The organism is Donghicola sp. XS_ASV15 (genome assembly GCF_041224595.1).
Lineage (GTDB): Bacteria > Pseudomonadota > Alphaproteobacteria > Rhodobacterales > Rhodobacteraceae > Donghicola.
Window position 1 is genome coordinate 56,122 of record NZ_JBGFGN010000135.1, and the last position, 55,155, is coordinate 111,276.

Genomic DNA, 55,155 nt, shown 5'->3' on the forward strand with positions numbered 1-55,155 from the left:
CGATGACGATCTCTGGCTCGGGGTTGTTCCAATTGCTGACGGGGTGCAGTCCGACGGAGGCTCCGAACCCCACAGAGCTCATGGGTTGCGCCTTGGAAAAAACCTCGGCGTCGGGGCCAATGCCGACTTCCAGATACTGGGACCAGAGTCCTTCGGCGATCAGGACCTTCTTGACCTCCATCGCCTGATTACTTCCGGGAGTGATGCCGGACAGGCTGTCGCCGATCTTGTCCTTGACCTTGGCGCGGATTTCTTCGGCGCGGTCGGCGTCACCGGCGGCTTGTTCCTCGATCACGCGCTCGACCATGGACTCGGCAAAGGTCACGCCGCAAGCTTTGACCGCCTGCAGATCGCATGGGGCAAGGAAGTGCATCACGTCATCGCCAACCGCTTCGCCGCTCAGGTGCGCCAGATCGGTCAGGGACCCAAGGCTTTCGCCCGTGGCCTCGCGAGCATAGGCAGCGGGGTCGTCCAGTTCCAAGAGGTCGCGCATGGTCGGCACGGATTTAGAGGTGATGTCGATCACTTCGTCCCCGCGCAAAGTGATAAGACACGGGCCAATCTCGGGGCGCCAGACGCGGCCCACAAGTGTGGCGGTCGGATCGGTATTCTCGAACGGCAGCATGGGGGCTCCTTTATTCAACATGGGGCAGCATTTTGCCCGGATTGAGGATGTTTTTCGGATCGAGCGCCGCCTTGATCGACCGCATCAGCGCAACGCCTGCGCCGTGCTCGGCATTCATGTATTTCATTTTGCCCAGACCAATGCCGTGCTCACCGCTGACGGTGCCTCCCAGACGCATGGCTGTCTTGGCCAATGCATCGGTGAACTCTTCGGCAGCCTTCATCTGGTCGTGGTCGGTGGGGTCGATCGCGAGGCCGGAATGGAAATTTCCGTCCCCTACATGCCCCACGATGGTCGAGGTCAGCCCCAGTCGTTTCGCATCATTCTGGGCCTGCACGACCGCTTCGGCTAGTTTGCTGATCGGGACGCAGACGTCAGTGGGCATCAGGTGGCCGGTTTTGCCCAAAGAGGCCGAGGCGTAGTGCGACTTGTGACGCATGGCCCAAAGGGCATTTCGGTCCTCGGTTTTGGTCGCGGTCTGATAGGCCTCGACCCCAAAATCCTCGGCGATGGCACCGAACATCTCGGCTTGCTCGGCCACGCCAGTTTCGGACCCGTGGAATTCAAGGAACAGATGCGGGACTTCGGGCAGGCCCGCGTCCGCATAGTTATTGAACCCGCGCACCATCATTTCGTCCACCAGCTCGATCCGCGCCATGGGAATGCCGGTCTGGATGGTTAGGATTACGCAGTTGACCGCATCCTCGATGGTGGGAAAGCGACAGGTGGCGGCGCTGATTGCCTCGGGAATGCCCTGAAGTTTGACGGTTAGTTCGGTGATGATCCCCAGCGTCCCTTCGGAGCCAACCAGCAGGTGGGTCAGGTCATAACCGGTGCTGGACTTGCGCGCCTGAGTGCCGGTGCGGACGATGGTGCCGTCGGCCATCACAGCCTCGAGCGCCAGAATGTTTTCGCGCATGGTGCCGTAGCGAACGGCAGTGGTGCCGCTGGCGCGGGTGGCCGTCATGCCGCCGATGCTGGCATTCGCGCCGGGGTCCACGGGAAAAAACAGTCCGGTGGCGCGCAGCTCCTCGTTCAGGGCGAAGCGTGTGATGCCAGGTTGGACGACGCAATTCAGATCCTCGGCATTCACTTCCAGAACGCGGTTCATCCGGTTCATATCAAGGCTGATGCCGCCGCGGGTCGCCAGATGCTGGCCTTCCAAAGAACTCGCCGCACCATAGGCCACCACGGGGCAGTCGTGGGCGTGACAGATTTTCAGGATGTCCGAGACCTCTTGCGTGGTCTCGGGATAGGCAACGGCGTCGGGCGGGGTCAGGGGGTACCACGTCTCGTTCTGGCCGTGCAGATCGCGGTCGGCTTGGGTCGTGACCAGACGGTCCCCAAGTAGCGTTTGTAGTTCGGTAATCGCAGCAGAGTGCATCACTTGCCCCACTTCAGGACCAGCGGATCAAGCGGCGTCAGCAGTTCCATCAGCATCGCGCGGGTGGCGGGATGCAGAGGCGCAATGGGGTGGCGGCAGAACTCTGACTTGATCACGCCGCCCTCGACCATCGCGGCCTTGGCCGAGCGGAAGCCGCACTGGCGGTTCTCGTGGTTCACGGCGGGCAGGACACGCGCATAGCCATCGATCGCCGCCTGACGGTTGCCAGCAAGGAAGTCGCGAACAATCGGGCCAATCAGATCCGGGATCATCGCGCTGGTCATGGTGCCGGTGCAACCTGCATCCAGATCGGCCAACAAAGTGATCGCTTCTTCGCCGTCGAAGGGGCCTTCGATGGCATCGCCGCCTTGCTCGATCAGGGCGCGCAGTTTCATCGCGGCCTGCGGGCATTCGATCTTGAACAGCTTCAGCATCTCGATCTCTTGGGCCATTTTGACCAAAAGCGGGACGGGCAGATCGACGCCGGACAGGGGCGCGTCTTGGAGCATGATCGGAATCCCAACCTCGCCCACGGCGCGAAACTGTTCGAAGGTCTGTTCGGCGGTGCCCTTGAGCAGGGCGCCATGGTAGGGGGGCATCATCATCACGATGGACGCGCCAAGGTCTTTGGCGAACTGCGCACGCTCGACCACAATCGGGGTCGCATAGTGGCTGATGGTCACGATCACCGGCACGCGGCCCGCGACGTGCTCTAGGCAGAGGCGGGTCAGGGTTTCACGCTCGGCGTCGGAAATCAGGAACTGCTCCGAGAAGTTGGCAAGGATGCAGATGCCGTCCACGCCTTGATCAATCATGCAGTCCAGAACGCGCTTCATGCCCTCCAGATCGAGGGTGCCATCGGGGTTAAAGGGCGTGGGAGCAACGGGCCAAATGCCGGTGTAAGGTTTGGTCATAAATCCTCCTTAGGTGCCAAAGGACAACTGCACTTTGATCGCTTGGGTGCGGTCATTGGCGGTCTCGAAGGCGGTCTGGAATTCAGTCAATGGAAAGGTGTGGGTCAGCAGGGGTTTCACGTCGATGAGCCCTGCGGACATGAGCTGGACAGCCACAGCGAACTCTTCGTGGAAGCGGAAGGACCCGCGCAATTCCAACTCTTTGGCGGTGATCTGCATCATGGGCAGGGGCATGTCGCCGGACAGTCCCAGCTGTACGATCACGCCGTGGGGGCGCAGGGCGGGGATCGCGCCGGCCAAAGCAGGGGCCGCGCCCGAGCATTCGAACAACACGTCCAAGGTGCCCTTGCCTGCGGCGTAATCGGCCAGAGCGTCGGGGTTGGTCATGGTGTTCAGGGTGACATCCGCGCCGACCTTGGCCGCCATCGCCAGAGATGTGTCCGTGATGTCCACCGCGATGATTTGCGCGGCCCCAGCACGGCGGGCGGCTAGGATCACGAGCAGGCCAATCGGGCCGCATCCGGTCACCAGAACCTTTGCCCCCATCAGGTTGCCTGCGCGGCGGACAGCGTGCAAAGCGACCGAAAGGGGCTCGGCCATCGCAGCCTCGGCCGGTGTTAGATCGTTGGCCACATGACACTGGCTGGCCATGACCGTAATCTCTTCGCGAAAGGCGCCCTGGATGTGTGGATAGGGCATGGCCGAGCCGTAGAACCGCATGTTCAGGCACTCGTTCGGCAGACCGCGGTGGCATTCCACACAGCCGCCGCACGGGCGGGACGGGGACACCGCCACCAGATCGCCAACCGTCAGGTCTGTGACGTCAGCGCCTACTTCGGCCACCCGTCCGGCAACCTCGTGGCCCAGAACCATCGGTTCCTTCAGGCGCACGGAGCCAAAGCCGCCGTGGTTGAAATAATGCAAGTCCGAGCCGCAAATCCCGCCACGCTCCATCCGGATGCGGACATCCGTGGGGCCAAGTGGATCTGCAACACAATCGGACAGGCGCAGGTCCTCTGCGCCATGGGCAAATAACGCTTTCACGGTTGGTCTCCTCCCCGAACCGTCGGCGGTTGCATCACCGCCAAAATGGTATACCATTTCAAAAAATGCGGGATCGGGCGGAAAGTCAACCACCCATTTTCCGCAGTAAGGGAGGATTTATGGAACTGTTCAATCTGAGCGGAAAGACGGCGCTGATCACCGGCTCGTCTATGGGGATCGGCTATGCCTTGGCGCTGGGTCTGGCGCAGGCTGGGGCACGGATTGTGCTGAATGCGCGCAACCCCGAGCGTTTGGAAGAGGCCGCCAAAGCCTTGCGTGCCACGGGGGCGCAGGTGGACACGCTGGTGTTCGATGTGACCGATGCCAAAGCGGTCGCTGATGCCGTGGATGCCTATGAAATGGGGCGCGGAATCGACATTCTGGTGAACAACGCAGGGATGCAGCACCGCACGCCGCTAGAGGATTTTCCGGTCGATGCCTTTGACCGCCTGATGCGCACCAATGTGAATTCGGCGTTCTACGTGGGGCAGGCCGTCGCCCGCCACATGATCAAGCGGGGTGCGGGCAAGATCGTGAACATCGCCTCGGTGCAGTCGATGCTCGCCCGTCCGGGAATCGCGCCCTACACGGCGTCCAAAGGTGCAATCACGAACTTGACCAAAGGCATGGCGACGGACTGGGCCAAACATGGTCTAAACTGCAATGCGATCGCGCCGGGCTATTTTGATACGCCCTTGAACGCCGCCTTGGTGGCGGACCCTGAATTTAGTGCTTGGCTTGAAAAACGCACCCCAGCGGGCCGCTGGGGCAAGGTCGAGGAGTTGGTTGGCGCCTGCATCTTCCTGTCCTCGGACGGGGCATCCTTTGTGAACGGGCACACGTTGTTCGTGGACGGCGGAATCACTGCCAGCCTGTAAAACTGTCTTTACTGGGGAGGAAAAGACATGAGTGACAAACCGGTTATCGGGTTCATCGGCGTGGGCTATATGGGCCACGGCATGGCCAAGAATATCCTGCAAAAGGGCCACACGCTCTTCATCAAGGGCAACCGCAACCGCGACCCCGTAGAGAGCCTGAAGGGCATGGGAGCGACCGAGGTCAGCAGCGCCCGCGAGATGGCTGAAAAATGCGATATCATCCACATCTGCCTGTCGAACTCCACGCAGGTCGAGGCGATCTTCCGTGACGAGGATGGCATCTTGGCTGGCGTACGCGAAGGGTTGATCGTGATCGAAACCTCAACCGCTGATCCGACCTCGACCATGGCGCTGGCGGCGGAGCTGGCAGAGAAGGGCGGAACGCTGGTCGATGCCCCCTTGGGGCGGACACCGAAAGAGGCCGAAGAAGGTAATCTGGACGCCATGGTCGGCGCAGATGACGCAACCTATGCCAAGGTCGAGCCGGTGATCCAGTGTTGGGCAGGAAACATCACGCGCACGGGCGGGACGGGCACGGGCCACAAGATGAAGCTGCTGATGAACTTCATCGCGATGGGCTACGCGGCGCTCTACTCCGAGGCGACCGTGCTAGGCGCCAAGGTCGGCATCGCGCCGCAAACCGTGCGGCAGGTCATCGGGTCCAGCCGGATGGGCAACGGGTTCTTCGACACCTTTATGAAGTACACTGTGGACCGTGATCGGAACGCGCACCTGTTTACCATTACCAACGCGTCCAAGGACGTGCGCTATGCCAACAACATGGCCTCTGACGCTGGGATCATGGGGATCATGGCAGCGGCGGTAAAGCAGTACTACACCCATGCCGAAGCGATTGATCGGGGCGGGGACTACGTGCCCATGCTCGGCGATATTGTGGCGGAACTGAATGGCATGAACATGGCCGAAGAAGTGAAAAAGGGAGAGGGCTAAGCCCCCTCCCATCGCCGGAGGCAGGTCTTAGTCGATCCAGACGGCCTTGCCTTCGGCCACCATCGCGTCGAGATCGAAGAAGGACTTGGCGCCGCCTTTGACCTTGGCTTCGAAGGCATCTTCGGCGGCTTTGACGTCTTCGAGCGCTTTGATAGTCGCGTCGATTTTGGCGTATGGGATCACGACGACACCGCTGCGGTCGGCCACGATGATGTCGCCGCTGCTCACATACTGCCCACCAACGATCGCACCATCGCCCACTGTGGCGGGCCCTTTGGAATAGGGGGAGTTCGGGTTCAGACCGGTGCACCATGCGGGCAGGCCGACCTCTTCGATGCCTTCGACATCGCGCATGGGCCCGTCTGTGACGAAACCAGCCAGATCGTTATTCTTCATCATCCCAAGGATCAGGTCCCCGCAGGCCGAGGTGCCTTGATGCCCGTGGACCGCAGACAGCAGAATGTCGCCTGCCTGTACGATGGACAGCGCGGCCATGGTGGCTAGAATTTCCGCGGGACCGTTTTCGGCAACGACCGCGGTCCCGACCACTGGGCCGCTGGTGGTTGCCGCGCCGATGGGGGCAATCGCGGTGTCCAAGGATCCTGCGCCGTTCATCGCATCACAGACGAACCCCGTGGGCACGCCGCGAAAGGCGTCGATCTGAGCGGTAGTCGGGCGCGGAAAATTGCGGCGGATGCGCAGGATGGGCGGTTCTTCGAGCATGGTTCGGCCTTTCGGTTAGAAGATAAAACGCAGGGCATAGAAGGTCGCCATGCCCGCAATGATTGAGAAAATGACGTTGACCCGAAGCCCCACGACCAATGCGGCAAGAGCGGCGGTAATGCGGATGGGATCGACGGTGCCATCGGTGGCTGGGGGCCAGACCACCAGCGGCATGAAGATCGCAGGAAACACCGCGACCCCCACATACCGCAGGTGCAGGAGCGCCCATTCGGGCATCTCCTTGCCCCCGAAAATCCCCAAGAAAGAAAAGCGGATCAGGAACGTTCCCAGACCCAACAGCAGGGTCAGCACCCAGAAATCGAGTTCAGAGATCATGCGGCCCCCTTTGCTGCGCGGCGGCGCAGGTAGAGTTCCGTTTGCGCGCCACTGATCATCGCGAGGCTCGCCGCGACCATGATCCCGAGGTTCCACGGCACCCATGAAAACAGCAGGATGCTGACACCTGAGACCAGCGCCGCCACGTAGTGCGGTACAGACCGGAGCAGTGGCCCCGTCAAGGCGATGAAACAGATCGGCAAGGCGAAATCGAGGGACAGGGACGCAGGGATCGCTTGGCCCACATAGGCGCCCACAAAGCTGAACCCGTACCAAAACGGACAGATCAGCATCATGCAGCCAAAGTAATAGGCGACCTTGGCCGCGGGCGGCATATCGGGACGCTCTTCATAGGTTTTGACACAGACGGCAAAGGCCTGATCCACCATGAGATAGGCCATCAAGGCCCGAACGCTGAACCGCGCATGGCCGATATGGGGGACCAGAGCCGCCGAATACATGGCCATCCGCAGGTTCACCGCCAGCGACGTCAGCAAAGCGATAAACACCGGCGCGTTGTCCTGTAGCAGCGCCAGCGCAGTGAACTGCGCGGCCCCTGCGATGACCAGAACAGTCATGCTCATGGTCTGGAACAGGTCCAGCCCCGCGTCCCGTGCCACCACGCCAAAAAGCATGGAGTAGGGGATCACGATCAGGATAAACGGGGCACAGTCCAGATACCCGCGCCAGAACGCTTTGCGCGGCGTCAGAGCGGTCATTCCAGCGACCTTGCCCGCCAGTTCAGACGCACATAGGCCAGACCCGCAGCGGTCGACACGCAGCCCGCCTTTTGCCGCGCCACCAGTTCGGCGCTCTGGTCGGTGAGACGGTTCAGTTCCTCCATCCGGTCGCATTGGAGCAGCGCGGACAGCACGTCATATTTGGTCTCAATGCCAGCGATGGCAGACAGCTGGTCGTCGCCTCGGGCGCGGATCGTTTCCATCTGTTCGGCGATGGCGGCGTTCCAGACCTCTTGGGTCTTGGTAAAGCACAGGGCAGAGGCGGCGTGCATCTCTTCGGGCATTCCGCCGCATTCGGAGTGGGCCAGATCCACGCAGGCGCTCGGGTTGGTTTGTGCGCCGAAGGCGTCGGTCAAACAGGTGTCCACAGTCTCTATGGACATCTGGGCCATCGCAGGTACGGACAGCAGCAGACACAGGGCGGCACTCGCGCCAATGTCACGTTTCATTCAATTCCTCCCTTACGGCTCTCCCCAGCCGTTTGATTCTGGTATACCAAAATAAACTTGCGTTTGGTATACCATTTGAGTTTTCTAGAACGACCGGCGGTGAGCAACAAGATTCGCGACGCCACATGAATTTTCTGGGAGGAAACCATGTCCAACACCCGCGCGAACAAGCGGTTCCGCTCGCAAGAGTGGTTCGACAATCCCAATAATCCGGGGATGACGGCGCTGTACCTAGAGCGCTATTTGAACCAGGAATACACCCGCGAGGAATTGCAGGGCGAAAAGCCGATCATCGGCATTGCGAACACCGGTTCCGACATCGCGCCGTGCAACAAGATTCACGTGTTCCTGATGGACCGGATCAAGGCTGGCATCCGTGCGGCGGGCGGGGTTCCGATGGAATTCCCCGTGCACCCCATTCAGGAAACCGGCAAGCGCCCCACGGCGGCTTTGGACAGGAACCTGTCTTATCTGGGGCTGGTCGAGGTACTGCATGGCTATCCGCTGGATGGCGTCGTGATCACCACGGGCTGTGACAAGACCACGCCAGCGATGCTGATGGGCGCAGCCACGGCTGATTTGCCCGCGATTGCCTTGAACGGCGGTCCCATGCTGGACGGCTGGTGGAAGGGCAAGCGCGCAGGGTCGGGCACGATCGTTTGGGAAAGCCGCCGTCTGCTGTCCGAAGGCGAGATCGACTACGAAGAATTCATCAGCCGTGTGTGTTCGTCCGCGCCCTCTTTGGGCCACTGCAACACCATGGGTACGGCGTCGACGATGAACGCCATGGCCGAGGCTTTGGGCATGTCCCTGACCGGTAACTCGGCGATCCCCGCGCCCTTCCGCGAGCGGATGGAGATGGCCTATCAGACCGGCAAGCGGATCGTTGAGATGGTCTACGAGGACCTGAAGCCCTCTGACATCCTGACTCGCGAAGCCTTTGAAAACGCGATCAAAGTGAACGCTGCGATTGGCGGGTCTACCAACGCGCCGCCGCACCTGCAGGCCATTGCGCGCCATGCCGGTGTCGAGCTGGACGTCAAGGATTGGGAAACCGTCGGTTTCGAAATCCCGCTGATGGTGAACATGCAGCCCGCGGGCAAGTATTTGGGCGAAAGCTTCTTCCGTGCGGGCGGTGTTCCTGCGGTTATGGCCGAGCTGCAAAAGGCTGGCCACATCCACGAGGGCTGTATGACCGCCACGGGCAAGACCATGGGCGACAACCTGAGCGGCCTTGGCTCCGAAGACGAGGACGTGATCACCACCTATGACGCACCCTTGCGTCAGAATGCGGGTTTCAAGGTGTTGTCGGGGAACCTCTTTGATAGCGCGCTGATGAAGACCTCGGTGATCTCTGCGGACTTCCAGAAACGCTTCCTGTCCCGTCCGGGCGAAGAGGGCGTGCACGAGGCCCGTGCGATCGTGTTCGAAGGCCCCGAGGATTACCACGACCGGATCAACGATCCGTCTCTGAACATCGACGAGAAGTGCATCCTGTTCATTCGCGGCGTGGGTTGTGTGGGCTATCCCGGCAGCGCCGAGGTCGTGAACATGCAGCCGCCGGATGCCCTGTTGAAGCAGGGGATCAACCACTTGCCCACCGTGGGCGATGGCCGTCAGTCGGGCACCTCGGAGAGCCCGTCGATCCTGAACGCATCGCCTGAATCGGTTGTGGGTGGGGGATTAGCTTACTTGCGGACAGGCGACATGGTGCGCTTGGATCTGAATACCTCAACTATGGATGCTTTGGTCTCTGAAGAGGAATGGGCGCAGCGCAAGGCGGATTGGACTCCGCCCGAGATCAAGCACCAGACCCCGTGGCAAGAGATCTATCGCACTCACGTGGGGCAGTTGGACAAGGGCGGCTGTCTGGAACTGGCCACCGCCTACCACAAGGTCTGCCAAGACCTGCCGCGCGACAACCACTGACCCGAAGGGAGGGGAGGCCCGATGGCTAAGACAATCATCATTACCGGCGCCGCGCGCGGTGTGGGCAAAGCCTGTGCGCAGCATTTCTTGGACAACGGGTGGAAGGTCGGCGTCGTCGGCCGCACACCCGCCACGGTGCAGGAAATGGCAGACAGCCACGAAAATGCACTGGCCCTGCCATGTGACGTAACGAACGAGGCCGAAGTTGACGCGGCCTTTGACAAGGCGCTGGCGGAATGGGGGCGGATTGACGCCCTGTTCAACAATGCAGGCGTCGCGATGAAGGGCACGACCATCGACACTGTCGATGTGGATGCTTGGCGCGACCTGATCAACGTGAACGTGACCGGTAGCTTTATCTGCGCTCGGGCGGCTTTTGCACGGATGCGCGCTCAAGACCCCCAAGGGGGCCGGATCATCAACAATGGCTCTGTTTCGGCCTATGTGCCGCGCTGGGGGTCTGCGCCGTATTCGGCCTCGAAACACGCGATCACCGGTTTGACCCGCAGCATTTCGCTGGACGGGCGTCCGTTCAACATTGCGTGCGGGCAGATCGACATTGGCAATGCGCTGACTGATATGGCGCAGGCGATGACCCAAGGGGTGCCGCAAGCCGATGGATCGATTGCGGTGGAGCCTGTGATGGACGTGGCCCATGTCGCCAGCTCTGTCCTGCACATGGCGGAACTGCCGATCGAAGCCAACGTTCAGTTCATGACCGTGATGGCAACAAATATGCCCTATATCGGGCGCGGTTAACCCAGCGTTAACCGAAACTATGCTTCCTGTTGGGTGTTAGAACCCGGACTTACCCGCCGGCCCTTGTGGTCGGCGGCTTTTTTTATGCCGCGGCCCTAGGCGCAGAAGATGCGTCGCAAGTCTTATGAATTTCTGCGCGGGGAGGACGGGCCCCTCTGGGACCCGCCGGTTCAGCGTTTCAGACTGCGCTCGCGCTGCCAGATATAAAGACCCGAGGCGATGATGATCGCACCGCCAGCCAGCGTCCACAACGTGGGCCATGTGTTGAACACAAGGATCCCTGCAAGCGAGGCGAGGAACACCTGAATATAGACCACTGGTGCGAGTAAGGACGCATCCGCCCACCGATGCGCGATGGTGGCAATGGTGTGACCTGTCGCGCCGAAAAATCCGATCAGGCAAAAGATGATCCACGCCTGCGTCGTGTCCGGCCAGACCCAGTTTTGCAGCGCAAAGGGCAGCAGAGCAGTCATGGCGATCCCGCTCGACCAGATTTGCTGGGTGGCGTTCGCCTCGACCCCCGACAGCAGTCGGGTCATAATGAAATAGAGCGACGCGCACATCAGGCCCGCAAGGCTAAAGAACATCGCCGGGTGAAAGGCCGTGCCCCACGGTTGGATCACCACCAGAACGCCGCTGAACCCGACGCACACCGCAATGAGACGGCGCAGGCCGACCTTTTCCCCAAGGATCGGGATCGCCAGAATGCTGGTCACGATCGGACCGGCAAAAAAGATCGTCGTCGTGATGGTGATCGGCAAGTGTTTCAGCGCCATGAAGTTCATGACAGTGGACCCCAGCAAAAACAGGCTGCGCAGCAGCTGTTTCACAGGGGCGTTCGACACCAGTGCCGCGCGCCCTTCGCGTGGGACGTAGAAGGCAAGTGCCAGAATGAAATGACCGAAATAACGGGCAAAGACCACCTGAAGCGTGGGCAATCCGAACAGGATCAACCACTTGGCCGAGGTGTCGATGCAGGTAAAGAACCCCACGGCCAGGCACATGAGCAAGAGCCCAGCTCCTGTGCGGTCCTCTCTTGGGATCGAGGTCCCCATGTGGGGGGACTCCTTTAGCCGGCCGCCCAACCGCCGTCGATGATGTGGGCCTGCCCAGTGGTAAAGCTGCTTTCGTCCGAGCCAAGATAGACAACCAGATGCGCAATCTCGTCTGCGGTGCCGATGCGGCCCATGGGCTGACGGGCCTCGAACGCGGCGCGGGCTTCTTCGTAGTTGCCCATGGCGCGCAGGCGGTCATGCAGCGACGGGCTGTCCACGGTGCCCGGGCAGATGCAGTTCACGCGGATGCCTTGTTTCACATAGTCCACGGCCACGGATTTGGTCAGGCCAATCACGGCGGCCTTGGATGCGCCGTAGATGCAGCGATTGGGGGCGGCGATCAGGCTGCTCGCCACCGAGGCGATGTTGACGATCGACCCACCGCCCCGTTCGAGCATGCCGGGCAGGGCAGCCTGCATCGCGTGGAACTGGGATTTCACGTTCAGTGTAAAGGCAAAGTCGAACTCGTCGTCGTTTGCTTCCAAGATTGTGCCGCCGTGCACGAACCCCGCACAGTTCACCAAGATATCGGGCTGCGCGTCCTGAATGGCGGCGGTCAGGACGGCCTTGTCGGTGACATCCAGCGCCATGGTTTTCTCGACGTTCAGCCCGTCCAGCAGCTCTGCCTTCAGGTCGGTGGCGGTGACAATGGCGCCCTCGCGGGCGTAGTGTTCCGCGACGGCGCGGCCGATGCCTTGGCCCGCTGCGGTGATAAAGGCGCGTTTTCCTTCTAGCCTCATTTCAATTCTCCAATCTATCGGTTTCGGGGCGGGGTCAGGCCCCGCGAAAATCATCGGGTACCTCGCCGCTTTTGACGGGGCGTCCGTCGCGGCCCGACAGGACCGCAGCGAGGGTCAGCTCTAGCGCCGCTGCGCCATCGGCCAACGTGCACAGGATATCATCTTGGCCGCCCGCGACGACGTCCGCGAACCTGTCAATCTGGGCCAGCAAAGGGTCAATCTTGTCAGATACTTGCGGGGCGTGGCGGGTCAGGGGCTTGGACCACTCGATCTCTCCTCCGTCGCTTCGGCCCCAGCGGGTGAGCGAGGGGAAGGCCAGCGCGCCTTGGGTGCCGATGATGCGTAGGTAATCCTCACCCGAGGCGGCGATGGCGGGGTTTTCGGCAGTGGCCGCTTCGAACGCCCAAGGTGACGCGCCGGCGTCGGACATCAGAACGGAGCCAAGCGCGCCATTGGCGAACCGCAGGGACAGCGCGGCGGTGTCTTCGATCACCATGCCGCGTCGCGCGTTGGAGGTCAGGGCAGAGACTTCGTCAATCTCGCCGATCAAGAAGCGCAGAAGGTCGAGTTCGTGGCTGACATTGGTCATCAGAACCCCTGCGCCGGGCTGCGTGCGCCACGGGGTGTCGTAGTAGGTGTCGTGCTTGCGCAGCGACCACAGGGTTTGCACCCCGACCAGATCGCCGATCAGCTGCAGGGCTTCTCGGGCTGCGATGCTAAAGGGGTGACAGCGGCGATGATGCCCACAAAACAAGGGCTTGTCGCCTGCCACTTCGGTCAATGCTTTGGCTTCGCCCACCGTGGCGGTCAGAGGTTTTTCGATGATGCCTGCCCATCCGCGATCCAGAATTTGCAAGGCACTGTCGTGATGCAGCTGCGTCGGCGTGGCCGAGATGGCGGCGCGGGTGGCAGCAGGGGCATCCTCAATCGCTGCGACAGCGGTGAAGCCAATTTGGGCCAGTTCTGCGCGGCGCGCATCAGAAGGCTCAACGATGCAGGTCAGATCGACTTTATCCGACGTTTGCGCCACTTCGACGTGACGCATGCCGATCGAGCCTCCACCTATGATGCAAAGTGGTAAACGGGCCATTACATCACCGCGCCAACCTGCCATGGGACGAATTCGTAGTCCCCAAGGCCCAGTTTTTCCGACTTTGTTTGCTCGCCCGAGGCCATGCGGAGCCACATTTCGTAAATTTCGCGGCCCACTTCCTCGACGGTTTTGCCGTCGGAAATGATCGTTCCCGCGTTCACATCCATGTCCTCGTGCAGGCGGTTATACATCTCGGTATTCGTCGCGACCTTCATCGAGGGCGAAGGTTTCGCGCCGAAGGCGGATCCGCGGCCCGTGGTAAAACACACGAGATTACAGCCACTTGCGATCTGTCCGGTCACGGATGCGGGGTCGTAGCCGGGGCTGTCCATAAAGGTGAAACCCTTGGCCGTGACGGGTTCTGCGTACTTGTAGACACCGGTCAACGGGGTGGTGCCGCCCTTGGCTGCGGCGCCGAGGGACTTCTCGAGGATCGTGGTTAATCCGCCTTTTTTGTTGCCGGGGCTGGGATTGTTGTCCATGGAGCCGCCGTTGCGGTCTGTGTAGCCCTCCCACCATTTGATCAGATCGATCAGCTTGTCGCCGATAGCGCGATCAGCGGCGCGGGCGGTCAGTAGGTGTTCTGCCCCATAGATTTCTGGAGTTTCGGCCAGAACGCCGGTGCCGCCTTGGGCCACCAGAAGGTCACAGGCGTAACCGACGGCGGGGTTCGCGGTGATGCCGGACCACGCGTCGGATCCGCCGCATTGCAGGGCGACCATCAGCTCGGACGCAGGGCATTCTGTGCGCGTGGCTTTGTTCACTTCGGGCAGCATGGCGGTAATTTGTTCGATGCCAATCTCAACCGTTTTGCGCAGGCCGCCGTGGTCCTGAATGTTCATGGTCTGGAACAGAGGGCCGGGGGTCAGACCGTAGGCTTCGATCAGCCAGTCGATCTGCATCATCTCGCAGCCCAGACCCGCCATGAGCACGCCGCCCACATTCGGGTTTTTCGCATAACCCCAAAGAGTTCTCTGCAATAGCTCGAAGCCGGTGCCATCCCCACCCATGGCGCATCCGGTGCCGTGGACAAAGGCCACAACGCCATCAACATTGGGATAATCGGCCATGACGTCGGGGGTGAAGTGTTGGGCGATCATACGGGCCGCTGTGGCCGAGCAGTTCACCGACGTCAGGACCGCAATATAGTTGCGGGTGCCAACGCGCCCCGAGGGGCGACGATAGCCCATAAAGCTGTCCTGCTGGGGCGCGGGGGCGACAGGGCGCAGGTTGGTCGAGAATTCGTAGTCCGTGTCCACGTTGCGGAATTCAAGGTTGTGGGTGTGGACGTGTTGCCCCGCCTGAATGTCGGTGGCCGCGTAGCCAATGAGCTGCGCGTATTTCAAAACAGGGGCGCCCGCGGGAATATCACATGTGGCCATTTTATGCCCGCGCGGGATCAACTGCGTCGCGCCATCTTCGCCGATTTCGAGGGGGGATTTGGCGGTCACAACGTTGTCGGCTTCGGACAGACGGACGGTTTTCATGGTTAATTCCTTGACCTTCACAGCGCCGAAACGGCGCGAAAATCGGGGTATGGCTGGCGTCTGGTTCACGTATGGCAAACGTCATGACGTTGCGCCGGTGCTTGCTTTGGGGTCCGGGGCGGCGTCGTGCGTCGGGCCGGACGAAAATCTGGGGGATCATACCCGATCCCGAGGGGGTAGGGACCGGGGCGGCAGCATGTCCGCCCCGGCCGGGTTTCAAAGACCTCTTCCTAGAGGAACAAAGTCACGATCGGGGGCCAAATCAGGAGGACCGACAGCGCAATAAGCTGGATCGCGATGAAAGGAAGGAAGCCTTTGAAGATGTCGGTCAGCGAGATGTGCGCCGGTGCGACGGACTTCAGGTAGAAGGCCGCAGGACCAAAGGGCGGCGACAGGAAGCTCACCTGCATGTTCATACAGAACACAACACCGAACCAGATCGCGACGTGGCGGGCCTCGAGGTGGCCAAGGACGCCGATCTCTTCGACCGGAAGGCGCAGCACGATGGGCAGGAACACGGGCATGATCAACAGAACGATACCAACCCAGTCCATGAACATTCCCATGATCAGGAAGATGAACATCATCACCAGAATAACACCCATGGTCGGCAGGTCAGAGCCCACGATCATGTTCGCCACATAGGTCGGACCACCTGCCAGCGTGTAGGCTGCTGCCAGTGCGGCCGCACCGATGGTCACCCAGATGATGGTGCCGGTCGACTTCAGGGTCCGCATCAGGCTGTCCCACACGATGTCAAAGGTCATCTCGCGGCGGACAAGGCCGATGACGAACACGGCAACCACACCCATGCCAGCGGCTTCGGTGATGCCGGTGATGCCACCGTAGATCGAACCCAGAACCACGCCGATCACGATGATCGGGGCCACCAGACCTTTGGACATGTCCCAGCCAGCCTTGGAGCGGTCTTTGCCAACCAAGAGGTAGACAACCAGCGCCGACAGGACAAAGGCCGCGATCAGGTAGGGCAGGTCCGATACCATCCCGAGGAAGATCGGCTCGACCCCTTCGGTTACGGCGTTGTCGCCGGTGACGGTGAAGAACAGGTTGCGGGCGATCAGCACACCGGTGATCCACATGGACAGACGACCCAAGAAGCCAAGGAACATCAGGCCCTTTTCTTTGCCTTTGGGATCGGTGGGATCTTCGGGCGGCAGGGGAGCCATCTCGGGGTTCATGATGCTACGGAACAGGATGTAGATCATGAAGAACGAGGCCAGCATGAAACCGGGCAGGAAGGACGCGGTGAACAGCGCCTTGATCGAGGTTTCGGTGACCAGACCGTAGAAGATCAGAACGATCGACGGCGGGATCATGGTGCCGAGCGAGCCCGACGCACAGATGGTGCCGATCGCGAGGTTCTGATTGTAGCCCAGACGCAGCATCTGGGGCAGGGCGATCAGACCAAGCAGAACGACTTCGCCGCCGATGATGCCAGACATGGCCGCCATGATCACCGCCATCAGCGAGGTCACAAGGGCAATACCGCCACGGGTGCGCGACAATAGCTGGTTCAGGGCCGAGTACATGTCCTTGGCGATGCCGGATCGCTCTAGGAGCGCGGCCATAAAGATGAACAGCGGGACCGAGATTAGGACGTAGTTCGTCATCTGGCGGTAGACCGCCTGCCCGAGGACCGAGAACGGTCCGCGGCCAAAGGTGTTGAACAGGATGTCGACGTCGAATTTGAGGACCAGCGTCACCACCGCAAGGAAGGCGGACGCAAAGCCCAGCGGCATGCCGATCGCCAGCAAGGCAAACATGCCAAGCAGCAGGATCATGCTGAGGGTACCGATATCAACCATAACTTATTTGTCCTCCAGCGTACGACGCAGGGTTTCGATTTCGTGCTCGTCGATATCGTCGTGGCCGTGGTGTTCGGGGGCTTTGTTCCAGTCGGCGATCAGGTTGGATACGGCCTGAACTGCCACAAGAACGATGATGATCAGGATCGCGGGTTTCACGGTGCCCGGAAGGGGCGGATCCCACGCGGTGCCAAAGGTCTCCATCCGCAGCATCCGGGTCCAGGCGTCGTTAAAGCCGCCCCAGACGAGGGTGAAGGTAAAGAGCAGGATCAAGAGGACAGAGATCACGTCCGCGGTTTTCTGGAACGCGCGGGGCATCATGTCGTAGATCACATAGATGCGGATGTGGCTGCGCTGCTGCATCGAATAGAGGCCCGCCAAGAGGAAGATGAACGATGCGATCCACAGGGACAGCTCGTTCGCCCACAGGGTCGGGCGGTTGAAGGCGTAGCGCGAGACCACTTCGTAGAACATGACGATCACGACAAAGGCGATCGAGATCATGGCCAAACGCGAGGCCACAAGCGAAATGTAGTCAAAAAAGCCGCTGGGGCGCTCTTCGATCGGTCCGATGGTGTCGGACAGGTAGATCGAGGCAAAGAGCAACGCTCCGGCCAGCGAAAAGAGCATCAGCATCGCAAGAGGACGGCCCGCGGGGCGGATCATCTCGTACATGCCGATAGGCTCGGCAGAAACAAACTGGCTGACGATCAGGATGACAAAAGTGAGGAGGGCGAGGCCGGTAAAGCCGATCATCCCCAGTCGCACTGGTCCCCTGAGACCCCCGAGCCAAACGCTCTGGTTCTCCATTGTTGAAAACTCCTTGCCTGAATCCCGTTTCAGTTGCGAGCGGGTGGAAAAAAGGCGGGCCATATGGAATAGGCCCGCCCGATTGTCAGGCTATGTTCACGTTACGTGATTATTCGGCGATCAGGCCGAGCGAGCCGAGGTACTCGCGGTGGCTTGCCACCAGCGCTGCAGCCTCGGGGGTCTTTGCTGCCCAACCGTCCCATGCGGTCTGAGCAGCCTTGCGGAAGTCCGCGCGGTCCTCAGCCGACCAGTCGTGCAGGGTCACACCGTTTGCAGCCAGTTCAGCTGCGGCTTCGGCGTTCTTCTTTTCATTCGACAGAGCGGTGTGCAGGGTCAGTTTCTGCATCGCGGTGTCGATGATGCGGCGGTGCTGCTCGCTCAGGCCGTCCCAGACGTCTTTGTTACACGCCAGGTGGTCCGACGGCATCGAGTGGAAGCCGGGGTAGGTGGCGTGCTTCACGATGTCATAGAGACCCAGACCAACGTTGTTGTAGATGCCCGAGGCGTCTGCACCGTCGATGATGCCGGTTTCCAGCGCGGTAAAGATTTCAGTGAAGTCCATCACGATGGGCGACGCGCCCATTTCGGTGAAGATTTCGGTTTCCAGACCCGGGGGCGAACGGAACTTCCAGCCCTTTAGGTCTTCGGGGCCCGCGATGGGCTTGGACGAGGACAGCGATTCCTGACCATAGAGCCACCAGCCGATCAGCTGCATGCCGTTCGCGTTGTACAGTTCCTGAGCCGCGTCATAACCGCCGCCGTAGTACAGCCACGAAATCTGCTGCCATGGGGTGTCGTAGCCGCCCATGATGTCGCCAACGAACTGGAACGCAGGGTTCTTACCGGTCTGGTAAGCACCACCGGTCATGTCGCAGTCGAGGATGCCGTTGACGGCCGCGTCCCATGTCTCGGTGGTCGCAACGACCGACGAGCTGTAGAACATTTCGATCGAGATCTCGCCGCCCGACATGGTCTGCACGTCGTCGATGAACTGGGCTGCCAGCTTACCCGAGGGGTGCTCGGTCGCGTAGTGTGTCTGGATGCGCAGGGTTACGTCCTGAGCCGAAGCTGCGGTTGCCGCAATTGCGGTCAGGGCAGCGGATGCAAGAAGCTTGCTGATTTTCATATTTATATGTCCTCCCTAGGCGGCCTCCTCTTGCCGCCTTTCTTTCGTTTGGTCGGCTCCACCCGACCAGCGAACAGATGGTATACCATCCTGAATCGACGCTACTCAAAGCGATCTTCACTTTCAATCATTTTTGGTATACCAAATTCAAAAAAATGATCTAATGTGGTTACAGCCCTAAGAATAGGTCTAGTAAGAGTCTGAATAATAAGGGTTTTAAGGCGGGGATGGCTGAGGAAACTTTACCGGAACAGATCGCGCGTCAGCTGCGTCGCGATATTCTAAGGGGTAAATTGCCCCCCGGAACGACGATCAAAGAGCGTGATAACGCGGCGGAACTCGGGGTCAGCCGGACCCCCATGCGAGAGGCGATCCGCATTCTGGCCCAAGAGGGTCTAGTGATCTTGCGTCCGGCGCGCAGTCCTATCGTCGCGCAGCCCTCGATCAAGGAAATTTCCGATCAGGTCGAGGTTCTGATTGCCCTTGAGAAACTGTCACTGGAACTGGCCTGTAAGAATGCCACCGATGCCGAGATTGAGGATCTGGCCGTAACCCTTGATTATATGGACAAGAATTTCGAAAGCTCGGATCCCTTGGACATGTTCGAGGTCGATATGGGCTTTCACCATGCACTGGCGGCAATGTCCCATAACGATGTCATCGCCGAACTGCACCAGACCTTGCTAGAGCGGCTTTGGCGGGCCCGCTACATGGCTGCGCGCCGCCGCCGTAACCGCGAGCGGGTGATCGTGCAGCACGGTGCCATCGTGGAAGCGCTGCGTGCCCGTGACCGCGCATCGGCGCTGGTCGCGATTGAGGCTCATTTGGGCCATTTGGACAGAGATATTCGGAACGTCCTTGAGCAAGAAGCCGAGGCCGCTCTGATCATCAAATGATTTGGAGGAGAAATCAATGAAACTTCTACGTTTTGGCCCCGTAGGTCAGGAAAAGCCCGGCATTATGGACGCCGACGGCAATGTACGTGACCTGTCGGGCAAGTGCCCCGATTTCGCGGGTGCGGGCGTGTCGCTGGAGGCGCTGGACGCCATCCGTGCCATCGACGTGACCAGCCTGCCTGTGGTGGCAGAGCCCGGCCGGATCGGATCCTGCGTGGCCTCTGTCCCGAACTTTTTCTGCATCGGTCTGAACTATGCCAAGCACGCCGCTGAAACCGGCGCGGAGCCGCCCAAGGAGCCGATCATCTTTAACAAAGCGACCTCGGCGCTGTCCGGCCCGTTTGATGACGTTGTGATTCCCAAGGGATCGGTGAAGTCGGACTGGGAGGTCGAGCTGGGTGTCGTGATCGGCAGAGAGGCCAGCTATGTGTCCGAGGAGGACGCGCTGTCCTACGTGGCGGGCTATTGCGTGATCAACGACATGTCCGAGCGTGAGTTCCAGATCGAAAAGGGTGGTCAGTGGATCAAGGGCAAATCGGCGCCTACATTCGGCCCGACCGGTCCCTATCTGGTGACGGCGGACGAAGTGGGGGATCCCCAGACCCTGGCGCTGTCCTTGGATCTGAACGGCGAGACTGTGCAGGATTCGAACACCGACGACATGATCTTTAGTGTCAAAGAGATCGTCAGCTACATGAGCCAGTTCATGAAGCTGCAGCCCGGCGACATCATCGCGACCGGTACGCCGTCGGGTGTGGGCATGGGCATGAAGCCCCAGCGCTTCCTCAAGGCCGGTGACAAGATGACTGTGCGGATCCAGGGCTTGGGCGAGCAAGAGCAGACGGCTGTCGCCTACGAATAAGCGTTCCGGTTTGGGAACGGGTGAGGGCGTCCTGCGGGGCGCCCTTATTTGTTTGTGGGGCGCGTGGCCCGCGTTGGTGCGGTGGGTATTTTTGCCAAGAAAGAGGGCTAAGGTTTGGTGCCGAGGTCTTGGTAAAAGCGCAGGAGGTAGCCGTCGGGGAGGGCCGCGATGAATTGGCGGTTGCCTTCGTGGCCCGCGGGGGTGCGGTACCATTTGTCCTCGAGCGGGAGGGGGATGGGCAGGTTGGCGGATTGGGCGGCGGCGTAGAGCAATTGCGCGTCGGTGACGCGGATTTGCAGGTTCAGGCCGCGACCGAGAGGTGGGCGCAGGTCGCTGTCAAAATCGCGGCCCATGCGGATCTGGTCGATCATCAGGTCTGCGCCCTGTCGCGTGAGATAGGCGAAGCCTTCGTCGGGGCGCGCGTATTTCGTGGTAAAGCCGAGGGTGTGCAGGACGGCTTGGGTCGCGCGCCAGTCCGTGACCGAAAGCTCGGGGACCAGCGCGGAGGTCATGTGGCCCAACGCAACAGGTAAATGTCCATGCACCAGCCGTGGGCGGCGCGGGCGGCGGCGCGGGTGGCGATGATGTCTGCTTGGACCTTAGCTAGTGGGCCGGAGCGGCGGATTTCGTTTTCCATCCCTGCGTAGGCGGTCCAGTAGATGTGGATGCCCGTGGGGTCGAGGTGCTGGAACGAGCAAGCGCCGTCTAGCATGACCACGGCCGTATCCGAGCCTGCAGGAAAGCCGTTATCGCGAATCTGTCGGCCGGTGGTGATGGTCACGGGGCCGTTGATTTCATTGAGCGGGATGGCGTGGCCCGCCGTTAGGGTCTGGATCGAGGTGATGCCGGGGATGACCTCGACCGTGATTTCGGTGGTTTTGGTCAGGCGGTCGGCGATGCGCAGGGTCGAATCATAGAGGCTCGGGTCCCCCCAGACAAGGAAACCGACGGTGCCTCCCTGCGGCAGGGTCGCTTGCATGGTGTGCAGCCAGATCTCGGCGATGGCGTCGTGCCAGTCGTTCACCTTTTGCCCGTAATCGCTGGTGGTTTCGTCGCGGATGGGCAGGGCGAAATCGGCGATTTTGGGCTGGGTCGTCAGGATTCGGGTGCAGATTTCATGGCGCAGGCCCGCCAGATCATCTTTGCCCGCGCCCTTTGTCGGGATCAGGATCGCGTCGACGTTGTTCAGGGCGTCGATCGCTTGGAGCGTCAGGTGCTTGGGGTTGCCTGTGCCGATGCCGACGAGTTTCAGGTGGTACATCGGTCAGTCCGCCAAGGGCCCATAGAGGATCAGCGCGGGCTGGGTGCTGTCGGCGCCTTCGAGGCTGTCGGCCAGTTCGCGAATCGTGCTGCGGGTGAACTGTTGTTCGGGCTTCGAGACCCCTTCGCACAGCATGGCGGGGGTTTCGGGGGGCATTCCGGCGCTGACCAGCCGGTCCACCATTTTCGAGAAGGTGCGCTTGCCCATGTAGACCGCCGTGGTGCAGGTCGGATCGGCGAGGGCAGCGAGGTTCAGTTGCTCTGGCAAGGCGCCGGTCACGTCGTGGCCGGTGACGAATTGCAGGCGGCGGGCGGTTTGGCGGCGGGTCAGCGGGATGCCCGTGCAGGCAGCCGCGGCCGAGGCGGTGGTGACTCCGGGGACGATTTCATAGGGGATACCGGCGGCGCGGAGGGCAGTGATTTCCTCTTCCAGACGGCCATAGATGCCGCTGTCGCCGGATTTCAAGCGGACGACCTTGATCCCTTGGGACGCGTAATCGACCAAGAGCTGGCTGACATGTTCCTGTTTGGGGCTGGGGCGGCCTGCGCGTTTGCCGACGCCGACGAGTTCGGCCTCGGGCTTGAGGTCTTCCAGAATGGGTGCCGCGCCGAGGTCGTCATAGAGGATCGCGTCGGCTTCTTTGATCAGGCGCGCGGCCTTGAGCGTGAGCAGTTCTGGATCGCCGGGGCCAGAGGAAACAAAGTAAACGTAGCCGCTCATGTGGCCTCCGAAATCAGGTGAAAGAAGGTGCCGGTCGCGTTGCCGCGCACCGAGCCGGTTTCGGGCACGTCGGCGCCGTTGGCATCGGTGACGCGGGCCAAGGGCGCGTCGGGCTGATCGAGAATGGTGGAATAGTGGAACTCGTGGCCGCGCAGGCGAGCGGCAGCGGAATAGCCGGGCATGGGGGCGGTCAGATCGGCCAGACGGTAGCCAAGGTGCATCTTGCGCTTTTCATAGCTGGTCACGAGGCCGAGGAGGCCGGCCATTTCGTGGCGCTCTCCGGCTTTGTCGATCAGGGCGGTGCCCATGGCCATGTAGCCGCCGCATTCGCCATGCACGGGACGCGTTTCCGCAAATGATTTCAGACCGTTGCGGAAGATTGTTGCAGCGGAGATTTTGCCTGCGTGCAGCTCGGGGTAGCCGCCGGGCAGCCATGCGACGTCGGCGGATGAATCGGGCGCTTCGTCGTTCAGGGGGCTGAACGGCAGGATCTCTGCGCCCGCTTTGCGCCATGCGGTCAGCTGGTGCGGGTAGACAAAGCTGAAGGCCGCGTCGCGGGCCAAGGCGATCCGCTGACCGGGGGGCGGACAGGGGTTCGGGTCAATCGCGGGGGGCGTGGTTTGCGCGGCGGCAGCGCGCAGGGCGTTCAGGTCCACATGCTCTGCCACAAAGGCCGCGGCGGCGTCGAGGATACGGGTGAGTTCGCTGTGCTCTTCGGCTTGGACGAGGCCAAGGTGCCGCTCGGGCATCTCGATCTCTTTCATCCGGGGCAGTGCGCCAAGGACGGGGATGCCGACTTGGCTCATACCCACGCGGACTAAGGCTTCGTGACGGGGCGAGGCGACGCGGTTCAGGACCACGCCCGCCAGCTGCACATCGGGGCGCATGGCGGCAAAGCCTGCGGCGACGGCGGCGGCCGATTGCGCTTGGCCCGAAACGTCGATGACCAGTACCACGGGCCAACCCATCAGGGCGGCCATGTCGGCGCTGGCACCGGTGCCGGTTTCGCCGGGGCTTGCCACGCCATCGAAGAGGCCCATTGACCCTTCGGCCAGCACAAGGTCAGCGCCATCGGCGGCTTGGACCAGATCGGCCAGCAACCCGCGCGGCATCGCCCATGAATCAAGGTTCACCGACACGCGGCCCGCCGCGGCGCTGTGGAACCCGGGGTCGATGTAGTCAGGGCCGCTTTTGAAGGGCTGGACCGTGACGCCCGCTTGGGTGAGCGCACGGCACAGGCCCAGCATCAGGGTCGTCTTGCCGGTGCCCGACGCGGGGGCAGAGATCAAAAGGCCCTTGGGCAGCATCACTCGGTCCCCTCTGGGAAGCGGGGATCGGTGCCGATGGGGCGGTAGCGGCGGTCGTAGTCGGCGGCATAGAGGCAGGATTCGTCGAAATCCGTGGCCCCAAGCGCGTGGCCGACCATGATCAGCGCGGTGCGGCCGCGCTCTCCTTCGGTGGCTTCGATGACGGTGTCGAGGGTAGCTTTGATGATCTTCTGGTCCGGCCACGTGGCGCGCCAAATGATCGCGACGGGGCAGTCGGAACCATAGGACGGGGACAGACGCGCGACGACCTCTTCTAGCACGTGGACCGACAGGTGCACGGCCAAGGTCGCGCCTGTTTTGGCGAAGTTTTCAAGGGTTTCGCCATCGGGCATGCTGGACGCGCGGCCCGAGGTGCGGGTCAGGACCAGCGATTGCACGACGCCCGGCAGGGTCAGTTCGGCGCCCAAGGCAGCGGCTGCGGCGGCAAAGGACGGCACGCCGGGGGTCACGTCATAGGGGATGCCCTCGGCGCGCAGGCGGCGCAGCTGTTCGCCCATGGCCGACCAGACCGACAGATCGCCCGAGTGCAGGCGGGCGATGTCCTGGCCCGCGTCGTGGGCGGCTTTGATCTCGGCGATGATGTTGTCCAGCGACATGGGGGCGGTGTTGATGATCCGCGCGCCTTCGGGGCAGTGGTCCAGCAGGGCCTCGGGTACCAGTGAACCTGCGTAGAGGCAGACAGGGCAAGACGCGATCAGGTCGCGGCCGCGCAGGGTGATCAGGTCGGCAGCGCCGGGGCCTGCGCCGATAAAGTGAACGGTCATGCGTCTGGTCCTTCAGCAATTGCGGCGGTGGCCATGCCATCGGTCGAAGTTACGCGGCGGTCTAGCAGATGCGCGTTCTCTCCGACAGCGGCAAGCGCGGCAGCTTCGGCCAAAGAGCCGGTGCCGTAGCGTTCCGCCACGCGGGGGGATTGGGTGATGGTGATTTCTTGGCTCAGCTCGTCCAAGGGGACGGCGATCAGGGGCACGCCGAGGATCTCGGCGAGTTCTGTGATCTGGGGCGCTTGAGCTTTGTCGGCGGCGGTGGCGATGGCGTCGACCGTGTGGCCGGTTTGGTTCAGCGCATCTTGGAGCGATGCGGTGGGGGCCTCGGCGCGGAAACCTATACCTGCGATTTTCATCGGGTGACGCTCCATTGCAGGATCGGGCGGGCGGCGTTCCAACCGCGCATCCGACCCAAGGGCGCTGTTTCCGAAAGCTCAGCGCGCAGCAGGTGCCCGCCCTTGGCCGCGTGCCAGTTCATCAGCAGGCATTCGGTTTCCAGCGTGACCGCGTTGGCGACGATGCGGGTGCCCTCGGGCAGGGTTTGCCACAGTTCCGTCAGCAATGTCGCGCTGTTGCCGCCGCCGATGAAGACCGCCTCGGGTTTGGCGTGGCCCTTTAGCGCCGCAGGGGCCGCGCCGTGGACTGTTTGCAGGCGGTGGGACAGGCCGAAACGTTCTGCATTCTGGCGAATGTTAGCGCAGCGGGTGTCTTTGGGCTCAAAGCTGGTGGCGGTGGCGTTCGGCGCGGCGAGGCACCATTCCAGCGCAATGGAGCCAGAGCCGCCGCCGATGTCCCACAGATGCTCGCCATAGCGCGGCGCGAGGGCCGAGAGGGTCAGGGCGCGGACGGGGCGCTTGGTCATTTGGCCGTCGGACAGGAACATCGAGTCGGGCAGGCCAGAGGCACGGGGCATCCCCTTGGACCCTGCGCAGTCGATGGCGACGGCGACGGGGGCTTGGATATCCTGAAGGGCGAAGTCTTGGGCGGTGGTCTGGCGCACGCGCTGGCGTTGGCCGCCGAGGCATTCCATGACGGTCAGTTCGGATGCGCCAAAGCCGGTCTCGGTCAGATAGCTGGCCAGTTTCGCGGGCGCATCGCCGTCGCGCACGGTGCAGATGGCGCGGACGCCGCGGCCCAAGGTGGGTGTCAGGCGTTCGAACGGTGCCGCATGAAGCCCGAAGCACAGTGTTTCTTCTAGCTTCCAACCTTGGGTATTTGCCGCCAAGCTGAAGGTGGAAGGAGTAGGCACGCTGATCCATTCGTCGGGATCGAGGTGGTTGGCGATAGACCCGCCTGCGCCGAACCAGAAGGGATCGCCCGAGGCCAGAATGACCACCTTTCGACCGCGCAGGGCCAGAACGGGGTCGATGCTGAACGGGATGGGCCATTCGTGGCCGCGCGCGCCAGCGCCGACGAGCGAAAGGTGGCGCGGGCCGCCAAAGATCGCCACTGCGCCCTGCAGCAATTTCCGGCTTGTCTCTGTCAGCCCATCCAGTCCATTTTCCCCCAGACCCAGAATGCTTAGCCAAGGTTCAGACATGACACGTATCCTTGTTCTCGGTGGAACGACCGAAGCCATGAAACTCGCCGCGACGCTGTCCGATTGGGGCGTGGATGCGGTGTTCAGTTATGCCGGCCGCACGAACAATCCGACCATGCCGCCGCTGCCCACGCGGATGGGCGGCTTTGGCGGGGTGCGGGGGCTGGTGCAGTACCTGCGGGACGAGGGGATCACCCATGTGGTTGATGCTACGCACCCCTTTGCCGCGCAGATGAGCAACAACGCGGTCGTCGCCTGCGAAGAGGCCGGGGTGGAGCTGTGTGCCTTGGAACGTGGCCCGTGGCGCAACAAACCCGGCGACAGTTGGAGCCATGTGGAGAATATGGCGGGCGCGGTTGCGGCGCTGCCCGAGAGCCCGCGCCGGATTTTTCTGGCCATTGGGCGCCAGTACCTGAGCGACTTTGCGGGCAAGCCCCAGCACTTCTACCTGCTGCGTCTGGTGGACGCGCCCGAGGGCGCGCTGCCCCTGCCGAACGCGGTGGCCGTGCAGGCGCGCGGACCGTTTACCGTGGCGGGCGACAAGGCCCTGCTGCAAGAGCACAAGATTGATCTGATCGTCGCCAAGAATTCGGGCGGCGTGGGTGCACGCGCCAAGCTGGATGCGGCGCGGGAATTGGGCATTCCGGTCATTCTGATCGACCGCCCCCATATCCCGACGCGTCCCATTATGCGGACCGTCACCGATGTGATGGACTGGCTTGATCATGCGCTCTCGGACGAGGTTGGCGCGTAACGCGGGGTGTAGACGTGGGGGCCGACGCGGCGTGTGTCGGCGTTCCCCACGATGACCACGGTGCGCATGTCAGCCATGTCTTCGGTCGCCTCTCCCAGCGGGACGGTCAGCAGTTTCTGCCCGTCCTTGGTCACGTCTTTACAGAACGAAATCAGAACGTTATCCCCCAGTTCTTCACGTAGAATGGTCAGGGCCTGACCGAACTGGAAGGGGCGCGATTTGCTGCGCGGATTGTAGAACGCCATGGCGAAACCGGCTTGGGCGGCAAGGCGCAGGCGGCGTTCGATCAGGCTCCACGGTTTCAGGTTATCCGACAGATTGATCGCCGCGAAATCGTGGCCCAAGGGCGCGCCGAGTTTCGAGGCTGCGGCCAGCATCGCGGTGATGCCTGGCAAAACGCGGATGTCCAAGTTGTGGTATTCGGGATGGTTTTCCAGCGCCTCGAACACGGCAGAGGCCATGGCGAAAACGCCCGGATCGCCGCTGCTGACCACGACCACATGGCGCCCCTCGGCGGCCATTTGCAGGGCGTGGGTGGCGCGGTCCACTTCGACGCGGTTGTCCGATCCGTGCAGGGTCAGCCCTTCGCGGGGTTCGACGCGGGCCACATAGGGGAAGTAGCCCACTATGTCGGTCGCAAAGTCCAGCGCGGCGCGCACTTCGGGGGTCACGAGGTCTTCGGCACCGGGGCCAAGGCCTGCGATAACGACGGAACCGGTCATGGGCGTCTCCCGTTGCCATGGACGATGGCGATGCTGAAATAGGGGACGGTGTCGCCCACCTCGGTCAGTTTCTGGACAGTCTGGTCGGGCATGGTGCCCCGTTCGACCAGCCACGCGTCCTGCAGTTTGCCAGCGGCTTCGAGGGCGCGTTTGACCTTGGGCAGGTTGCGGCCGATCTTCATGAACACCAGCGCGTCAGAGTCTTTGGCGCGGCGGGTCAGTTCGTCTTCGGGCAGGGTCGCCATGCAGACGGTCAGCACGTCGTCGCCCCACGTGATCGGCTGGCCCGTGGCGGTCCAGCAGCCGGACATACCGGTGATGGCGGGGATCACATCGATGTCGCAGCGTGGTTTAAGACGCGTGTATAAATGCATGAAACTGCCGTAGAAAAACGGATCACCTTCGCACAAAATAACTACGTCTTCGTCGGCGGTCAGGGCGCATAGCTTGTCTGCCCAGTCGTCATAGAATGCTGACAGCAGGCGGTTGTATTCGGGGTCGCTGAAGTGGATCTCGGTGGTGACCGGATACTCCATTGCGTGCTCGGTCACAGCCTCGGGCAACATGCCTTCGACGATGCGGCGGGCCTGACCCTGACGGCCTTCCTTGCGGAAATAAGCCACGTGGCGGGCGGTGCGGATCGTGCGATCCGACTTCACGCTCATGAGTTCGCGGTCGCCGGGGCCGAGGCCGACGCAGATGACCTTGCCCATCGTTATTCCTTCCAGCTGGCCAGCGCGTTCACGGCGGCCACGGTGATCGCAGAGCCCCCCAGACGCCCTTCGACGATCATCGAGGGGACCGGCAGGTCAGCCATCAGGGCGTCCTTGGATTCCCGCGCGCCGACAAAGCCCACGGGGCAGCCGATGATGGCCGCAGGGCGCGGGCAATCGGGGTCCTCGAGCATATTTAGCAGGTGGAACAGCGCAGTGGGCGCGTTGCCGATAGCAACCAAAGCGCCCTCAAGATGCGGGCGCCACAGTTCCACTGCTGCGGCCGAACGGGTGTTCTGCATTTCGGCGGCCAGTTCAGGAACCTGCGGGTCCTTGAGCGTGCAGATGATCGCGTTGTCCGCGGGCAGGCGCGGGCGGGTGATGCCCTCGGACACCATGCGGACGTCGCACAGGATCGGCGCACCGTTCGCTAGCGCAGCGCGGGCGGTTTCGGCCATGCCTTCGGAGAAGCGCACGTGTTCCTCTAGGCCCACAAAGCCGAGCGCGTGGATCATCCGCACTACAACGGATTCTTCATCCTTGTTGAAGCGGGCGAGGTTGGCCTCGGACCGGATGGTCGCAAAGCTTTCCTTGTAGATGGCGGCGCCGTTGGTCTCGTAAACGTGGGGCATTCAGGCTCTCTTGGTCGTCAGAAGGTCGGGATGGCGGATCAGCGCGTCGGATGCAAGGTCGGTCGCGGACCTGTTAGCGCTGGCTGTGCCATTGTGGATCAGGTCAAAGGTCTCAGGGGCCGTCGCTGTCAGTGTGATCGGCGCGGCGGAGGGGTGTGCGCAGCCCTTGGCGCAGCCGGACACGTGCAGCAGGTGCGGCGTGTGCGGGGCCAGTTGGCGGGCCAAGGAGCGCGTGTCGCTGAGGGCCTGCGGGCAGCCGGGCGCGCCGGTGCAGGCCACGACATTCAGGCGCGGATCGGTGGGATCGGTGATGAGCCCGTCGATGTCGGGCAATGTAGTCAGGTTCTCCAGCAGCAGCATCCGCCACGGAGTCAGGCGGATCGGGGCCAATTTCGCCAGCGAGGCGAGGGTGTGGGCCTGCATCTGCCCGAACTCGAGGCCGACGAGGGTGCCGTTGCTGGTCTGCCCGATCTGCGGGCTGTGCTGCGCGGGTTGCGCCGGAGCGGTTCGGTATTCGGCGGGCAGTTCGGTGGTTTTCAGGTGGCGGGCCATGCGGCCGCGTCCCTCGGGCGCGCCGCCAGAGGTCAGGAACCAGCGGGCGATCTCCAGCGCGGTTTCGGCGGCAGAGTCCACGGTGACGGGGATTCCCATGTCGCAGGTGTCTGCGCGAACGATCAGGCCGTTTTCGCCCCGCTCGATGCGGATATCGGCGCTGATATCGGTCATCACGGGCGTGTCGCTGCAATCCACCGCATAGCCGAACTTGCCCGGCGTGGCGGGGGCATCGTCGGATGACAGGGCCAGCATCAGCGCGCTCGCGATGCGCTGGCTGTCGTCTCCTGCGGTCCAATAGGGCGTCAGGACAATGTTGCGGCGGGTCTCGGTCGCGATGTCGCGGTCGATTACCCCGAGCATCCGCAGGCCGTCGATCAAGGGCGCGTAGGTGGCATCGGTGACGCCCCGGATCTGCAGGTTCGCGCGGTTCGATATGTCGATCAGCCCGTTCCCGTAGATCTGCGCCAGATCGGCAATTTGGGCGGCCTTGTCCTGCGCTAGACGGCTGAGGGGGGCACGAACGCGTACCACCAGACCGTCGCCCGACTGCATGGGGCGCAGGGCACCGGGGCACCAGCCTTGGATAATGGGGGCGCTCATGACAGGGCCTCCAGTTCGGCGATGATCGAGTTGCGGCGCGTGACCCAGAGGCCCGCGTCCATGAGGGCGCGGAAGCGGTCCTTGAGCGCCTGAAGGGCCTGCGGGTTGGCGTCCTCCATGAACTCGGTCAGGTCTTCGCGGCCCAAGGTGGCCTCGAAATACTGGTCGAACAGGTGGGGGCCGACGACCCCTGCCAGATGGGCAAAAGCGGCCATGTGGTCGAGGGTGGCGGCGATTTCAGCCGCGCCGCGGAAGCCGTGGTTCATCATGCCGTTGGCCCAATCGGGGTTGGCAGCGCGGGCGCGGACGGTGCGGGCGATTTCCTCGTTCAGGCTGCGTGCGCGGGGCCGGTCCGGTTGGGTCGCGTCCATGTGGTAGAGCGCGGGGGCCTGTTGGCCAAGGCGCTTCATGGCGGCGGCAAAACCGGCCTCGTGGGCGGCATAGTCGCTGGCCATCAGCACGTCGGTTTCCGGCAAGTCCTGCAGGTGAACAAAGCTGTCGGCGGTTTGCAGGCGGGTTTCCAGCGCTTCGCGGGCCTCGTGGACTTCGCCTTTGGCGTCGATCGCGTGGGAACTGGCGGCCAGCCATGCTTCGCCCGCGGCAGCGCGGGCTTCGTCGCTGTAGTCATCCAGCGCCGCGCCCATGTTCAGGCCGTATTGGCCCGGCTTGGGGCCAAAGACGCGGGGGGTGCGGGCGACGTAGGGGTTGTCTTCGGGAGCCTCTTCACGCTCGGCCAGTTTGTCGGCGGCACCTTCGAACATCTGGGCCAGGCCCGGGAATACATCGCGGAACAGGCCCGAGACGCGCAGGGTCACGTCGATGCGGGGACGGTTTAACAGGGCTAGCGGGATGATCTCGAACCCGCTGACGCGTTCGGAACCGTCGTCCCATTTCGGCGCGAGGCCCGCGAGGTGCAGGGCCATGGCGAATTCCTCGCCTGCGGTGCGCATGGTGGCACTGCCCCAGAGGTCGATCACCAAACCGCGCGGCCAGTCGCCGTGGTCCTGAAGGTGGCGGCGGAGCAGTTCCTCGGCCAGCTTGACGCCTTGGGCGTGGGCGGCGCGGGACGGGACCGAGCGTGGGTCGGTCGTGAACAGGTTCCGGCCCGTGGGCAGCACGTCCGAGCGGCCACGGTACGGGGAGCCAGAAGGACCAGCGGGGACGAAGCGACCGTTTAGCGCCGCATGGAGGCCCGCGTTCTCCTGCGCGCCGTAGTCGCCCGCGCCAAAGATATGCAGGCCCTCACCGTACTGGCTTTCCTTGATGTCGCAGACAAAGCGGTCGATGCGGGTGATGGCTTCGGCAGCGGAGGCGTCGTGCGGGATGCCAAGGTCCTCTTCGACGCCAGTGCCTTGGGCCTCGGCGCGGATGTCGGCAATCAGGCGGTCGCGGCGTGCGGGGTCAAGGCCGTCTGCGGTCGAGTATTCGTCCAATAGGTGTTCAAGCCGTCCCATGCCCTCGGGCAGTTTGGTCTGCGCCATGGGGGGCGGCAGGTGGCCGATAGTGACGGCAGCGATGCGGCGTTTGGCTTGGGCGGCCTCGCCCGGGTCGTTGACGATGAACGGGTAGATGACGGGCAGGTCGCGGATCAGCGCCTCGGGCCAGCAATCGCCAGACAGGGCGACGGATTTGCCCGGCAACCATTCCAGCGTGCCGTGGGCCCCGATGTGGACCAGCGCGTCGGATTGGGCGCGGAGCCAGAGGTAGAAGGCGACGTAGCTGTGGCGCGGAGTGCGGGACAGGTCGTGGTAGTCGTCGTCGCGGGTCTGGACGTCGCCGCGTTCGGGCTGGAGGGCGACCAGCGCATTCCCTGCGTCGATGGCGGGGAAATGGAACGCGCCATCGCGGAACAGCGGGTCGGTGTCGGGCGTGCCCCAAGCGGCGATCAGGTCCGCGCGCAGGGATTCGGGTAGGGTGTCTAGCGCTTGCTCATAGGCCGCGAGCGGATAGGTCAGGGTTTCAGCTGTCAGGCGTTGGCCGAGGTCCGTTTGGGGACGCACGGTGTGGCCGCTGGCGTTCAGGTCCGACAGGATTTGTTCGGCGCTGGCAAGAGCGTCCATCCCGACCGCGTGGGCGATCTGGTAGGTCTTGCCGGGATATGTCGACAGGACCAGCGCGATCCGTTTGTCTGCGGCGGGCAAGGTGGAGAGGCGGTGCCATGCCTGCACGCGGTCCGCCAGCGCGTCGATCCGCGTGGGGTCCGCGCGGTGTGCAAAGCGGGAATATTCGAGATCGGGGTCCTTCTTGCCCGGCTGTTTGAAGCTGGCGACACCGGCAAAGATGCGTCCGTCGACTTCGGGCAGGACCACGTGCATGGCAAGGTCGGCAGGAGACAGACCGCGGTCGGCGTCCTTCCAATCCTTTTTGCGGGCGGTGGACAGGGCGATCTGGAACACAGGGCAGCCGGCCGCATCAAGGGGCGACGGCTCGCCGTTGCGCCCTTGGGCCGAGAAGGCGGTCGCGTTGACGATGGCGGCGGGTTTCAGGGTGCTTATCTGGGTGCGCAGCCAGTCGGCGACAGCGGGGGCCTTGAGACTGCTGGCAAAGGCACCGATGGCTTGGAACCCGCGCTGTTCGAGCGCAGCGATCATGGCGTCGACGGGCGAAGTGTCGGCGGATGTCAGGTAAGAGCGGTAGAATGTGACCAAAGCCAGCGGGCGGTCGTCGCGCCGCGGATCGGTGACGACGCCTGTGTCGGGCAGATAGAACCCAGCATCCGGCACGGTTTTCGCGCCCATCACGGGGGCTGCATAAAGGCCAGCGGCCAGCGCCAGTTGCGCCAGCGCGGCTTGGGCCGCAACGGCGCCGCCAGCGTCGCACAGGTGCTGAAGACGGCGCAGTGTGGAAACGGGCAGGGTGCTGAGTTGGTCCAACCGGTCATCCTGACGCCCGTCGGCGGGCAGGACGGCCAGCGCAATCCCCTTGCGCCGCGCCAAGTCCTGAAGGGTCGCCAGACCGTAGGACCAGTAGCTTTCGCCGCCGATCAGACGGACCAGAATGCCCTTGGCCCCCTCGAGGGTTTGCTCGGCATAGACGTCCACGGACAGCGGATGTTTCAGCGCCACAAGGTTTGCCAGACGCACGGTCGGCAAGGACCCCTTGGCCCGATGGTAGCCCGCCGCGAAAGCGCCAAGGTCCGAGTCAGAGAACGACAGCACAATCAAGTCTGCGGGCGTTTGCCCCAGATCCATTGGTGTATCGCCCTGATCGAGCCCGTGGCTTTCGCGGAAGACAACATGCATGGGATCAGACGCCCAAAGCCGCTTTGATCGCGGTCTCGTCGATGTGGTCGTGTTCAGCGATTACCACCAGCAAGGACGCGCGGGGACGGTCGCCCCAAGGCTGGTCGTACTGCGCACGAATGCGCGTGCCCACCGCCTGCACCAGATAGCGCATGGGTTTGCCCTTGACCGCGACGTAGCCTTTGACACGCAAGATATTCTGGTCCTTTGCCATTTTCTCAATCGCATCTTGCAACGCCTGCACGTCCTCGACTTCGCCAAGATCGACCACGACGCTGTCGAAATCGTCATGTTCGTGATCATCGTGGCCGTCGTGGTGCGAGGGACGGTTGTGCAGGTCGTCCTCTGCCGCAGCCTCGAGGCCAAGGATCACGCGGGGATCAACCGCGCCATCGGTGATCGCGATGATCGGCAGCTTGCGGGGGGCTTCGGCCTCAACGACCTCTTTGGCCTTGGCAATGCCAGCCTCACCGGCCAGATCGGCCTTGGACAGCAGTACGATGTCGGCGCAGCTGATCTGGTCCTCGAAGACCTCAGACAGGGGCGTTTCGTGATCCAGGCTCTCGTCCGCCTCGCGCTGCGCTTGAACGGCGTCTAGATCGGGGGCGAATTGACCAGCAGCGACAGCCTCGGCATCGGCGACGGCAATCACGCCATCCACGGTGATGCGCGACTTGATCGCGGGCCAGTCGAACGCTTTGAGCAGGGGCTTGGGCAGAGCCAGACCCGAGGTCTCGATGATGATGTGCTCGGGCGTTTCAGGCAGGGCCATCAGCCGTTCGATGGTCGGGATGAAGTCATCGGCCACGGTGCAGCAGATGCAGCCGTTCGCAAGCTCCATGATGTTGTTTTCGGGGCAATTTTCATCGGCGCAAGATTTCAGGATGTCACCATCCACACCAGCGGTACCGAATTCGTTGACCAGAACGGCCAGACGCTTGCCCTGTGGGTTCTGCATCAGGTGACGGATCAACGTGGTTTTACCAGAGCCGAGAAAGCCGGTGATCACGGTCACGGGGATTTTAGACAGGTTAGACATGGTTACTCCTGCGGGGGAATGCGGGCGATGGATTGTTTGCGGAACGCCTGAGGGCGCTCGCGCCAAGGGACGATCCCGTCGGTGGTTTGGGCATATGCCCGCACGCCGGTCAGGATTTCCTCTACCTGCGTGTCGGGGTCCATGTCGCCGTAGACATAGGTCCAACGGGCGGGGCCTCCGGTCAGGGCAATCGAGCACCCGCGCGAACAGGCAGACAGGCATTCGGCGGGCTTCAGGCGGACGTTCTCGGGCAGGTCTGACCGGGTCAGGGTGTCATACAGGCGCGCGCCGGGGCGCGGCTCGTCCGCGACGGGCTCTCCGCCCGCGATGCGGCGGCAGGTGGTGCAGACGGTCAAGGTGACCTCGGCCATGGGTGCCTCCCTAAACTGGCTGGGAAAACGGGGGATCACTGGCCATCGGGCACGACGGTACGCGCCTGTCAAAGCCGGCCGCGACACACCCCGGTCGCCCGTACATTTCATCGTGCTGGCAGGTCTCCCGGCTTGCGGAGCCCGAGGGGGTCCTCGGCTGGCCCGATCCTTCCCGGCAAATGGATGCCAGTGGCAACGGGGCCTCTCCGGTCACGGTCGCGGGGGCGGCTGCGTTTCGGCTGCGATTTTGGTCGCAAAGCGGTAGCGCATTCCCTCTTCGCCTGTCATAGACAGGAACCAGCGCCGCCCACCTGAGGGAAGGCACCCCACCTTGTCAAGCGTAAGGATCGTCCTATGAGCGATAAGCCCCAAACTGATGAAGCCCGTCACGCGGCCAAGATGGCCAAGAAGAAAGCGGCGCGGGACAAAATCATGGCCACGAAAGAGGGCGAGAAGGGCCTGATCATTGTCCATACAGGGCCGGGCAAGGGCAAATCGTCGTCCGGTTTCGGAATGATCTTGCGCTGTATCGCCCACGGAATGCCCTGCTCGGTGGTCCAGTTCATCAAGGGCGCATGGGAGACCGGTGAGCGGACCTTGATCGAGGCGAACTTCAACGATCTCTGCCAGTTCCACGCCATGGGCGAAGGGTTCACTTGGGAGACCCAAGACAAATCACGCGATATCGAGATGGCTAATAAGGGCTGGGAAAAAGCCAAAGAGCTTATCCTGAACCCCGAGATCAAGTTCGTGCTTTTGGACGAAATCAATATCGCCCTGCGCTATGATTATCTGGACGTCGAAGAGGTGGTGCGCTTCCTGAAAGAAGAAAAGCCGCCCATGACCCATGTGTGTCTGACCGGTCGGAATGCCAAAGAGCCGCTGATCGAGGCGGCAGATCTGGTGACCGAGATGACCTTGGTGAAGCATCCGTTCCGGTCTGGCATCAAAGGGCAGAAAGGCGTCGAATTCTGAGTGGAATGGGGGCGCTGCCCCCTCTTGCCGCTGCGCGCCAATTCACCCCCGGGGTATTGGGACCAAGAAAGAGTACGGGGTTCTTCGCTCTTTCTTGGCGATAAATACCCTCGCCGAAGGCATTCGTGCGCAGCGCGAAAAGAAAAAGGGCCCAGCTGGGCCCTTTTGTGTGTCTGACAGTCGAAGCTGTCAGATCGCAAGGTATTCGGCGCGCAACTCTTCGTTCGCGAGAACTTCGGCGGCAGAGCCATCATAGACAATCCCGCCGGTGTCGAGGATGATCGCGCGGTCGGCGATTTGTAGAACGCGGACGGCGTTCTGTTCCACGATCACAGTGGTGATGCCCTGTTCTTTGATGTGCATCAGGGTTTTCTCGATCTCGTCCACAATCACGGGCGCGAGGCCTTCGTAGGGCTCATCGAGGAGGAGCACTTTGATGTCACGGGCTAGGGCGCGGGCAATGGCCAGCATCTGCTGTTCGCCGCCTGAAAGGGTCACGCCCTCTTGTTTGCGGCGCTCGCCAAGGCGGGGGAACAGATCGTAGAGGCGGTCGATCGACCAGCCGATGGGCGGGGCGATTTGGGCCAGTTGCAGGTTTTCCTCGACTGTGAGGCCGGGGATGATCCGGCGGTCTTCGGGAACGAGACCGAGGCCCGCCGCTGCAGCCTCATAGCTGGTCATGTTGTGCAGGGGCTGGTGGTCCAGCCAGATCTCGCCGTGAGTGACCTGCGGGCTGCCTGTGCGTGCGATGGCGCGCAGGGTCGAGGTTTTGCCAGCGCCGTTCCGGCCAAGAAGGGCGAGGATTTCGCCTTCGTGGACGTTAAAGTTGACGCCCTGCACGATGTAGCTTTCGCCGTAGTAGGCGTGCATGTCCCAGACCGACAGAAAGGCGGGCGCCGTTTCTGCGTGGTTCGAGTTCTTGGAGAAATCGGGTCTTACGTTCATAGGGAAATCTCCTGATTAGACCTGCGCTTCGCCAAGGTAGGCTTCGCGGACCTTGGGGTGGCCTTTGATGTTCTGCGGGGTGTCTTCGACCAGCGGGGTGCCTTGGGCCAGAACGGTGATCCGGTCGGCAAGGCTAAAGACCACGTGCATGTCGTGTTCGATGATACACATGGTGATGTCGCGCTTGGTCTTGATCTCTTTGAGCAGATCGATGGTGTTGTTGGTGTCGGCGCGGGCCATACCTGCTGTGGGTTCGTCCAGCAGCAGTAGACGCGGCTCCTGAACCAGACACATGGCCATTTCCAGACGGCGTTTGTCACCGCGGGACAGGCTGCCTGCGTGCAGGTGCGCTTTGGACAGCATGTTCACGTCGTCCAGCATGGTCTCTGCCTTTTGCAGCATGTCGGACTCGTTCACGACAGAGCCAAAAGCATGCATTCGGAACGAACCGTCACGGCGCGCAAAGCAGGGGATCATCACGTTTTCCAAGACCGTCAAATCCGCAAAGATTTCAGGTGTTTGGAAAACACGGCTGATGCCCATCTGGTTGATCTCGTGGGGGGAGCGGCCCAGAACCGATTGACCGTCGAACATGACGCTTCCGGTGTCGGGGATCAGCTTGCCCACGAGGCAGTTGAGTAGGGTGGATTTACCGGCCCCGTTGGGACCGATAATGGCGTGGACGGTGTTTTCCTGAACGCTGAGGTTCACATCACCGAGGGCTTGCAGACCGCCGAAGCGCTTCCCAACCCCTTTGACTTCGAGAATACCCATTGGTTGCTCTCCTTATTCCGCAGGGGTGGTTTTGGCGGCAGCGCCATCGTCCGAGGACTTGTCCTTCTTGAAGAGGCGCGAGATCCGCTGGCCCCCTTCGACAAGACCGCCGGGCAGGTAGATCACGACCAGCATGAACAGGATGCCAAGGGTCAGGTGCCAGCCTTTGCCGATGAAGGGATGGATGATGAAGACCACGAAGTCTTCGATCCCGTCTGGCAAGAAGCCGAACCACTGGTGCAGAACGTTGTCGTTGATTTTCGAGAAGATGTTCTCGAAGTACTTGATGAAACCTGCGCCAAGAACGGGGCCGATCAGGGTGCCTGCACCGCCAAGGATGGTCATCAGAACAACTTCGCCCGATGCGGTCCACTGCATACGCTCGGCGCCAGCCAGCGGGTCCATGGAGGCCATCAGGCCACCCGCCAGACCGGCATACATACCAGAGATGACAAAGGCCGCCAGAGTGTAGGGACGGGTGTTCAGGCCGGTGTAACGCATCCGGTTCTGGTTACACTTGACCGCGCGTAGCATCAGGCCAAAGGGCGAGCGGAAGATGCGGACCGCGATGTAGAACGACACCAGCATGATGATCGCACACAGATAGTAACCCGCGCTGAACTGGAAGTTCCATGCGCCCACAGCCATTTCGTAGGTCGAGCGCATTTCCAGACCGAACAGGCTGGTCACGGGGATCGAGCCGTCAGCGGTTGCCGACACACCCAAGATGCGGGGATCGTCGAGGGTCAGCTGCAGGCCGGTTTCACCGTTGGTGATGGGCGTCAGAACCGAGTAGGCAAGGTTGAACGACATCTGCGCGAAGGCCAGCGTCAGGATCGAGAAGTAGATGCCCGACCGGCGCAGTGACACAAAGCCGATGAGCAGTGCGAACAGGCCCGCCACGATGACCGACAGGATGATCGCCGGGATGACGTTCATGCTCAGCAGTTTGAACATCCAGACCGCCGAGTACGACCCCACACCCAGAAATGCCGCGTGGCCAAAGGACAGGTAACCGGTCAGACCGAACAGGATGTTGAAGCCCACAGCAAAGATGCCAAAGATCACAAAGCGCTGCATCAGGTCGGGATAGCCCGCGTTGAACTGCGCCAGACCGCTATCGGTGGGGAAAGGGTTCAGGATGAACGGCGCGAAGAGAGTCAGCGCCGCGACGACCAGCAAAAGAGAGGTGTCTTTTTTGTTCAGACCAAACATGGATTAGTCCTCCATCACGCCCTTGCGGCCCATGAGGCCCCGTGGACGGGTCAGCAGAATGATGATGGCGACGACGTAGATAATGATCTGGTCGATACCGGGAATGATGGACTTGATCTCGTTCATCGAGGCAAAGCTCTCGAGAATGCCAAGCAGGAAGCCAGCTGCCACAGCGCCGGGCAAGGAACCCATGCCGCCGACAACCACAACAACGAAGGACAGCACGAGGAAGTCCATGCCCATGTGGTAGTTCGGGCTGTTGATCGGTGCGTACATCACGCCAGCCAGACCGGCGACTGCCGCAGCGAGGCCGAACATGAAGGTGAAGCGCTTGTCGATATTGATGCCCAAGAGGCCAACGGTTTCGCGGTCTGCCATACCTGCGCGGACGACCATGCCAAACGTGGTGAACTGCAAGAAGCTGAACACGCCGCCGATGATCACAGCCGCAAAGCCAAAGTAGATCAGACGCCAGTAAGGATAGATGATCGCGTTGGGATCAAAGCCGAGCAAAACGCCGAAATCAAAGCTACCACGGAACGCCTCGGGGGCGCCGGTGGGGATCGGGTTCGCGCCGTAGAAATACTTGACGACCTCTTGCAGAACAATAGCGAGGCCAAAGGTCACAAGGATCTGGTCCGCGTGGGGACGCTTGTAGAAGTGCTTGATCAGGCCGCGTTCCATCGCGAAACCGACAAAGATCATCACCGGAATGGCGAACAGAATTGCCAAAGGCACGGACCAGTCGATGATCGAACCGCCCATCTCGGGGCCGAACCATGCCTCGACATAGGGGACTTTGACCTTGAGCGGATTGCCAAGGAAGTCTGTCTGGGTGGCGTCAACCACTTCGTAGCTTAGGTTCAGGATACGCTGGAGTGTCACAGCGCAGAAGGCACCGATCATGAACAGCGCCCCGTGGGCAAAGTTCACAACGCCGAGTGTGCCGAAAATCAGCGTAAGCCCTAGCGCAATCAGCGCATAGGCCGAGCCCTTGTCGAGCCCGTTTAGGATTTGCAGTAGGATCGCGTCCATGGTTCCGACCGTCTTCTCAATAGGATGCTAGGCCGGTCCGAGCGGTGTCGGACCGGCTGATCAACCGGCCAGCGCACAGGCTGGCCGGACCGATTGTGGCGGGGGATTATGCGCCCGGGTTACAGGTACCCAGCGCACCACCCGCGAACATCGGGTGATCGGGTGCGTACTCGACCTGAGCGCGCGGCGTGACCTGAACAACCTCGAGAAGGTCGAACTCTGAGGTCGGGTTCTCTTTACCGCGCACAACCAGAACATCTTTGAAGCACTGGTGGTCTTCGGCGCGGTACAGGGTGGGACCGTTGCCCAGACCGTCGAATTCGAAGCCTTCGAGAGCTTCGGCAACGGCGCAGGGGTTGAACGAGCCAGCACGGGCGACAGCGTCTGCGTACAGGATGGTCTGGACGTAGCACGTGTGTGCGGCCTGCGACGGCGGGAAGCCGTACTTGGTGCCGAACGACTTGACGAATGCCTTGGAGCCTTCGTCCTGCAGCGACCAGTGCCAGTTGGTCGAACCTAGAATGCCCTTGATGTTTTCGCCTGCACCACGTGCCATCAGGCGCGAGAACAGGGGAACAACGATCTCGAAGTTCTTGTTGTTGATGGTCTTTTCGCGCAGGCCGAACTGAACGGCGTTGGTCAGCGAGTTCACCATGTTGCCGCCGTAGTGGTTCAGAACCAGCACGTCCGCACCCGAGTTCAGAACCGGTGCGATGTACGACGAGAAGTCAGTCGCGGCCAGCGGGGTCAGAACGTTGTTCACGGTCTCCCAGCCCAGAGCCTCGGTCGCGGCTGCGATCGATTCCTGCTGGGTCCAGCCCCAAGTGTAGTCTGCGGTCAGGTGGTAGGCTTTACGGTCGTTGCCGTAGACGTCTGCCAGCACCGGTGCCAGAGCTGCGCCCGACATGTAGCCGTTAAAGAAGTGACGGAAGCCGTTCGCCTTCTTGTCCTTGCCGGTGGTGTCGTTCGAGTGGGTCAGACCCGCCATGAAGATGACGCCAGCTTCCTGACACAGGCCCTGAACCGCAATCGCCACACCCGAGGACGATCCGCCGGTGATCATGACAGCGCCGTCTTTTTCGATCATCGACTTGGCCGATGCGCGGGCTGCGTCCGATTTGGTCTGGGTGTCGCCAGTGACGTACTCGACCTTCTTGCCCAGAATGCCGTTCCCCTCGAGCGCCTTGGAGCTGAAGGTGGGCAGCATGCCGCCGTCGCCGCCACCGTTCAGGTGCTCGACTGCTAGCTCGTAGGCGCGCAGTTCGTCCGCGCCTTCGTCCGCATAGGGGCCGGTCTGGGGCACGTTGAAGCCCAGAGTGACGGTGGACCCTGTGGGTGCGTTAGTGAAACCTTCGTGACCAGCTGCGCGCAGGTAAGTGGGCAGCATCAGGCCGCCGCCGGCAACCGCACCGGTCTTGAGCACGCCGCGGCGTGTCACATCCATCTTCGACATGGATTTCCTCCCAATTTTTGTAGGTGCTCGGTGGGGCTCCTCTTCCCCAGTCAAGCGGCACTCTCGTGCAAATACAGTATCAGGCAGGGTTGTAAAATTTCGCAACAAGCCTGTTGCTTGTAATGATAATTTTGTAAAGCTATACACAATGCAACTGCATACAGTGTAAAGATCTTTTCTTGCGACTGCAGAATGCCACTGAAAAGTAAGGGGAATTTTCATGTCGCGCAGCGCCCTGACAGGAAGTCGGATCCGCGAACGCCGGAGCATGGTGGGGATGCGGCAGGCCGATCTTGCCCGCACAGTGGGAATTTCCGCGAGTTACCTCAATCTAATCGAGCACAATAGGCGGAGAATCGGCGGCAAACTCTTGATGGACATCGCCGGCGCCTTGGAAATCGAACCCGCCGCTCTGAGCGAAGGGGCAGAGGCTCACTTGGTTGCCCGCTTGCGCGAAGCGGCCGCCGAGGGCGGCAAGCGCATCGAGATCGAACGCGTCGATGAATTTGCAGGGCGCTTCCCCGGGTGGGCCGAACTGGTGGTCGAAAAGCAGCGCCGCATCGCCGCACTAGAGCGCACGGTCGAGGTGTTGACCGACCGCCTGACCCACGATCCGTTCTTGTCCGCTGCATTGCATGATATTTTGACTGCGGTGGCGTCGATCCGGTCGACATCCTCGATTCTGGTCGAAACACCGGAACTCGAGCCGGAATGGCGGGGCCGTTTTCAGCGTAACATCAACGAGGATAGCCAGCGTTTGTCTGAAGCTTCGCGGTCCTTGGTGGGCTATCTGGATGGGGTGGATGATATCGACGCCAGTACCACGTCGCCCCAAGAAGAGCTCGAAGCGTTTCTGGCCAGTTTCGATTTCTACTTTCCGGAATTGGAAAACGCTGCACAGGATACAGATGTGCAGAGCATCTTGGCAGGTTCAGAGTTGTTGCGCTCTTCGTCTGCGCGTGCCTTGGCCGAGGGGCACCTCATTCAGTATTTGCGCGATGCAACCTTGGTTCCGCTTGCGCGTCTGCGCTCGGCGTTAGCATCTCACGGTTTGGAACCCGCAGCTCTAGCCGGACATTTGGGTGTAGATTTGCCACTGTTGTTCAGACGGTTGGCCGCGCTACCCAAAGAGTTGGAGTATGGCCCGATTGGCCTTGTGGTCTGCGATGCCTCTGGCACGTTGATTTTTAGAAAACAGATTGAAGGATTTCCGCTCCCCCGTTTTGGCGCGGCCTGTCCGCTTTGGCCGCTGTTTCGCGCGCTGAGCCAGCCTATGTTGCCGATGCAGGTAGATCTGGCGCAGGCGGGGCGCTCTGCTGGACATTTCCGCAGTTATTCAATTGCACAACCGGTCGGAGAGATCAGTTTCGGGAAATCCATGAGATTCGAAGCAAGTATGCTGGTCATCCCCGATGATCCTGCGGTAGAATCCAACCAAGAACAGGTGGGTGTGAGTTGCCGTGTTTGTCCAAGCGCGACATGCGGTGCCCGAAGAGAGCCGTCGATTTTGGCAGAGGGGTTTTGACATTTAATTGCGCAATGCGCGATACTCCCTGGATATAAGTGCCATATCCAGGGGAGGGGGTGAGGCATGGGGAAGCGTGTACTGCTGATCGAAGATGAGCCAAACATCATCGAAGCGATCAGCTTTATTCTGTCGCGGGACGGATGGGAGGTGGACACCCACGCCAACGGGATCGATGCCGTTGACAAGGTGAAAGCCCGAGAACCGGATCTCGTGATCCTTGATGTTATGTTGCCGGGGCGTAGTGGCTTCGACATTCTACGAGAGTTGCGGGACCATCCGCCGACGGCGAATTTGCCAGTGCTGATGCTGACGGCGCGCGGTCAAACCAAAGACAAAGAGACAGCTGCGGCGCTCGGGGTCTCTCGGTTCATGACCAAGCCGTTTTCGAATGCAGAGGTGCTTGAGTCCGTGCGCGTGCTGGCATCGGGTGTCGAAGCACAGCACGGATGACACGGAAATCCGAAAACCCGATCTTTCTGGAGAGAGAGCGTTATAGACGCCGCCGTCTGATGGACGGCGCGCGCCTCTCGCCGGTTTTGGCGGCCTTCTTGTTTTTACTGCCCCTCATGTGGGGGGCCAGCGAACAGGTGCCGACAGCGAGCGTACTCATTTTCTTGTTCGGGGCATGGGCTGCCTTGATTGTGCTGACGGCGATCCTGTCGCGACGATTGCGGAATGCGACGCGAGAAAATTGGCAGGAGCGGCCCTGATGGGGATGGTAAACGTCCTTATTTCGGTATCGCTGGCCTATGTTTTCTTCCTGTTCATGGTCGCGTTCTTTGCGGATCGTGCCGCTGCGCGGGGGCGGTCCAAGTGGCTCCAGAGTCCGCTGATTTATACACTGTCGCTGTCGATCTATTGTACGGCATGGACCTTCTATGGCGCGGTTGGTTATGCGGCGCGGTCGGGGGTCGAATTCCTGACGATCTATCTAGGACCGTCTATCGTAATGATCGGGTGGTGGCTCATACTGCGGAAACTGGTGCGGATCGGGCGCAGCCAGCGTGTGACCTCGATTGCTGACCTGATTTCTTCGCGATTTGGCAAATCCAATAGCTTGGCCGTTGTGGTGACAGTGATCGCAGTGGTTGGGACCACGCCATATATTGCCCTACAGTTGCAGTCGGTGACGTTGGCGCTGGACGCCTTTGCCGGCGATGCTGTGAGTCAGAGCGTTGGCGCATCGGCCACGTCATTGTGGCTGGCTGTGGGGTTGGCGCTGTTTACCGTTCTGTTCGGGACGCGCAATTTGGATGCCAACGAACGTCACGATGGCGTTGTTATGGCAATTGCGGTCGAAGCTGTGGTGAAACTCGTTGCTCTGGTCTCGGTCGGTCTTTTCGTGATCTGGGGGATCGGCGGTGGCGTCGGCCCGGTTTTGGAGCGCATTTCCCAATCAGACATCGCCCGATGGGATGTGTCGAGCGGACGTTGGATGGGGCTGATGTTTCTGTCCGCCGCAGCGCTGTTGACCCTGCCAAGAATGTTTCAGGTCATGGTCGTCGAGAACGAAGATGAACGGCATCTGGCGACAGCGAGTTGGGCGTTTCCCGCGTACTTGATCCTGATGAGTTTGTTTGTCGTCCCAATCGCGGTGATCGGCCTTGAGTACATGCCCGCAGGAGCAAACCCCGACCTTTTCGTTCTGACCCTGCCATTGGCAGAGGGCAAGAACACGCTCGCGATGCTCAGTTTCCTCGGGGGGTTTTCTTCAGCGACATCCATGGTGATTGTGGCTGCGATCGCGCTATCTACGATGGTTTCGAACCATATCGTGATGCCCATCTGGCTGTCTGCACAGGGATCTACGGCAATGGTGGCTGGCGATGTGCGCCATGTGGTGCTGTTGTCGCGTCGGCTGTCAATTATGGGGGTTCTGACGCTCGGGTATCTCTATCACCACACGACTGGCGGTGGCGAGGCTTTGGCCTCGATCGGGTTGATCAGTTTCGCTGGCGTTGCACAGACGTTACCAGCACTGATGGGCGGCATCTTTTGGCGCGGGGCGACCCGAGTTGGCGCCCTTCTGGGAATGGTGGTCGGCTTTGTTTTGTGGGCTTATACTCTATTCATGCCTAGCTTCGGCGCCGAAGTCTTTATGTCTCAGGCGTTTTTGGAGAATGGGCCCTACGGTATCACATGGCTGCGGCCCCAAGCTCTGTTCGGGATCGCGTCGGATGATCCGGTCATCCATTCAATCGTTTGGAGTATGTCGCTCAATACCATCACCTTCTTTGTTTTTTCTTTGCTCAGTTTTCCGACCCCATTGGAACGGCTTCAGGGTGCGCAGTTTGTGAATGTCTTTGACCATTCCGCGCGTCCCGGCGGATGGTCGCGGGGATTGGCCGAGGCCGAGGATCTGTTGGTGATGGCGCAGCGTATTCTTGGTCCCGCAGAGGCGCAGGCCCTGTTTCGTACCGAGGCGGTGAGCCAAGGCATTACGGGCTATCTGCCTGAAACCACGCCCGAATTCCTGCAACGGCTGGAACGCGAAATGGCGGGGAGCGTGGGCGCAGCCACTGCACATGCGATGATTGGGCAGATATTGGGCCGTGCTTCGGTCACGGTCGAGGATCTGATGGCTGTGGCGGACGAAACCGCACAGATTATGGAGTATTCGAACCAGCTCGAAGCCAAGTCTGCAGAGCTGATCCGTACTGCTCGGCAGTTGCGTGCTGCAAACGAAAAGCTCACGCAGATGTCGGTTCAGAAGGACGCGTTTCTTTCGCAAATCAGCCACGAGTTGCGGACGCCCATGACCTCTATTCGGGCTTTCTCTGAAATTCTGCGTGAGGGCGGACTGGACGATGCAGCACTGGCGAAATACGCGGGAATTATTCATGACGAGGCCATTCGTCTGACCCGTCTGCTGGACGATCTGCTGGATCTAAGTGTTCTAGAGAATGGGCAGGTCAGCCTGAATGAAAAAGAGGGGCGGATTGGCGAGGTTCTGAATCAGGCCGTCGCTGCGGCGGGTACAGAAAATAGCCGTCTCCGGATCGTGCGGTCGCGCGTCCGCGAAGATTGGGTGATCTACACCGATCTGGACCGGCTCTCTCAGGTCTTTATCAACTTGATTTCGAATGCGCTGAAGTACTGCGACACCCACCGTCCGCGCCTTGAAATCTCGGTCAGAGACCTTGATGAGGCCATTGCTATTGATTTCATCGACAATGGCAGTGGCATTCCGGCGGCCTCTCAGGATGTGATTTTCGAAAAGTTCTCGCGTGCCGGGAGTGATCAGGCCGCGGGAGGGGCAGGGCTTGGCCTTGCGATTTGCAAAGAGATTATGAACAGACTCGGCGGGACAGTCTCCTATTTGCCTGGGCAAGGCGGCGCAGCGTTTCGCGTGCTGCTGCCGAAAACTGTCTTACGTTCGGGACGTATTTCGTAACGCTTCGGTAATCATGATCAGGGTAGGGTCGGGTAAACCCTTCTGACCTGACCCACGCGGACCCCCATGCCCGAAACTGCTCTGGAACGAAAAGTCCGATCCGGCCCCAAGCCAGCGGAAACGCTGGATCATTTCGCGCGGGCCTGCGAGGTGGGGATGGGCGCTGCGCTGAATTTTCCGGCGCTCGTCTCTGGGTCCGACCGAGGTGAGATCACGGCCCGAGATGCGGTCAGCATGATGGTCGAGGGCGGTTTGGTTTTGCTGCTTGACGGTCCAGAGGGGCGAATGGGTGCGATGATTTTTCCCCCAGAGCTTGGTGCAGGCATGATCGAGCTTTTGACCTTTGGCGTCCTGTCTCATCACCCGATCACACCGCGCGTTCCGACCACGACGGATGCTGCTGTGATCGAACCGGTTGTGCGTGAAGTTCTCAATCAGATGGCAGCACGTAGCGAAGACAGAACCGAGCCGATGCGCTTTGGTGCGTTGCTTTCGCCCCAGCACTTTGCCCGTGTGATGCCAGAGGGTGCACTGGATTTCTGGTCAGCACAGGTCTCGCTTTCGGCGGAACGGACAGGGCGTGTGTGGCTTCTGGAAACGCGTCCTGTGATCGAGGATGCGCTGCCTGACCCCGAGGTCGAAGCCAGATGGCGCGAGGAAATGACAGAGAGCGTGGCCGGCGCAGCCGTACGGCTTGATGTGGTTCTTGGGCCGTTACGGCTGGCGTTGGCGGATATCAACGCTTGGGATGTGGGGACCGTGCTTCCTCTGTCGATCGAGATGCTTGAGTCAGCGGAGGTGCGCGTAAATGGCGGCGAAGCCATGGGCGGCGGCCATGTCGGGCGTTTTGGCGGAATGCGGGCAGTGCGCCTTGTCTCGGACAAGGCGGCGACTGAAGAACTGGTCGCTGATCCGCTAGAAGCTTTGGCCGACCCGGGACTGCCCGCGCTGGCTGAAACAATCAGCCCAATAGAAAACGGAGAGGATGATCCCATCCCCCCCGTCTAATTGTTTTTCACTGCGCCTTAGCCTTCTTCGGCTAGGAATTTGAGCTGAGGGCGCAATTGGCCGAGCGCATAGCCAGCTTTTTCTGTTGCTGCGAGAATGTCTTCGATCGACATCTCCTTGGCCATTGCAAAGCTCCACAGAACAGAGCACCGCGTACCGGACGCGCAGTAGGCTAGAACGGGGCCGGGGGCGGCCGCGAGCGTATCGTGATGGCGGGCGATGACCTCTGGGGTCATGGTGCTGTGCGTGACCGGATGGACATGGAATTCCAAACCGGCCTCTTCCGCCGCCTTGCCAATTTCCTCGGCCCAGAGCTGGGGCGGGTTCTCGGCGTCAGGCCTGTTGCAGATCAGAACCTTGTAGCCGGCATCCGCGATCGCGGGGATGTCGGCGGGTGTGATCTGGGGCGTGACAGAGTAAGTGGGTGTAATAACGCGGATATCCATCCGCATGTCTTACTCTGCCGGAACGGCTCGGTCCAGTCTCGAGCGCAGGGCGGGGGCGGCAAACATGCCAAGTGCCATCGCCGCAACAAAAACCAGACCCCCGATCCCGTTAAAGGTCAGCGAAGCCAATGACGGGCCGGGGCACAGACCGGCCAAACCCCAGCCTGCGCCGAACAGGACAGAGCCCAGAACCAGATTGCGGCCAAGGCGCGCTTCGGGCTTTGGGGGGAACTCTCCGCCCGCTAGCGGTTTGCGGCCGCGGGTCAGTTGCCATGCGATGGCCATGGGGACAATCGCGCCGCCCATGACGAAGGCCAGCGTCGGATCCCAATCGCCGAAGACGTCCAGCCAGCCTTGGACCTTGGTGGTGTCGACCATGCCCGAAACCAACAGGCCAGCGCCGAACAATGCGCCCGAAATCAGTGCAAAGATACTGCGCATCAGATCACTCCTAGCATGTGGCGGAAGAACACGACGGTCAGACCGCCCGCGAGGATGTACATCACTGTCGCGACGATGCCGCGCAGGGACAGTCGAGAGATCCCGCAAACGCCGTGGCCCGAGGTGCAGCCGTTGGCAAAGCGGGTGCCTACGCCCACCAGAATACCGGCGGCGGCGATGACCCAAAGGTTGTTGGTTAAGTGGGTGTCGACCTCTGTGTAGATCGGCAATAGGACGGCAGGGAACAGGATCAATCCCCCAAGGAACGCAATGCGCTCTTTGGCGGTGCTCCATCCGCTGCCATCCACAAGTCCACCAATGATGCCGCTGGCGCCCATGACCCTGCCGTTCGCAAGCAGGTAGACGGCACCGGCAAGGCCGATCAGCAGTCCGCCGATCAAGCCCATGATCCAGTCTTGTTCCATGTCGTTTCCTATAATGTCCTAGACAGGCGGGGCGATAAGGGAGGAAGAAATCGCCCCGCTGCACTGGTTAAATCTTGTTGACGGGTACCTTGAGGAACACGTCACCCTTTTCATCAGGCTCGGGCATGTTGCCCGCGCGCATGTTCACCTGAAGCGAGGGGATGATCAGGCGGGGCATCGCAAGGGTCGCGTCGCGTTCATCGCGCATGCGGACGAAATCCTCTTTGGCTTTGCCTTCGCCCACGTGGATGTTCAGGCGCTTCTGTTCACCCACGGTGGTTTCCCATGCATATTCGTCGCGGCCCGGTGCCTTGTAGTCGTGGCCCACAAAGATGCGGGTTTCATCGGGCAGGGTGAGGATCTTTTGGATCGACGCATACAGGGTTTCCGACGAGCCGCCTGGGAAGTCACAGCGTGCGGTGCCGAAATCGGGCATGAACAGGGTGTCGCCCACAAAGGCCGCATCGCCGATCACGTAGGTCAGGCAAGCAGGGGTGTGGCCGGGGGTGTGCAGCACGTCGCCACGCATCTGGCCGATGTGGAAGCTGTCGCCCTCTTTGAAGAGTTTGTCGAACTGGCTGCCGTCGCGCTGGAACTCGGTGCCTTCGTTAAAGACCTTGCCAAAGGTGTCCTGCACCACAGTGATGTTGTCACCGATGCCGATTTTACCGCCGACGCGTTCCTGAATGTAGGGCGCGGCGGACAGGTGGTCAGCGTGCACGTGGCTTTCGAGCAGCCACTCAACGGTCAGATCGTTGTCCTGCACGAACTTCACGATGGCATCGGCCGAGCGGGTGTCGGTGCGGCCCGATGCGTAATCGAAGTCAAGCACACTATCCACAACGGCGCAGGCGCTGCCCTGAGGGTCGCGAACCACATAAGAGATGGTAAAGGTGGCTTCGTCAAAGAAGGCTGTCACTTCGGGGGTCATGGCTATGTCTCCGGGCGTTCTGTTTCGCTACATATATAATATCATGAATATGAGATGCAAGTATTTTCGCCTTGATCTGGGTCAAGGTTTAAATAGATGCGGAGCGATACAGTTAAGGGTGGAGGAAACCTCTTCTGAAAGGTGCGAAAAATGAGCATTCATGAGCTGAATCGCGCCAAGTTACAGGAACGTTTGCAAGGGCTGACCTCAAGGCTTGACGCGATTGAAACTGGATTGGAAACTAATACTCAGCGCGAGTGGCCTGCAAATAGAGCATCGCGCGTGGGGGATGAGTTTCTCGTGTGTGTCAGTCAAGAGGCAGAGGATCTGGCGGCAGTCGTCGGTGCCTTGCAGCGATTTGATTCGGGCACATATGGACAATGTATGTTGTGCGGCGAAACGATCTCTGCCGCGCGGCTGGAAAAGGCCCCGACAGCAACCCTATGCAAGGGCTGCGCAATGTCGGTGGCTGGGACACGCGCTCTAGGGGAGGAAATGCGCATGGACATCTATGAAAAGAAAGCTGATCTGATCGCCCGCATCAATGCAGCGGGAGAGGATCGTCACGAGATGCTGCCTGAACTGCAGAGTTTGGTGAGCGAACTGGAAAGCCACGGCAACACCGTGTCGGCCAATCTGAAATACATGCTGGCCGAACTCGAAGATGAGGCCCGCGAGGCCGAAATGGACAACTTCCCTATCTGACCACAAATCCGGTCGGGCGAGGGGGTTCGGCCGTTCGTGACGTAGAGAAGAAATGCAAAAGGGCGCGCCTTTCTCGGTGCGCCCTTTCTTTATTTGGGTGATGGTCGGTCTTAGCCCAGAGAGATGCCCATGATCACCGACATCAGACCGATGACGGACACAAACAGGGCGCCCATGTTGATCGGCATCGCCTTCTTGATCCGCTCGCGCAGTTCTTCATCGGTGAGGTCAGCGCGCTTGGCTTTCCAGACCGTGACAATCGACCAAAGAATGCCCGTCAGGCCCAGTACCGACAGGGCAGCGCCGCCCCAGATCATCCAGCTCATGGTTCATCTCCAAAAAATGTGTCGGGGCAGCGGTAAAACATGCTGGCCCCTGCGGCAAGACCTTGCACCCTGTCAGGTCACGGTCTATCCCGTGCTCCAGCACAAACGCGAGGACCCCCATGAGCGATATGACCGAAAGCGCCGTAGATGCGAACTATCGTGTGACCGCGGACGAGTTGCGTCAGTTTGTCGAACGTTTCGAACGTCTCGAGATTGAAAAGAAAGACATTGCGGACCAGCAAAAAGAGGTCATGGCCGAGGCCAAAGGGCGCGGTTACGACGTCAAGGTGATGCGCAAGATCATCTCGCTTCGTAAGCGCGACCGTGATGACATCGCCGAAGAAGAAGCGATTCTCGAGATGTATAAGGAAGCTCTCGGGATGAGCTGATCCCGGAGAACTGTGAAATTAGGAGGCGCGGCCAGACATGGCACGCGCCTTTTTTGTGGTCAGAGGGGCTGTAGCAGGCGGACGCCTGGGAGTTCGGCCACCTTTGGGATGTCTGCTTCGTAATCTGCTGTGACGCGGTCAACGATCTCTTGGGTCAAGCCGGGCAGATCGAGTTCCAACTCAAGCGCCTCTTCACGCGCAAACTTGTCTAGAAACGCAGTGATGATCCGCTGGCGCTGCGCGTCGGTCTGCGGCGGACGCGTCTCGATATAAGAGTTGAAACGGGCAAAGCCTTCTTTGGTCATGATCTCGCGCAGGATGTCGAATTCACCGGCCATCTGGGTGTCAGTCTCGACCCCCGCGATTTCGCGCAGCAGATCACCCCAGAGAAGCGGCAGGTCCTCGTAGCACCAGACGGTGAAATTAGCCTGTGGCACGGCGGTGACCAGATGCTCGATCATGTCGGACCAACGCACATCCGCAAGCCTTACGCCATCAACAAACTCTGCGAAACTGTTGCTACCCGAAAGTCGGTAGGTTTCCGCAATGAAAGTGACTGGATTGCGAATGCACAAATAGACCTGAAGCTCGTTTGTCGGGAGCAAACCATTGATATCGGCAAGACGTTTGGGAGCGATCGGATAGAGCTTGCCACGTTCAAAAATTCGATGGGCGCGACCCAGAATGTTCTCATGGGACAGGACAATGCGGTCGGTTCCGGCGCGCATGCCGATGTCCTTGAGCATCTTGTCCCGCAGACGTTGATTGACGCTTTCGCCCTTCATGAGGTCTGTCAGCAGATCCAGCATAGGCTTGCGGTAGTCATTCACCTGCGGTACCGAAATCCCTGCAATCTCGAGCCGGTCGGCATTCGCAGAAAGACATTGGATCAAGCGATCATTGTCTGTTCCGTGTGCACCGATGTGCAAAGCGATCTGCATCTTGAAAAGCCCCTAACCGTGGTCTTGTTTGTTTTGGCTATCATATGGTCTTTTCTGGACAGTTAAACCGCAAACGGGCAGGAACGCCACATGACCGATCTTTCCGTTTCCCATGCCAAAAGATATCGTCTGCGCCTGCCTGACCCATGGTCGTCCGGTGCGCTGGCGATTGCCGTTTTCGTTCTGGCGCCGATCCTGTCGGTGGTCTGGATTGCCCTGAACCCGACGGTGAATATCTGGCCACACCTCTTGGCCACGACCTTGCCAAGGTACTTTGTCACCACCCTAGAGATGATGTTCGCTGTGGGTGCGGTTGCTGCGGCAACGGGGACGGGGGCCGCTTGGCTGGTTGTTCGGTACAGCTTTCCGGGCGTGCGAATTCTAGAGTGGCTGATCCTTCTGCCTCTGGCGATCCCGGCCTACATTGGTGCGTATGCTCTGGTCGATTTTCTGGAATATGCGGGGCCGGTTCAGACATCTCTGCGTAGCCTGTTTGGATGGCAAAACTCCCGCGATTACTGGTTCCCCGAAATCCGGAGTCAATGGGCGGCGGTCACTGTCTTGGCGGCGTCTATGTATCCCTATGTGTATCTGCTGGCGCGTGCGGGCTTTCGCGAACAATCGGGCTGCGGCCACGAGGTCGCGCAGTCCCTTGGGGCAGGGGGATGGTCGCGGTTCTTCCGGATTGGCTTGCCCTTGGCGCGGCCTGCAATCGCGGCAGGCACCGCGATTGTGATGATGGAGACCGTGAACGACTTTGGGACCATGGACTACTTTGCGGTCCAGACCCTGACGACAGGGATCTTCACCACGTGGCTCGAAAGCAATAATGCCGGCGGTGCGGCGCAGATTGCCTGCGTTGTCCTGTCGCTGGTGATTTTTCTGGTGGCGCTCGAAAAAGTGAGCCGCAAAAAGGTTCGCTTCTACGCGTTGTCCAAGAGGCATCGCCCCATTCAACGGCTGCCTTTGCGCGGTATTGCGGGCTGGATGGCCTGCGCGGCTTGTCTGTTTCCGTTCTTGGTCGGGTTTGTGCTTCCTGCAGCGGTGATCGCGGATCATGCCCTATCGAATATCGAAGGGTTTTGGGCTCCGGGTTTGCTCAAGGCGCTCTGGAACACGTTGACAGTGGGGGGCATCGCGGCGGTGGTTACGGTCATTGCGGCGCTCTTCATGGTGTATGGCGTCCGCCTGTCTGGCCGCAAATTGCCAGCAGTGATCGCGCCGATCACGACGATTGGGTATGCCGCGCCCGGCGCGGTTCTGGGTATCGGCATCCTGATCCCCTTGGCCAAGGTTGACCATTTACTGGCTGACCTTACCGAAGCCATCACCGGAGCCTCTGCGGGGCTCATCCTGACCGGTTCGGCTTTTGCACTTGTGGTGGCATATTGCGTGCGCTTCTTTGCGATTGCCCAAGGTGCCGCCGATGCCGCCATGGGCCGCGTTGCACCAAGCCTTCCTATGGCCGCACGCTCTCTTGGACGTGCCAAGGGGCGTGTTCTGGTCGAAGTCTACTTGCCCCTGATCAGAGGGTCGGTCGGCTCTGCTCTGCTCTTGGTCTTTGTCGATTGCGTCAAGGAACTTCCGGCAACGCTGCTGCTCCGCCCGTTTAATTACAACACGCTGGCGACGCGGGTCTATGATCAGGCGAGTCTCGAGAACTTGGGCGATGCGGCGCCTGCAGCGCTGATGGTCAGTTTTGTTGGCGTTATTGCGGTTGCCATGCTGGCTCGGACGAATCGATAACCCTGCGGCACTTGGGGCGGAACCCTCTGTGCGGTTGGCCCATCTTGGCTTAGCCTGACCCTAAGTTTGTTCGCGCCGCGCGGTGCGACACCGTAGGGAGAAGCTCTTGCTTACATTTGCGGCGGCCGTTTTCTTTTTGATCATCACACCGGGACCGGGCGTTCTGTCCACCGCCGGTGTTGGCGCCAGCTTTGGCAGGGGAACGGGCCTGCGCTATGTGCTTGGTCTGTTTCTGGGCACGAACCTCGTGGCGGCGGCAGTAGTCAGTGGGTTGGCTGCATTGGTCCTGGCTGAGCCGCAGCTCAGGACTGTTCTCTTTGCCATATCCTTTGCCTATTTGGTCTATTTGGCGTTTCGGATTGCCTTTGCCGGATCGAAATTGGCCTTTATCGAACGCGCGACGCCGCCCGGGGTGTCCGGCGGCATTCTGCTGCAAATCATGAACCCCAAGGCCTATGCGGTGAACACAGCGCTCTACACTGGGTTCGGGTTTATGCCGGCCAACTACTGGGTCGAGATGTTAGCGAAGTTCCTGATCATGAATGCAATCTGGATTCCGATCCATTTGCTTTGGCTGTGGGTAGGGATCAAGGTGCACCAATTATACCTATCGCCGCGCACCCATTCGATCATCAACAAGGCAATGGCCGTCTCGATGTTGCTTGTGGTTCTACTGGCTGGCTCAGAGTTGCTCTGAGCCGCCGCGCCCGATGAGGCGCTGGCGATCACCCGAGCGCAAATCCGTCGCGTTTCGACCAAATTACTATCCCTGAAGAGCATTCAATATGGCGCGTGCAGAACAACTGTTTTGACTTATGTGATCGCGTTTGTTTTCGTAGTTGCCATGAAAATGACAAAATTTGTTCCGGACAGGAGGGCTCATCTGGTCAATGAGCGAAGCCCCTGGTCGGAGCTGTGTGGTAACGGTGCTGTTCTGAGGGTCTTGGTATGCAGAGTTCTCTGCCTTCTTTCTCGTCTGAAATTACTATTGGATATGAGTTCGCTTTGGCGGTCTCGGCGCGCTTTGACGATTTGAGCGGAGTGCAGCAAAAGGTCTTTGATATTACAGATGCTGAGACGGGCACGCGATTGTGGCTGGGTCAGACTGCAGGCAACGACATGGAACTCGGTCTCGTGCAGGATGGCGTTGTCACGACACTGGTCGCGGAAGATGCCCTGATCGAAGGCGAGACAGGGACATGGCGGGTGGACTTCACGCCCTTCGGGACAATGAGCCTAAGTCTGGATGGTGAAGTTCTGGCCGAAGCGGATGGTGCTTTGACGGCGTCGATGGACGCACCTTCGGTCCTGATCGGGCAATCCACATATGCAGGCGACGATGACTTGATCGGACATGTCGGATTTCTCCAGACCGCGCCCTATGGCGAAGGCGGAGAAGATCCGAATCTGGGCATGACGGGGCAATGGATTCAAGGGGACATCGGTGCGGCATCGATCTCTGCCACGGACCTCGAAGGAGACGGAGAATTCTCTGGCGTCATTGCTCTTACGATCATCCCGCTGCATTCCATCGTGCTGCCAGATGGCAAAGTTCTGGGCTTCGGGTCTACGGAGGCGGGGATGCAAGGGGGACAGTTTGTCTACTC

The 55,155-nt window shown here is 61.0% G+C and carries 58 protein-coding genes and 1 riboswitch (2 of these 59 cut by a window edge); of the genes, 18 read left to right on the plus strand and 40 right to left on the minus strand.

Annotated features, from left to right (window positions below; translation table 11 throughout):
- The 4 genes in view from AB9K37_RS11045 to AB9K37_RS11060 are tightly spaced (at most 10 nt apart) and all read right to left on the minus strand, a layout consistent with a single transcriptional unit that may run on beyond the window.
- Nucleotides 1-625: the 5' portion of a fumarylacetoacetate hydrolase family protein gene (locus AB9K37_RS11045; protein WP_369838430.1), read on the minus strand. Its footprint begins 527 nt before the window's first position; the window shows 625 of its 1,152 coding nt (coding positions 1-625); its start codon is at nt 623-625; the stop codon falls past the left edge of the window.
- Between the two features lie 10 nt (nt 626-635).
- Nucleotides 636-2,009: an FAD-binding oxidoreductase gene (locus AB9K37_RS11050; RefSeq protein WP_369838433.1), complete on the minus strand. Its 1,374-nt coding sequence runs from the start codon at nt 2,007-2,009 to the stop codon at nt 636-638.
- Complete coding sequence (locus AB9K37_RS11055) at nt 2,009-2,923, minus strand: dihydrodipicolinate synthase family protein (RefSeq protein WP_369838436.1); 915 nt, start codon at nt 2,921-2,923, stop codon at nt 2,009-2,011. Before AB9K37_RS11055 ends, AB9K37_RS11050 begins: the two co-directional genes overlap by 1 nt.
- Nucleotides 2,924-2,932: 9 nt before the next feature.
- Entirely contained in the window at nt 2,933-3,967 is a 1,035-nt protein-coding gene (locus tag AB9K37_RS11060) for an L-idonate 5-dehydrogenase (RefSeq protein WP_369838438.1), read from the minus strand.
- A 119-nt stretch (nt 3,968-4,086) separates the two neighbouring features.
- Here AB9K37_RS11060 and AB9K37_RS11065 point away from each other — a divergent pair, with 119 nt between their 5' ends.
- Together AB9K37_RS11065 and AB9K37_RS11070 are read left to right on the plus strand one after the other, a co-directional pair.
- Entirely contained in the window at nt 4,087-4,845 is a 759-nt protein-coding gene (locus tag AB9K37_RS11065) for an SDR family oxidoreductase (protein ID WP_369838441.1), read from the plus strand.
- A 27-nt stretch (nt 4,846-4,872) separates the two neighbouring features.
- Nucleotides 4,873-5,796 carry an NAD(P)-dependent oxidoreductase gene (locus AB9K37_RS11070; protein ID WP_369838444.1) on the plus strand — a complete coding sequence of 308 codons (924 nt, stop codon included), beginning with the start codon at nt 4,873-4,875 and terminating at the stop codon, nt 5,794-5,796.
- 27 nt (nt 5,797-5,823) lie between these two features.
- Here AB9K37_RS11070 and AB9K37_RS11075 read toward each other — a convergent pair whose 3' ends face one another.
- The 4 genes from AB9K37_RS11075 to AB9K37_RS11090 are packed head-to-tail and all read right to left on the minus strand — an operon-like array spanning nt 5,824 to nt 8,044.
- Nucleotides 5,824-6,519, minus strand: a complete 696-nt coding sequence (locus AB9K37_RS11075) for an RraA family protein (RefSeq protein ID WP_369838447.1) — start codon at nt 6,517-6,519, stop codon at nt 5,824-5,826.
- A gap of 15 nt (nt 6,520-6,534) precedes the next feature.
- Nucleotides 6,535-6,855: an AzlD domain-containing protein gene (locus tag AB9K37_RS11080; protein ID WP_369838450.1), complete on the minus strand. Its 321-nt coding sequence runs from the start codon at nt 6,853-6,855 to the stop codon at nt 6,535-6,537.
- The gene (locus AB9K37_RS11085) at nt 6,852-7,574 is read right to left on the minus strand and encodes an AzlC family ABC transporter permease (protein WP_369838453.1); all 723 of its coding nucleotides are present in this window, start codon (nt 7,572-7,574) and stop codon (nt 6,852-6,854) included. Before AB9K37_RS11085 ends, AB9K37_RS11080 begins: the two co-directional genes overlap by 4 nt.
- Nucleotides 7,571-8,044 (minus strand): hypothetical protein, encoded by a 474-nt coding sequence (locus tag AB9K37_RS11090; protein ID WP_369838456.1) that lies wholly within the window; start codon nt 8,042-8,044, stop codon nt 7,571-7,573. Before AB9K37_RS11090 ends, AB9K37_RS11085 begins: the two co-directional genes overlap by 4 nt.
- Nucleotides 8,045-8,191: 147 nt before the next feature.
- On the opposite strand from AB9K37_RS11090, the gene AB9K37_RS11095 reads away from it, so the two are divergent.
- Nucleotides 8,192-9,973 (plus strand): IlvD/Edd family dehydratase, encoded by a 1,782-nt coding sequence (locus AB9K37_RS11095; protein ID WP_369838459.1) that lies wholly within the window; start codon nt 8,192-8,194, stop codon nt 9,971-9,973.
- Nucleotides 9,974-9,994: 21 nt separating this feature from the next.
- Nucleotides 9,995-10,732, plus strand: coding sequence for an SDR family oxidoreductase (locus AB9K37_RS11100; RefSeq protein ID WP_369838461.1), 738 nt, complete (start codon nt 9,995-9,997; stop codon nt 10,730-10,732).
- A 170-nt stretch (nt 10,733-10,902) separates the two neighbouring features.
- Here AB9K37_RS11100 and AB9K37_RS11105 read toward each other — a convergent pair whose 3' ends face one another.
- The 7 genes from AB9K37_RS11105 to AB9K37_RS11135 form a co-directional block, all read right to left on the minus strand.
- Nucleotides 10,903-11,787, minus strand: coding sequence for a DMT family transporter (locus tag AB9K37_RS11105; protein WP_072706245.1), 885 nt, complete (start codon nt 11,785-11,787; stop codon nt 10,903-10,905).
- A gap of 14 nt (nt 11,788-11,801) precedes the next feature.
- Nucleotides 11,802-12,527, minus strand: coding sequence for an SDR family oxidoreductase (locus AB9K37_RS11110; RefSeq protein WP_369838466.1), 726 nt, complete (start codon nt 12,525-12,527; stop codon nt 11,802-11,804).
- A gap of 34 nt (nt 12,528-12,561) precedes the next feature.
- On the minus strand, nt 12,562-13,617 hold the full coding sequence (locus tag AB9K37_RS11115) for a Gfo/Idh/MocA family protein (RefSeq protein WP_369838469.1): 1,056 nt from the start codon (nt 13,615-13,617) through the stop codon (nt 12,562-12,564).
- Nucleotides 13,617-15,107 (minus strand): UxaA family hydrolase, encoded by a 1,491-nt coding sequence (locus AB9K37_RS11120; RefSeq protein ID WP_369838472.1) that lies wholly within the window; start codon nt 15,105-15,107, stop codon nt 13,617-13,619. Before AB9K37_RS11120 ends, AB9K37_RS11115 begins: the two co-directional genes overlap by 1 nt.
- 230 nt (nt 15,108-15,337) lie before the next feature.
- A complete protein-coding gene (locus AB9K37_RS11125) occupies nt 15,338-16,933 on the minus strand; it encodes a TRAP transporter large permease subunit (protein WP_369838475.1) in 1,596 nt (531 codons plus the stop codon).
- Nucleotides 16,934-16,936: 3 nt separating this feature from the next.
- A complete protein-coding gene (locus AB9K37_RS11130; protein ID WP_369838478.1) occupies nt 16,937-17,743 on the minus strand; it encodes a TRAP transporter small permease subunit in 807 nt (268 codons plus the stop codon).
- 109 nt (nt 17,744-17,852) lie between these two features.
- Entirely contained in the window at nt 17,853-18,869 is a 1,017-nt protein-coding gene (locus tag AB9K37_RS11135) for a TRAP transporter substrate-binding protein (protein WP_369838481.1), read from the minus strand.
- 227 nt (nt 18,870-19,096) lie between these two features.
- On the opposite strand from AB9K37_RS11135, the gene AB9K37_RS11140 reads away from it, so the two are divergent.
- Nucleotides 19,097-19,765, plus strand: a complete 669-nt coding sequence (locus AB9K37_RS11140) for a GntR family transcriptional regulator (RefSeq protein ID WP_369838484.1) — start codon at nt 19,097-19,099, stop codon at nt 19,763-19,765.
- 16 nt (nt 19,766-19,781) lie between these two features.
- On the plus strand, nt 19,782-20,627 hold the full coding sequence (locus AB9K37_RS11145; protein ID WP_369838487.1) for a fumarylacetoacetate hydrolase family protein: 846 nt from the start codon (nt 19,782-19,784) through the stop codon (nt 20,625-20,627).
- Between the two features lie 107 nt (nt 20,628-20,734).
- On the opposite strand, the gene AB9K37_RS11150 is transcribed toward AB9K37_RS11145, so the two are convergent.
- From AB9K37_RS11150 to cbiT, 7 genes are read right to left on the minus strand one after another with little or no spacing between them, the layout of a single operon-like run.
- A complete protein-coding gene (locus AB9K37_RS11150) occupies nt 20,735-21,139 on the minus strand; it encodes a bleomycin resistance protein (protein ID WP_369838490.1) in 405 nt (134 codons plus the stop codon).
- Nucleotides 21,136-21,888: a precorrin-6A synthase (deacetylating) gene (cobF, locus tag AB9K37_RS11155; protein WP_369838494.1), complete on the minus strand. Its 753-nt coding sequence runs from the start codon at nt 21,886-21,888 to the stop codon at nt 21,136-21,138. Before cobF ends, AB9K37_RS11150 begins: the two co-directional genes overlap by 4 nt.
- Nucleotides 21,889-21,891: 3 nt before the next feature.
- Nucleotides 21,892-22,608, minus strand: a complete 717-nt coding sequence (cobA, locus tag AB9K37_RS11160; protein WP_369838496.1) for a uroporphyrinogen-III C-methyltransferase — start codon at nt 22,606-22,608, stop codon at nt 21,892-21,894.
- A complete protein-coding gene (locus AB9K37_RS11165) occupies nt 22,605-23,915 on the minus strand; it encodes a cobyrinate a,c-diamide synthase (protein WP_369838499.1) in 1,311 nt (436 codons plus the stop codon). Before AB9K37_RS11165 ends, cobA begins: the two co-directional genes overlap by 4 nt.
- Complete coding sequence (gene cobM, locus AB9K37_RS11170) at nt 23,915-24,700, minus strand: precorrin-4 C(11)-methyltransferase (protein WP_369838501.1); 786 nt, start codon at nt 24,698-24,700, stop codon at nt 23,915-23,917. The genes AB9K37_RS11165 and cobM overlap by 1 nt, the downstream gene beginning before the upstream one ends.
- A complete protein-coding gene (locus tag AB9K37_RS11175) occupies nt 24,697-25,059 on the minus strand; it encodes a cobalamin biosynthesis protein (RefSeq protein WP_369838504.1) in 363 nt (120 codons plus the stop codon). Before AB9K37_RS11175 ends, cobM begins: the two co-directional genes overlap by 4 nt.
- The gene (cbiT, locus tag AB9K37_RS11180; RefSeq protein WP_369838507.1) at nt 25,056-26,243 is read right to left on the minus strand and encodes a precorrin-6Y C5,15-methyltransferase (decarboxylating) subunit CbiT; all 1,188 of its coding nucleotides are present in this window, start codon (nt 26,241-26,243) and stop codon (nt 25,056-25,058) included. Before cbiT ends, AB9K37_RS11175 begins: the two co-directional genes overlap by 4 nt.
- On the opposite strand from cbiT, the gene AB9K37_RS11185 reads away from it, so the two are divergent.
- Nucleotides 26,242-26,997 carry a cobalt-precorrin-6A reductase gene (locus tag AB9K37_RS11185; RefSeq protein WP_369838510.1) on the plus strand — a complete coding sequence of 252 codons (756 nt, stop codon included), beginning with the start codon at nt 26,242-26,244 and terminating at the stop codon, nt 26,995-26,997. The two genes, cbiT and AB9K37_RS11185, sit on opposite strands and share 2 nt — an antisense overlap.
- Here AB9K37_RS11185 and cobJ read toward each other — a convergent pair.
- Genes cobJ through AB9K37_RS11220 form a run of 7 tightly spaced genes read right to left on the minus strand, consistent with a single transcriptional unit; the run spans nt 26,967 to nt 34,871 of the window.
- Nucleotides 26,967-27,719, minus strand: coding sequence for a precorrin-3B C(17)-methyltransferase (gene cobJ / locus AB9K37_RS11190; RefSeq protein WP_369838512.1), 753 nt, complete (start codon nt 27,717-27,719; stop codon nt 26,967-26,969). The genes AB9K37_RS11185 and cobJ overlap by 31 nt on opposite strands.
- A complete protein-coding gene (cobI, locus tag AB9K37_RS11195; RefSeq protein ID WP_369838515.1) occupies nt 27,716-28,432 on the minus strand; it encodes a precorrin-2 C(20)-methyltransferase in 717 nt (238 codons plus the stop codon). The genes cobJ and cobI overlap by 4 nt, the downstream gene beginning before the upstream one ends.
- Before the next feature lie 2 nt (nt 28,433-28,434).
- Complete coding sequence (locus AB9K37_RS11200; protein WP_369838518.1) at nt 28,435-29,064, minus strand: precorrin-8X methylmutase; 630 nt, start codon at nt 29,062-29,064, stop codon at nt 28,435-28,437.
- Nucleotides 29,065-30,219: a precorrin-3B synthase gene (cobG, locus tag AB9K37_RS11205; RefSeq protein ID WP_369838521.1), complete on the minus strand. Its 1,155-nt coding sequence runs from the start codon at nt 30,217-30,219 to the stop codon at nt 29,065-29,067.
- Nucleotides 30,216-33,461: a cobaltochelatase subunit CobN gene (gene cobN / locus AB9K37_RS11210; protein ID WP_369838524.1), complete on the minus strand. Its 3,246-nt coding sequence runs from the start codon at nt 33,459-33,461 to the stop codon at nt 30,216-30,218. The genes cobG and cobN overlap by 4 nt, the downstream gene beginning before the upstream one ends.
- Before the next feature lie 4 nt (nt 33,462-33,465).
- Nucleotides 33,466-34,500, minus strand: coding sequence for a cobalamin biosynthesis protein CobW (gene cobW, locus AB9K37_RS11215; protein WP_369838528.1), 1,035 nt, complete (start codon nt 34,498-34,500; stop codon nt 33,466-33,468).
- 2 nt (nt 34,501-34,502) lie between these two features.
- Nucleotides 34,503-34,871, minus strand: a complete 369-nt coding sequence (locus tag AB9K37_RS11220) for a DUF1636 family protein (RefSeq protein WP_369838530.1) — start codon at nt 34,869-34,871, stop codon at nt 34,503-34,505.
- A gap of 99 nt (nt 34,872-34,970) precedes the next feature.
- A riboswitch (cobalamin riboswitch) is annotated at nt 34,971-35,188 on the minus strand.
- A 37-nt stretch (nt 35,189-35,225) separates the two neighbouring features.
- On the opposite strand from AB9K37_RS11220, the gene cobO reads away from it, so the two are divergent.
- Entirely contained in the window at nt 35,226-35,846 is a 621-nt protein-coding gene (gene cobO, locus AB9K37_RS11225) for a cob(I)yrinic acid a,c-diamide adenosyltransferase (RefSeq protein WP_369838533.1), read from the plus strand.
- Nucleotides 35,847-36,035: 189 nt separating this feature from the next.
- On the opposite strand, the gene AB9K37_RS11230 is transcribed toward cobO, so the two are convergent.
- The 5 genes from AB9K37_RS11230 to AB9K37_RS11250 all read right to left on the minus strand — a co-directional run bounded on the left by AB9K37_RS11230 (nt 36,036) and on the right by AB9K37_RS11250 (nt 41,268).
- Nucleotides 36,036-36,791, minus strand: a complete 756-nt coding sequence (locus AB9K37_RS11230) for an ABC transporter ATP-binding protein (protein WP_293708168.1) — start codon at nt 36,789-36,791, stop codon at nt 36,036-36,038.
- 15 nt (nt 36,792-36,806) lie between these two features.
- Nucleotides 36,807-37,565, minus strand: coding sequence for an ABC transporter ATP-binding protein (locus tag AB9K37_RS11235; protein WP_072706269.1), 759 nt, complete (start codon nt 37,563-37,565; stop codon nt 36,807-36,809).
- A 12-nt stretch (nt 37,566-37,577) separates the two neighbouring features.
- Nucleotides 37,578-38,780: a branched-chain amino acid ABC transporter permease gene (locus AB9K37_RS11240; protein ID WP_369838538.1), complete on the minus strand. Its 1,203-nt coding sequence runs from the start codon at nt 38,778-38,780 to the stop codon at nt 37,578-37,580.
- Nucleotides 38,781-38,783: 3 nt separating this feature from the next.
- On the minus strand, nt 38,784-39,815 hold the full coding sequence (locus AB9K37_RS11245; RefSeq protein ID WP_072706271.1) for a branched-chain amino acid ABC transporter permease: 1,032 nt from the start codon (nt 39,813-39,815) through the stop codon (nt 38,784-38,786).
- A 106-nt stretch (nt 39,816-39,921) separates the two neighbouring features.
- Complete coding sequence (locus AB9K37_RS11250) at nt 39,922-41,268, minus strand: substrate-binding protein (protein WP_369838541.1); 1,347 nt, start codon at nt 41,266-41,268, stop codon at nt 39,922-39,924.
- Between the two features lie 220 nt (nt 41,269-41,488).
- On the opposite strand from AB9K37_RS11250, the gene AB9K37_RS11255 reads away from it, so the two are divergent.
- The 5 genes from AB9K37_RS11255 (at nt 41,489) to AB9K37_RS11275 (ending at nt 47,198) form a co-directional block, all read left to right on the plus strand.
- Nucleotides 41,489-42,793 carry a short-chain fatty acyl-CoA regulator family protein gene (locus AB9K37_RS11255; RefSeq protein WP_369838543.1) on the plus strand — a complete coding sequence of 435 codons (1,305 nt, stop codon included), beginning with the start codon at nt 41,489-41,491 and terminating at the stop codon, nt 42,791-42,793.
- A gap of 66 nt (nt 42,794-42,859) precedes the next feature.
- Nucleotides 42,860-43,246 (plus strand): response regulator transcription factor, encoded by a 387-nt coding sequence (locus AB9K37_RS11260; RefSeq protein ID WP_369838545.1) that lies wholly within the window; start codon nt 42,860-42,862, stop codon nt 43,244-43,246.
- Nucleotides 43,243-43,506, plus strand: a complete 264-nt coding sequence (locus AB9K37_RS11265) for a hypothetical protein (RefSeq protein WP_369838548.1) — start codon at nt 43,243-43,245, stop codon at nt 43,504-43,506. The genes AB9K37_RS11260 and AB9K37_RS11265 overlap by 4 nt, the downstream gene beginning before the upstream one ends.
- On the plus strand, nt 43,506-46,190 hold the full coding sequence (locus AB9K37_RS11270) for an ATP-binding protein (protein ID WP_369838550.1): 2,685 nt from the start codon (nt 43,506-43,508) through the stop codon (nt 46,188-46,190). The genes AB9K37_RS11265 and AB9K37_RS11270 overlap by 1 nt, the downstream gene beginning before the upstream one ends.
- A 66-nt stretch (nt 46,191-46,256) precedes the next feature.
- Nucleotides 46,257-47,198, plus strand: a complete 942-nt coding sequence (locus tag AB9K37_RS11275) for a FliM/FliN family flagellar motor switch protein (RefSeq protein WP_369838553.1) — start codon at nt 46,257-46,259, stop codon at nt 47,196-47,198.
- 17 nt (nt 47,199-47,215) lie between these two features.
- Here AB9K37_RS11275 and AB9K37_RS11280 read toward each other — a convergent pair whose 3' ends face one another.
- From AB9K37_RS11280 to AB9K37_RS11295, 4 genes are all read right to left on the minus strand, one after another.
- The gene (locus AB9K37_RS11280; protein WP_369838556.1) at nt 47,216-47,644 is read right to left on the minus strand and encodes a TIGR01244 family sulfur transferase; all 429 of its coding nucleotides are present in this window, start codon (nt 47,642-47,644) and stop codon (nt 47,216-47,218) included.
- Nucleotides 47,645-47,653: 9 nt separating this feature from the next.
- Nucleotides 47,654-48,085, minus strand: coding sequence for a DUF6691 family protein (locus AB9K37_RS11285; RefSeq protein WP_369838559.1), 432 nt, complete (start codon nt 48,083-48,085; stop codon nt 47,654-47,656).
- Nucleotides 48,085-48,510, minus strand: a complete 426-nt coding sequence (locus AB9K37_RS11290; RefSeq protein WP_369838562.1) for a YeeE/YedE family protein — start codon at nt 48,508-48,510, stop codon at nt 48,085-48,087. The genes AB9K37_RS11285 and AB9K37_RS11290 overlap by 1 nt, the downstream gene beginning before the upstream one ends.
- A gap of 67 nt (nt 48,511-48,577) precedes the next feature.
- Entirely contained in the window at nt 48,578-49,441 is an 864-nt protein-coding gene (locus tag AB9K37_RS11295; RefSeq protein WP_369838564.1) for an MBL fold metallo-hydrolase, read from the minus strand.
- Nucleotides 49,442-49,591: 150 nt separating this feature from the next.
- Between AB9K37_RS11295 and AB9K37_RS11300 the strand changes: the two genes are divergently transcribed.
- Nucleotides 49,592-50,146, plus strand: a complete 555-nt coding sequence (locus AB9K37_RS11300; protein WP_369838566.1) for a TraR/DksA family transcriptional regulator — start codon at nt 49,592-49,594, stop codon at nt 50,144-50,146.
- A gap of 110 nt (nt 50,147-50,256) precedes the next feature.
- Here AB9K37_RS11300 and AB9K37_RS11305 read toward each other — a convergent pair whose 3' ends face one another.
- Nucleotides 50,257-50,472: a hypothetical protein gene (locus AB9K37_RS11305; protein ID WP_293708177.1), complete on the minus strand. Its 216-nt coding sequence runs from the start codon at nt 50,470-50,472 to the stop codon at nt 50,257-50,259.
- A 119-nt stretch (nt 50,473-50,591) separates the two neighbouring features.
- Between AB9K37_RS11305 and AB9K37_RS11310 the strand changes: the two genes are divergently transcribed.
- Nucleotides 50,592-50,861, plus strand: a complete 270-nt coding sequence (locus AB9K37_RS11310) for a DUF2312 domain-containing protein (RefSeq protein ID WP_072706284.1) — start codon at nt 50,592-50,594, stop codon at nt 50,859-50,861.
- 59 nt (nt 50,862-50,920) lie between these two features.
- On the opposite strand, the gene AB9K37_RS11315 is transcribed toward AB9K37_RS11310, so the two are convergent.
- Nucleotides 50,921-51,802, minus strand: a complete 882-nt coding sequence (locus AB9K37_RS11315) for a hypothetical protein (protein ID WP_369838570.1) — start codon at nt 51,800-51,802, stop codon at nt 50,921-50,923.
- 90 nt (nt 51,803-51,892) lie between these two features.
- Here AB9K37_RS11315 and AB9K37_RS11320 point away from each other — a divergent pair, with 90 nt between their 5' ends.
- From AB9K37_RS11320 to AB9K37_RS11330, 3 genes are all read left to right on the plus strand, one after another.
- A complete protein-coding gene (locus AB9K37_RS11320; protein WP_369838572.1) occupies nt 51,893-53,548 on the plus strand; it encodes an ABC transporter permease in 1,656 nt (551 codons plus the stop codon).
- Between the two features lie 106 nt (nt 53,549-53,654).
- Nucleotides 53,655-54,245 carry a LysE family translocator gene (locus AB9K37_RS11325; protein WP_369838574.1) on the plus strand — a complete coding sequence of 197 codons (591 nt, stop codon included), beginning with the start codon at nt 53,655-53,657 and terminating at the stop codon, nt 54,243-54,245.
- 251 nt (nt 54,246-54,496) lie between these two features.
- A protein-coding gene (locus AB9K37_RS11330; RefSeq protein ID WP_369838577.1) for a PA14 domain-containing protein crosses the window boundary here: on the plus strand, nt 54,497-55,155 show its beginning. Its footprint extends 3,844 nt past the window's final position; the window shows 659 of its 4,503 coding nt (coding positions 1-659); it begins with the start codon at nt 54,497-54,499; the stop codon falls past the right edge of the window.

Coding starts and splice junctions, on each gene's coding strand:
- AB9K37_RS11050 (WP_369838433.1), bottom strand. CDS start 2,009: ATGCACTCTGCTGCGATTACCGAACTACAAACGCTACTTGGGGACCGT.
- AB9K37_RS11055 (WP_369838436.1), bottom strand. CDS start 2,923: ATGACCAAACCTTACACCGGCATTTGGCCCGTTGCTCCCACGCCCTTT.
- AB9K37_RS11065 (WP_369838441.1), top strand. CDS start 4,087: ATGGAACTGTTCAATCTGAGCGGAAAGACGGCGCTGATCACCGGCTCG.
- AB9K37_RS11070 (WP_369838444.1), top strand. CDS start 4,873: ATGAGTGACAAACCGGTTATCGGGTTCATCGGCGTGGGCTATATGGGC.
- AB9K37_RS11075 (WP_369838447.1), bottom strand. CDS start 6,519: ATGCTCGAAGAACCGCCCATCCTGCGCATCCGCCGCAATTTTCCGCGC.
- AB9K37_RS11080 (WP_369838450.1), bottom strand. CDS start 6,855: ATGATCTCTGAACTCGATTTCTGGGTGCTGACCCTGCTGTTGGGTCTG.
- AB9K37_RS11085 (WP_369838453.1), bottom strand. CDS start 7,574: ATGACCGCTCTGACGCCGCGCAAAGCGTTCTGGCGCGGGTATCTGGAC.
- AB9K37_RS11090 (WP_369838456.1), bottom strand. CDS start 8,044: ATGAAACGTGACATTGGCGCGAGTGCCGCCCTGTGTCTGCTGCTGTCC.
- AB9K37_RS11095 (WP_369838459.1), top strand. CDS start 8,192: ATGTCCAACACCCGCGCGAACAAGCGGTTCCGCTCGCAAGAGTGGTTC.
- AB9K37_RS11100 (WP_369838461.1), top strand. CDS start 9,995: ATGGCTAAGACAATCATCATTACCGGCGCCGCGCGCGGTGTGGGCAAA.
- AB9K37_RS11105 (WP_072706245.1), bottom strand. CDS start 11,787: ATGGGGACCTCGATCCCAAGAGAGGACCGCACAGGAGCTGGGCTCTTG.
- AB9K37_RS11110 (WP_369838466.1), bottom strand. CDS start 12,527: ATGAGGCTAGAAGGAAAACGCGCCTTTATCACCGCAGCGGGCCAAGGC.
- AB9K37_RS11115 (WP_369838469.1), bottom strand. CDS start 13,617: ATGGCCCGTTTACCACTTTGCATCATAGGTGGAGGCTCGATCGGCATG.
- AB9K37_RS11120 (WP_369838472.1), bottom strand. CDS start 15,107: ATGAAAACCGTCCGTCTGTCCGAAGCCGACAACGTTGTGACCGCCAAA.
- AB9K37_RS11125 (WP_369838475.1), bottom strand. CDS start 16,933: ATGGTTGATATCGGTACCCTCAGCATGATCCTGCTGCTTGGCATGTTT.
- AB9K37_RS11130 (WP_369838478.1), bottom strand. CDS start 17,743: ATGGAGAACCAGAGCGTTTGGCTCGGGGGTCTCAGGGGACCAGTGCGA.
- AB9K37_RS11135 (WP_369838481.1), bottom strand. CDS start 18,869: ATGAAAATCAGCAAGCTTCTTGCATCCGCTGCCCTGACCGCAATTGCG.
- AB9K37_RS11140 (WP_369838484.1), top strand. CDS start 19,097: ATGGCTGAGGAAACTTTACCGGAACAGATCGCGCGTCAGCTGCGTCGC.
- AB9K37_RS11145 (WP_369838487.1), top strand. CDS start 19,782: ATGAAACTTCTACGTTTTGGCCCCGTAGGTCAGGAAAAGCCCGGCATT.
- AB9K37_RS11150 (WP_369838490.1), bottom strand. CDS start 21,139: ATGACCTCCGCGCTGGTCCCCGAGCTTTCGGTCACGGACTGGCGCGCG.
- cobF (WP_369838494.1), bottom strand. CDS start 21,888: ATGTACCACCTGAAACTCGTCGGCATCGGCACAGGCAACCCCAAGCAC.
- cobA (WP_369838496.1), bottom strand. CDS start 22,608: ATGAGCGGCTACGTTTACTTTGTTTCCTCTGGCCCCGGCGATCCAGAA.
- AB9K37_RS11165 (WP_369838499.1), bottom strand. CDS start 23,915: ATGCTGCCCAAGGGCCTTTTGATCTCTGCCCCCGCGTCGGGCACCGGC.
- cobM (WP_369838501.1), bottom strand. CDS start 24,700: ATGACCGTTCACTTTATCGGCGCAGGCCCCGGCGCTGCCGACCTGATC.
- AB9K37_RS11175 (WP_369838504.1), bottom strand. CDS start 25,059: ATGAAAATCGCAGGTATAGGTTTCCGCGCCGAGGCCCCCACCGCATCG.
- AB9K37_RS11185 (WP_369838510.1), top strand. CDS start 26,242: ATGACACGTATCCTTGTTCTCGGTGGAACGACCGAAGCCATGAAACTC.
- cbiT (WP_369838507.1), bottom strand. CDS start 26,243: ATGTCTGAACCTTGGCTAAGCATTCTGGGTCTGGGGGAAAATGGACTG.
- cobJ (WP_369838512.1), bottom strand. CDS start 27,719: ATGACCGGTTCCGTCGTTATCGCAGGCCTTGGCCCCGGTGCCGAAGAC.
- cobI (WP_369838515.1), bottom strand. CDS start 28,432: ATGGGCAAGGTCATCTGCGTCGGCCTCGGCCCCGGCGACCGCGAACTC.
- AB9K37_RS11200 (WP_369838518.1), bottom strand. CDS start 29,064: ATGCCCCACGTTTACGAGACCAACGGCGCCGCCATCTACAAGGAAAGC.
- cobG (WP_369838521.1), bottom strand. CDS start 30,219: ATGAGCGCCCCCATTATCCAAGGCTGGTGCCCCGGTGCCCTGCGCCCC.
- cobN (WP_369838524.1), bottom strand. CDS start 33,461: ATGCATGTTGTCTTCCGCGAAAGCCACGGGCTCGATCAGGGCGATACA.
- cobW (WP_369838528.1), bottom strand. CDS start 34,500: ATGTCTAACCTGTCTAAAATCCCCGTGACCGTGATCACCGGCTTTCTC.
- AB9K37_RS11220 (WP_369838530.1), bottom strand. CDS start 34,871: ATGGCCGAGGTCACCTTGACCGTCTGCACCACCTGCCGCCGCATCGCG.
- cobO (WP_369838533.1), top strand. CDS start 35,226: ATGAGCGATAAGCCCCAAACTGATGAAGCCCGTCACGCGGCCAAGATG.
- AB9K37_RS11230 (WP_293708168.1), bottom strand. CDS start 36,791: ATGAACGTAAGACCCGATTTCTCCAAGAACTCGAACCACGCAGAAACG.
- AB9K37_RS11235 (WP_072706269.1), bottom strand. CDS start 37,565: ATGGGTATTCTCGAAGTCAAAGGGGTTGGGAAGCGCTTCGGCGGTCTG.
- AB9K37_RS11240 (WP_369838538.1), bottom strand. CDS start 38,780: ATGTTTGGTCTGAACAAAAAAGACACCTCTCTTTTGCTGGTCGTCGCG.
- AB9K37_RS11245 (WP_072706271.1), bottom strand. CDS start 39,815: ATGGACGCGATCCTACTGCAAATCCTAAACGGGCTCGACAAGGGCTCG.
- AB9K37_RS11250 (WP_369838541.1), bottom strand. CDS start 41,268: ATGTCGAAGATGGATGTGACACGCCGCGGCGTGCTCAAGACCGGTGCG.
- AB9K37_RS11255 (WP_369838543.1), top strand. CDS start 41,489: ATGTCGCGCAGCGCCCTGACAGGAAGTCGGATCCGCGAACGCCGGAGC.
- AB9K37_RS11260 (WP_369838545.1), top strand. CDS start 42,860: ATGGGGAAGCGTGTACTGCTGATCGAAGATGAGCCAAACATCATCGAA.
- AB9K37_RS11265 (WP_369838548.1), top strand. CDS start 43,243: ATGACACGGAAATCCGAAAACCCGATCTTTCTGGAGAGAGAGCGTTAT.
- AB9K37_RS11270 (WP_369838550.1), top strand. CDS start 43,506: ATGGGGATGGTAAACGTCCTTATTTCGGTATCGCTGGCCTATGTTTTC.
- AB9K37_RS11275 (WP_369838553.1), top strand. CDS start 46,257: ATGCCCGAAACTGCTCTGGAACGAAAAGTCCGATCCGGCCCCAAGCCA.
- AB9K37_RS11280 (WP_369838556.1), bottom strand. CDS start 47,644: ATGGATATCCGCGTTATTACACCCACTTACTCTGTCACGCCCCAGATC.
- AB9K37_RS11285 (WP_369838559.1), bottom strand. CDS start 48,085: ATGCGCAGTATCTTTGCACTGATTTCGGGCGCATTGTTCGGCGCTGGC.
- AB9K37_RS11290 (WP_369838562.1), bottom strand. CDS start 48,510: ATGGAACAAGACTGGATCATGGGCTTGATCGGCGGACTGCTGATCGGC.
- AB9K37_RS11295 (WP_369838564.1), bottom strand. CDS start 49,441: ATGACCCCCGAAGTGACAGCCTTCTTTGACGAAGCCACCTTTACCATC.
- AB9K37_RS11300 (WP_369838566.1), top strand. CDS start 49,592: ATGAGCATTCATGAGCTGAATCGCGCCAAGTTACAGGAACGTTTGCAA.
- AB9K37_RS11305 (WP_293708177.1), bottom strand. CDS start 50,472: ATGAGCTGGATGATCTGGGGCGGCGCTGCCCTGTCGGTACTGGGCCTG.
- AB9K37_RS11310 (WP_072706284.1), top strand. CDS start 50,592: ATGAGCGATATGACCGAAAGCGCCGTAGATGCGAACTATCGTGTGACC.
- AB9K37_RS11315 (WP_369838570.1), bottom strand. CDS start 51,802: ATGCAGATCGCTTTGCACATCGGTGCACACGGAACAGACAATGATCGC.
- AB9K37_RS11320 (WP_369838572.1), top strand. CDS start 51,893: ATGACCGATCTTTCCGTTTCCCATGCCAAAAGATATCGTCTGCGCCTG.